This is a genomic window from Natrinema sp. H-ect4 (genome assembly GCF_041894845.1).
Classification (GTDB): domain Archaea; phylum Halobacteriota; class Halobacteria; order Halobacteriales; family Natrialbaceae; genus Natrinema.
The window spans coordinates 1-54,311 of sequence record NZ_JBHDYC010000005.1 but is presented as its reverse complement, the minus strand read 5'-3'; the positions used below and the strand labels follow the sequence as shown (position 1 = coordinate 54,311).

58 protein-coding genes (1 of these 58 running past the window's edge) are annotated in these 54,311 nt (G+C 64.0%); 25 read left to right on the top strand and 33 right to left on the bottom strand.

What is annotated here, in order from left to right:
• On the bottom strand, nt 1 holds a 1-nt sliver of the coding sequence (locus tag ACEWFR_RS08435) for an HVO_2901 family zinc finger protein (RefSeq protein WP_098727128.1). Its footprint begins 233 nt before the window's first position; only 1 of the gene's 234 nt is visible here; the start codon is cut by the window's left edge — 1 of its three bases falls inside, at nt 1; its stop codon lies off the left edge, out of view.
• A 298-nt stretch (nt 2–299) separates the two neighbouring features.
• On the opposite strand from ACEWFR_RS08435, the gene ACEWFR_RS08430 reads away from it, so the two are divergent.
• Nucleotides 300–1,376, top strand: a complete 1,077-nt coding sequence (locus ACEWFR_RS08430) for a hemolysin family protein (protein WP_374060608.1) — start codon at nt 300–302, stop codon at nt 1,374–1,376.
• Nucleotides 1,377–1,445: 69 nt separating this feature from the next.
• Here ACEWFR_RS08430 and ACEWFR_RS08425 read toward each other — a convergent pair whose 3' ends face one another.
• The 6 genes from ACEWFR_RS08425 to ACEWFR_RS08400 all read right to left on the bottom strand — a co-directional run bounded on the left by ACEWFR_RS08425 (nt 1,446) and on the right by ACEWFR_RS08400 (nt 6,447).
• Nucleotides 1,446–2,861, bottom strand: a complete 1,416-nt coding sequence (locus tag ACEWFR_RS08425; protein WP_374060607.1) for a class II fumarate hydratase — start codon at nt 2,859–2,861, stop codon at nt 1,446–1,448.
• 20 nt (nt 2,862–2,881) lie between these two features.
• Complete coding sequence (locus ACEWFR_RS08420) at nt 2,882–4,453, bottom strand: PH domain-containing protein (protein ID WP_374060606.1); 1,572 nt, start codon at nt 4,451–4,453, stop codon at nt 2,882–2,884.
• Nucleotides 4,454–4,487: 34 nt separating this feature from the next.
• On the bottom strand, nt 4,488–4,949 hold the full coding sequence (locus ACEWFR_RS08415; RefSeq protein WP_374060605.1) for a PH domain-containing protein: 462 nt from the start codon (nt 4,947–4,949) through the stop codon (nt 4,488–4,490).
• 86 nt (nt 4,950–5,035) lie between these two features.
• On the bottom strand, nt 5,036–5,539 hold the full coding sequence (locus tag ACEWFR_RS08410) for a universal stress protein (protein WP_374060604.1): 504 nt from the start codon (nt 5,537–5,539) through the stop codon (nt 5,036–5,038).
• 226 nt (nt 5,540–5,765) lie between these two features.
• Entirely contained in the window at nt 5,766–6,023 is a 258-nt protein-coding gene (locus ACEWFR_RS08405; protein ID WP_098727121.1) for a BolA family protein, read from the bottom strand.
• 97 nt (nt 6,024–6,120) lie between these two features.
• Entirely contained in the window at nt 6,121–6,447 is a 327-nt protein-coding gene (locus ACEWFR_RS08400) for a NifU family protein (RefSeq protein ID WP_374060603.1), read from the bottom strand.
• A gap of 166 nt (nt 6,448–6,613) precedes the next feature.
• On the opposite strand from ACEWFR_RS08400, the gene ACEWFR_RS08395 reads away from it, so the two are divergent.
• Nucleotides 6,614–7,135: a hypothetical protein gene (locus ACEWFR_RS08395; protein WP_374060602.1), complete on the top strand. Its 522-nt coding sequence runs from the start codon at nt 6,614–6,616 to the stop codon at nt 7,133–7,135.
• A 96-nt stretch (nt 7,136–7,231) separates the two neighbouring features.
• Here the strand turns inward: ACEWFR_RS08395 and ACEWFR_RS08390 are convergent, their stop codons facing one another.
• A complete protein-coding gene (locus tag ACEWFR_RS08390; protein WP_374060601.1) occupies nt 7,232–7,651 on the bottom strand; it encodes a helix-turn-helix domain-containing protein in 420 nt (139 codons plus the stop codon).
• A gap of 98 nt (nt 7,652–7,749) precedes the next feature.
• Between ACEWFR_RS08390 and ACEWFR_RS08385 the strand changes: the two genes are divergently transcribed.
• The 4 genes from ACEWFR_RS08385 (at nt 7,750) to ACEWFR_RS08370 (ending at nt 12,122) form a co-directional block, all read left to right on the top strand.
• Nucleotides 7,750–8,370 carry a hypothetical protein gene (locus ACEWFR_RS08385; RefSeq protein WP_374060600.1) on the top strand — a complete coding sequence of 207 codons (621 nt, stop codon included), beginning with the start codon at nt 7,750–7,752 and terminating at the stop codon, nt 8,368–8,370.
• A gap of 113 nt (nt 8,371–8,483) precedes the next feature.
• Nucleotides 8,484–10,001, top strand: a complete 1,518-nt coding sequence (cysS, locus tag ACEWFR_RS08380; RefSeq protein WP_374060599.1) for a cysteine--tRNA ligase — start codon at nt 8,484–8,486, stop codon at nt 9,999–10,001.
• A gap of 74 nt (nt 10,002–10,075) precedes the next feature.
• On the top strand, nt 10,076–11,260 hold the full coding sequence (locus ACEWFR_RS08375) for an ATP-binding protein (RefSeq protein ID WP_374060598.1): 1,185 nt from the start codon (nt 10,076–10,078) through the stop codon (nt 11,258–11,260).
• Between the two features lie 163 nt (nt 11,261–11,423).
• Complete coding sequence (locus tag ACEWFR_RS08370) at nt 11,424–12,122, top strand: DUF6517 family protein (protein WP_374060597.1); 699 nt, start codon at nt 11,424–11,426, stop codon at nt 12,120–12,122.
• Between the two features lie 103 nt (nt 12,123–12,225).
• Here the strand turns inward: ACEWFR_RS08370 and ACEWFR_RS08365 are convergent, their stop codons facing one another.
• The 4 genes from ACEWFR_RS08365 to ACEWFR_RS08350 all read right to left on the bottom strand — a co-directional run bounded on the left by ACEWFR_RS08365 (nt 12,226) and on the right by ACEWFR_RS08350 (nt 15,467).
• The gene (locus ACEWFR_RS08365) at nt 12,226–13,353 is read right to left on the bottom strand and encodes a presenilin family intramembrane aspartyl protease PSH (protein ID WP_374060596.1); all 1,128 of its coding nucleotides are present in this window, start codon (nt 13,351–13,353) and stop codon (nt 12,226–12,228) included.
• 356 nt (nt 13,354–13,709) lie between these two features.
• Nucleotides 13,710–13,967, bottom strand: a complete 258-nt coding sequence (locus tag ACEWFR_RS08360) for an H/ACA ribonucleoprotein complex subunit GAR1 (protein ID WP_098727113.1) — start codon at nt 13,965–13,967, stop codon at nt 13,710–13,712.
• A gap of 1 nt (nt 13,968) precedes the next feature.
• The gene (gene srp19 / locus ACEWFR_RS08355) at nt 13,969–14,250 is read right to left on the bottom strand and encodes a signal recognition particle subunit SRP19 (RefSeq protein ID WP_098727112.1); all 282 of its coding nucleotides are present in this window, start codon (nt 14,248–14,250) and stop codon (nt 13,969–13,971) included.
• Nucleotides 14,251–14,363: 113 nt separating this feature from the next.
• A complete protein-coding gene (locus ACEWFR_RS08350; protein ID WP_374060595.1) occupies nt 14,364–15,467 on the bottom strand; it encodes a PGF-CTERM-anchored ABC transporter substrate-binding protein in 1,104 nt (367 codons plus the stop codon).
• Between the two features lie 61 nt (nt 15,468–15,528).
• Between ACEWFR_RS08350 and btuC the strand changes: the two genes are divergently transcribed.
• Both btuC and ACEWFR_RS08340 read left to right on the top strand, forming a co-directional pair.
• Nucleotides 15,529–16,632, top strand: coding sequence for a vitamin B12 ABC transporter permease BtuC (gene btuC / locus ACEWFR_RS08345; RefSeq protein ID WP_374060594.1), 1,104 nt, complete (start codon nt 15,529–15,531; stop codon nt 16,630–16,632).
• Nucleotides 16,629–18,119 (top strand): ATP-binding cassette domain-containing protein, encoded by a 1,491-nt coding sequence (locus ACEWFR_RS08340; RefSeq protein ID WP_374060593.1) that lies wholly within the window; start codon nt 16,629–16,631, stop codon nt 18,117–18,119. Before btuC ends, ACEWFR_RS08340 begins: the two co-directional genes overlap by 4 nt.
• A 107-nt stretch (nt 18,120–18,226) precedes the next feature.
• On the opposite strand, the gene ACEWFR_RS08335 is transcribed toward ACEWFR_RS08340, so the two are convergent.
• Entirely contained in the window at nt 18,227–18,373 is a 147-nt protein-coding gene (locus tag ACEWFR_RS08335; protein WP_374060592.1) for a hypothetical protein, read from the bottom strand.
• 323 nt (nt 18,374–18,696) lie between these two features.
• On the opposite strand from ACEWFR_RS08335, the gene gatE reads away from it, so the two are divergent.
• Both gatE and ACEWFR_RS08325 read left to right on the top strand, forming a co-directional pair.
• Nucleotides 18,697–20,565 (top strand): Glu-tRNA(Gln) amidotransferase subunit GatE, encoded by a 1,869-nt coding sequence (gene gatE / locus ACEWFR_RS08330; protein ID WP_374060591.1) that lies wholly within the window; start codon nt 18,697–18,699, stop codon nt 20,563–20,565.
• 261 nt (nt 20,566–20,826) lie between these two features.
• Nucleotides 20,827–21,480, top strand: a complete 654-nt coding sequence (locus ACEWFR_RS08325) for an HTH domain-containing protein (protein WP_374060590.1) — start codon at nt 20,827–20,829, stop codon at nt 21,478–21,480.
• Nucleotides 21,481–21,553: 73 nt separating this feature from the next.
• Here ACEWFR_RS08325 and ACEWFR_RS08320 read toward each other — a convergent pair whose 3' ends face one another.
• Together ACEWFR_RS08320 and ACEWFR_RS08315 are read right to left on the bottom strand one after the other, a co-directional pair.
• Nucleotides 21,554–22,576 (bottom strand): hypothetical protein, encoded by a 1,023-nt coding sequence (locus ACEWFR_RS08320; protein ID WP_374060589.1) that lies wholly within the window; start codon nt 22,574–22,576, stop codon nt 21,554–21,556.
• An 88-nt stretch (nt 22,577–22,664) separates the two neighbouring features.
• Nucleotides 22,665–23,426 carry an RNA methyltransferase gene (locus ACEWFR_RS08315; protein ID WP_374060588.1) on the bottom strand — a complete coding sequence of 254 codons (762 nt, stop codon included), beginning with the start codon at nt 23,424–23,426 and terminating at the stop codon, nt 22,665–22,667.
• 990 nt (nt 23,427–24,416) lie between these two features.
• Between ACEWFR_RS08315 and ACEWFR_RS08310 the strand changes: the two genes are divergently transcribed.
• From ACEWFR_RS08310 to ACEWFR_RS08300, 3 genes are all read left to right on the top strand, one after another.
• Entirely contained in the window at nt 24,417–25,646 is a 1,230-nt protein-coding gene (locus tag ACEWFR_RS08310) for a Cdc6/Cdc18 family protein (protein WP_098727104.1), read from the top strand.
• Nucleotides 25,647–25,731: 85 nt separating this feature from the next.
• On the top strand, nt 25,732–26,925 hold the full coding sequence (gene folP / locus ACEWFR_RS08305; protein WP_374060587.1) for a dihydropteroate synthase: 1,194 nt from the start codon (nt 25,732–25,734) through the stop codon (nt 26,923–26,925).
• A gap of 280 nt (nt 26,926–27,205) precedes the next feature.
• On the top strand, nt 27,206–27,913 hold the full coding sequence (locus tag ACEWFR_RS08300) for a 6-hydroxymethylpterin diphosphokinase MptE-like protein (protein WP_374060586.1): 708 nt from the start codon (nt 27,206–27,208) through the stop codon (nt 27,911–27,913).
• Nucleotides 27,914–27,954: 41 nt separating this feature from the next.
• Here the strand turns inward: ACEWFR_RS08300 and ACEWFR_RS08295 are convergent, their stop codons facing one another.
• Both ACEWFR_RS08295 and ACEWFR_RS08290 read right to left on the bottom strand, forming a co-directional pair.
• Nucleotides 27,955–28,143 carry a hypothetical protein gene (locus ACEWFR_RS08295; protein WP_374060585.1) on the bottom strand — a complete coding sequence of 63 codons (189 nt, stop codon included), beginning with the start codon at nt 28,141–28,143 and terminating at the stop codon, nt 27,955–27,957.
• Nucleotides 28,144–28,271: 128 nt separating this feature from the next.
• On the bottom strand, nt 28,272–29,258 hold the full coding sequence (locus ACEWFR_RS08290; protein ID WP_374060584.1) for an MBL fold metallo-hydrolase: 987 nt from the start codon (nt 29,256–29,258) through the stop codon (nt 28,272–28,274).
• A gap of 265 nt (nt 29,259–29,523) precedes the next feature.
• Here ACEWFR_RS08290 and ACEWFR_RS08285 point away from each other — a divergent pair, with 265 nt between their 5' ends.
• The 3 genes from ACEWFR_RS08285 (at nt 29,524) to ACEWFR_RS08275 (ending at nt 32,063) form a co-directional block, all read left to right on the top strand.
• The gene (locus tag ACEWFR_RS08285; protein ID WP_374060583.1) at nt 29,524–29,964 is read left to right on the top strand and encodes a hypothetical protein; all 441 of its coding nucleotides are present in this window, start codon (nt 29,524–29,526) and stop codon (nt 29,962–29,964) included.
• Between the two features lie 208 nt (nt 29,965–30,172).
• A complete protein-coding gene (locus ACEWFR_RS08280; RefSeq protein ID WP_374060582.1) occupies nt 30,173–31,582 on the top strand; it encodes a deoxyribodipyrimidine photo-lyase in 1,410 nt (469 codons plus the stop codon).
• A gap of 172 nt (nt 31,583–31,754) precedes the next feature.
• Nucleotides 31,755–32,063 carry a HalOD1 output domain-containing protein gene (locus tag ACEWFR_RS08275; RefSeq protein WP_374060581.1) on the top strand — a complete coding sequence of 103 codons (309 nt, stop codon included), beginning with the start codon at nt 31,755–31,757 and terminating at the stop codon, nt 32,061–32,063.
• 12 nt (nt 32,064–32,075) lie between these two features.
• On the opposite strand, the gene ACEWFR_RS08270 is transcribed toward ACEWFR_RS08275, so the two are convergent.
• From ACEWFR_RS08270 to trmB, 8 genes are all read right to left on the bottom strand, one after another.
• Entirely contained in the window at nt 32,076–33,044 is a 969-nt protein-coding gene (locus ACEWFR_RS08270) for a sugar phosphate isomerase/epimerase family protein (protein ID WP_374060580.1), read from the bottom strand.
• Between the two features lie 112 nt (nt 33,045–33,156).
• Complete coding sequence (locus ACEWFR_RS08265) at nt 33,157–33,402, bottom strand: hypothetical protein (RefSeq protein WP_374060579.1); 246 nt, start codon at nt 33,400–33,402, stop codon at nt 33,157–33,159.
• A gap of 150 nt (nt 33,403–33,552) precedes the next feature.
• Complete coding sequence (locus ACEWFR_RS08260) at nt 33,553–34,677, bottom strand: Gfo/Idh/MocA family protein (protein WP_374060578.1); 1,125 nt, start codon at nt 34,675–34,677, stop codon at nt 33,553–33,555.
• Between the two features lie 295 nt (nt 34,678–34,972).
• A complete protein-coding gene (locus tag ACEWFR_RS08255) occupies nt 34,973–36,166 on the bottom strand; it encodes an ABC transporter ATP-binding protein (RefSeq protein WP_374060577.1) in 1,194 nt (397 codons plus the stop codon).
• A gap of 4 nt (nt 36,167–36,170) precedes the next feature.
• On the bottom strand, nt 36,171–37,253 hold the full coding sequence (locus ACEWFR_RS08250) for a carbohydrate ABC transporter permease (protein WP_374060576.1): 1,083 nt from the start codon (nt 37,251–37,253) through the stop codon (nt 36,171–36,173).
• Complete coding sequence (locus tag ACEWFR_RS08245) at nt 37,253–38,308, bottom strand: carbohydrate ABC transporter permease (RefSeq protein ID WP_374060750.1); 1,056 nt, start codon at nt 38,306–38,308, stop codon at nt 37,253–37,255. The genes ACEWFR_RS08250 and ACEWFR_RS08245 overlap by 1 nt, the downstream gene beginning before the upstream one ends.
• A gap of 31 nt (nt 38,309–38,339) precedes the next feature.
• Nucleotides 38,340–39,806 (bottom strand): extracellular solute-binding protein, encoded by a 1,467-nt coding sequence (locus tag ACEWFR_RS08240; RefSeq protein WP_374060575.1) that lies wholly within the window; start codon nt 39,804–39,806, stop codon nt 38,340–38,342.
• 411 nt (nt 39,807–40,217) lie between these two features.
• Nucleotides 40,218–41,285 (bottom strand): HTH-type sugar sensing transcriptional regulator TrmB, encoded by a 1,068-nt coding sequence (trmB, locus tag ACEWFR_RS08235; protein WP_374060574.1) that lies wholly within the window; start codon nt 41,283–41,285, stop codon nt 40,218–40,220.
• A gap of 139 nt (nt 41,286–41,424) precedes the next feature.
• Here trmB and ACEWFR_RS08230 point away from each other — a divergent pair, with 139 nt between their 5' ends.
• Both ACEWFR_RS08230 and ACEWFR_RS08225 read left to right on the top strand, forming a co-directional pair.
• A complete protein-coding gene (locus tag ACEWFR_RS08230; RefSeq protein ID WP_374060573.1) occupies nt 41,425–42,435 on the top strand; it encodes a mechanosensitive ion channel family protein in 1,011 nt (336 codons plus the stop codon).
• Nucleotides 42,436–42,532: 97 nt separating this feature from the next.
• On the top strand, nt 42,533–42,973 hold the full coding sequence (locus ACEWFR_RS08225; protein WP_374060572.1) for a universal stress protein: 441 nt from the start codon (nt 42,533–42,535) through the stop codon (nt 42,971–42,973).
• Nucleotides 42,974–43,026: 53 nt separating this feature from the next.
• On the opposite strand, the gene ACEWFR_RS08220 is transcribed toward ACEWFR_RS08225, so the two are convergent.
• On the bottom strand, nt 43,027–43,437 hold the full coding sequence (locus ACEWFR_RS08220; protein WP_374060571.1) for a universal stress protein: 411 nt from the start codon (nt 43,435–43,437) through the stop codon (nt 43,027–43,029).
• Between the two features lie 187 nt (nt 43,438–43,624).
• Between ACEWFR_RS08220 and ACEWFR_RS08215 the strand changes: the two genes are divergently transcribed.
• Nucleotides 43,625–43,864, top strand: a complete 240-nt coding sequence (locus tag ACEWFR_RS08215) for a DUF5816 domain-containing protein (RefSeq protein ID WP_374060570.1) — start codon at nt 43,625–43,627, stop codon at nt 43,862–43,864.
• A gap of 212 nt (nt 43,865–44,076) precedes the next feature.
• Nucleotides 44,077–44,385, top strand: coding sequence for a hypothetical protein (locus ACEWFR_RS08210; RefSeq protein WP_374060749.1), 309 nt, complete (start codon nt 44,077–44,079; stop codon nt 44,383–44,385).
• Between the two features lie 36 nt (nt 44,386–44,421).
• Here the strand turns inward: ACEWFR_RS08210 and ACEWFR_RS08205 are convergent, their stop codons facing one another.
• The gene (locus ACEWFR_RS08205) at nt 44,422–45,633 is read right to left on the bottom strand and encodes an alanine--glyoxylate aminotransferase family protein (RefSeq protein ID WP_374060569.1); all 1,212 of its coding nucleotides are present in this window, start codon (nt 45,631–45,633) and stop codon (nt 44,422–44,424) included.
• A 239-nt stretch (nt 45,634–45,872) separates the two neighbouring features.
• Between ACEWFR_RS08205 and ACEWFR_RS08200 the strand changes: the two genes are divergently transcribed.
• From ACEWFR_RS08200 to ACEWFR_RS08185, 4 genes are all read left to right on the top strand, one after another.
• The gene (locus ACEWFR_RS08200; protein ID WP_374060568.1) at nt 45,873–46,862 is read left to right on the top strand and encodes a metal-dependent hydrolase; all 990 of its coding nucleotides are present in this window, start codon (nt 45,873–45,875) and stop codon (nt 46,860–46,862) included.
• A gap of 94 nt (nt 46,863–46,956) precedes the next feature.
• On the top strand, nt 46,957–47,574 hold the full coding sequence (locus tag ACEWFR_RS08195; RefSeq protein ID WP_374060567.1) for a hypothetical protein: 618 nt from the start codon (nt 46,957–46,959) through the stop codon (nt 47,572–47,574).
• Nucleotides 47,567–48,226 (top strand): hypothetical protein, encoded by a 660-nt coding sequence (locus tag ACEWFR_RS08190; RefSeq protein ID WP_374060566.1) that lies wholly within the window; start codon nt 47,567–47,569, stop codon nt 48,224–48,226. Before ACEWFR_RS08195 ends, ACEWFR_RS08190 begins: the two co-directional genes overlap by 8 nt.
• A 93-nt stretch (nt 48,227–48,319) precedes the next feature.
• Complete coding sequence (locus ACEWFR_RS08185; RefSeq protein ID WP_006180927.1) at nt 48,320–48,520, top strand: dodecin; 201 nt, start codon at nt 48,320–48,322, stop codon at nt 48,518–48,520.
• A gap of 150 nt (nt 48,521–48,670) precedes the next feature.
• Here the strand turns inward: ACEWFR_RS08185 and ACEWFR_RS08180 are convergent, their stop codons facing one another.
• From ACEWFR_RS08180 to ACEWFR_RS08155, 6 genes are all read right to left on the bottom strand, one after another.
• A complete protein-coding gene (locus tag ACEWFR_RS08180) occupies nt 48,671–49,045 on the bottom strand; it encodes an iron-sulfur cluster assembly accessory protein (RefSeq protein WP_098727082.1) in 375 nt (124 codons plus the stop codon).
• A gap of 112 nt (nt 49,046–49,157) precedes the next feature.
• Nucleotides 49,158–49,370: a hypothetical protein gene (locus ACEWFR_RS08175; RefSeq protein ID WP_098727081.1), complete on the bottom strand. Its 213-nt coding sequence runs from the start codon at nt 49,368–49,370 to the stop codon at nt 49,158–49,160.
• Nucleotides 49,371–49,460: 90 nt separating this feature from the next.
• A complete protein-coding gene (gene hisD / locus ACEWFR_RS08170; protein WP_374060565.1) occupies nt 49,461–50,753 on the bottom strand; it encodes a histidinol dehydrogenase in 1,293 nt (430 codons plus the stop codon).
• A 116-nt stretch (nt 50,754–50,869) separates the two neighbouring features.
• Entirely contained in the window at nt 50,870–51,091 is a 222-nt protein-coding gene (locus ACEWFR_RS08165; RefSeq protein WP_374060564.1) for a hypothetical protein, read from the bottom strand.
• 149 nt (nt 51,092–51,240) lie between these two features.
• On the bottom strand, nt 51,241–52,083 hold the full coding sequence (locus tag ACEWFR_RS08160) for an ABC transporter permease (RefSeq protein ID WP_374060563.1): 843 nt from the start codon (nt 52,081–52,083) through the stop codon (nt 51,241–51,243).
• On the bottom strand, nt 52,080–53,189 hold the full coding sequence (locus tag ACEWFR_RS08155) for an ATP-binding cassette domain-containing protein (RefSeq protein ID WP_374060562.1): 1,110 nt from the start codon (nt 53,187–53,189) through the stop codon (nt 52,080–52,082). Before ACEWFR_RS08155 ends, ACEWFR_RS08160 begins: the two co-directional genes overlap by 4 nt.
• A gap of 376 nt (nt 53,190–53,565) precedes the next feature.
• Between ACEWFR_RS08155 and ACEWFR_RS08150 the strand changes: the two genes are divergently transcribed.
• Nucleotides 53,566–54,198 carry a metal-dependent hydrolase gene (locus tag ACEWFR_RS08150; RefSeq protein WP_374060561.1) on the top strand — a complete coding sequence of 211 codons (633 nt, stop codon included), beginning with the start codon at nt 53,566–53,568 and terminating at the stop codon, nt 54,196–54,198.
• The last annotated feature ends 113 nt before the right edge of the window (nt 54,199–54,311 follow it).

Below are 54,311 nucleotides of genomic sequence, written 5' to 3'. Positions count from 1 at the left end.
TATTTCGTCAGACGTGAGCATCAGCTAAAACTGCTTGGTTATTTTATTGCGCCGCATTCCGAGATGATTCGGCGTCACTGTCCCGATTTACCGCCCACCGATCGGGAATAAAGAACGGGCAGACTTCGTGTTTACTCGTGTTCGAGTATTCAGAACGCTGGTAGATGGCTACAGCCGTGTTCCATGTGAACGTACACCACCAAACTATGTTCGCTCGCTGGTAGATCAGTCGAGAAACCGGGTTTCGTTCGGCTCAGTCTCGCTACTAATTTGTGTGCGGCGATCAAACGGAATGCGTAATGGATCCACTCGTCATCGCCGGTCGATTGATCGCGGGCGTGTTGCTGATCCTGGCGAACGCCTTCTTCGTGGCTATCGAGTTCGCGCTGACGCGCGCACGGCAGTTCACCGAAGAGGAGTTCGTCGGCGGGAACCCCAAACTCGAGCGGGCGTGGGAGATGACGGACGACCTCGAGTTGTATCTCACCACGTGCCAGGTGGGGATTACGGCCTCGAGCATCGCCGTCGGGATCGTGGCCGAACCCGCGTTGGCGGCCATCTTCGAGCCGGTGTTCGCGAACACGGCGCTGGCCTCGATCGGGAGCGGTGCGATCCTCGCTTTCCTCATCATCAACCTCGTTCATCTGACCCACGGGGAGCAGACGCCGACGTATCTCGGCGTCGAGCGGTCGCGGCTGGTCTGTCGGTACGGTGCCGCGCCGCTGTACTGGTTCCACTGGATCATTTCGCCGGTCATCACGCTCGGCGACGGCATCGCGAAACTGACACTCAAACTCTTCGGGGTCGAGATGACCGGCGCGTGGCTCGAGACTGAAGAGGACGTCATCGAGTCCCGGGCGGATCTCCGGAACCGACTCGGCTCCGTGCTCGAGGAAGGCGACCTGTCCGACGAGCGCCGCGAAGAGGTGATGAACGCGTTCCAGATCGGCGAGCAGTCCATCAGCGAACTGATGGTGCCGCCCGAGGAGATCGTTTCGCTGTCGACTGAGGACACCACCGAAGAAAATTTCCGGAAGATGGAGGAGCGCCCGCAGACGCGGTATCCGCTGGTTGGCGAAACGATGACCGACTTCCGCGGCATCGTCTACGCACCGGTTTTCGTCCGTCACCGCGAGAAACTGGCCGAGGGCGACATCGACTTCGCCGAACTGGCGGCACCGCCGATGACGCTCTCGCCCGACGTCGACGTCAGCGATGCCGTCGATCAGTTTCAAGCCGAGAATCAGGAACTTGCGCTGGTGATCGAGGATGGGGAGGTCGTCGGCCTGGTAACCGTGACCGACCTGCTCGAGGCGGTGATGGGCGATATCGAAGACCCGCTCGACGAGGGGCGAATCGATCCGATCGACCGCTGATCCTCGCGGACGGCCGGAACGAGACGGCAGCGCACTCGTCAGAACTGAAAAACGGTTCGATCAGTCGATTCAGTCGTCCTGTCCGAGAATACCGCGCTCGGTCATCTTTCGGGGGTCGAGCACCTCGTCGGCCTCCTCTTCGGTGAGATACCCCTTCTCGAGGACGACGTCGCGAACTGTTTTGTCCTCCTTGAGCGCGGTCTTGGCGACCTCGCTGGCCTTGTCGTAGCCGATGTGGACGTTAAGCGAAGTCGCCATCGCCATCGACTGCTCGACTCGCGACTCGCAGTACTCCTCGTTGGCCTCGAGTTTCCGGACGAAGCGCTCGCCGAACACCTGACTCGCGTTCGAGATGAGTTCGGCCGACTCGAGGAAGTTGTGCGCCAGGACGGGCTTGTAGAGATTGAGGTCGATCTGGCCCTCCGCCGCGCCGGCGGAGACGGCGGCGTCGTTGCCGACGACCTGCTTGTGGACCTGGTTGACGGCCTCGGCGACGACCGGGTTGATCTTGCCGGGCATGATCGAGGAGCCGGGCTGGTTTTCGGGCTGTTCGATCTCGCCGAGTCCGTTACGGGGACCCGAAGCCAGCAGTCGCAGGTCGTTAGCGATCTTGTTCAACGAGCCCGCGACCGTTCGCAGCGCGCCGTGAGCTTCGCTCATCGCGTCGTGGGCGGCCTGGGCCTCGAAGTGGTTGTCGGCCTCACGGAACTGGACGCCAGTCTCTTTCGTGATGTACTCGGCCGCGCGGCCGGGGAACTCCTCGTGAGTGTTCAGCCCCGTGCCGGTTGCTGTGCCGCCGAGCGCGAGTTCGCCGAGGTGGTCGCGAACGCTATCAACGCGCGCCAACCCCTTCGCGACCTGCGTCCGGTAGCCGCCGAACTCCTGGCCCAGCGTGACCGGCGTCGCGTCCTGCAGGTGGGTTCGACCCGTCTTGACGACGTCGTCGAACTCCGCTTCTTTCTCCTCGAGCGCTTCGCGGAGGGTATCCAGTGCCGGGATGACGTCTTTCTCGACGGCCTCGAGTGAGGCGACGTGCATCGCGGTCGGAATGACGTCGTTGCTCGACTGGCCGTAGTTGACGTGGTCGTTGGGGTGGACGACGCGGTCGCCGATCTCGCTGCCCATGAGTTCGGCGGCGCGGTTGGCGATGACCTCGTTTGCGTTCATATTAGAAGAGGTCCCGGAGCCGGTCTGGAAGATGTCGACCGGGAACTGGTCGTCGTGTTCGCCGGCGATGACCTCGTCGGCGGCCTCGATGATCGCCTCGGCGATGTCGTCGTCGACCAGGCCGAGGTCGCGGTTGGCCTGTGCGGCGGCCTTCTTGACGACGCCGAGCCCGCGGACGAATCGGCGACTGAACGTGATCCCCGAGATCGGGAAGTTCCCGATGGCGCGCTGGGTCTGGGCACCCCAGTAGGCGTCCGCGGGTACCTGCATCTCGCCGAGGCTGTCCTCCTCGATTCGGTAGTCGTCTCCGTCTGCCATACGCGGAGGGTCGGGGTCGGTCAGGTAAAATCCACCGAAAGCCCGATATCGTTCTCGCGAGCGCGTTCTCGCAAGGCAGTTTGGAGCCGTTCTCGGCCCGTGCCGTGAACGTCGCGAGCCGTCTCAAGGGCGATATCGTCGATCGTCGGCGACCCCCACGCGAAGGTGCGCGAACTGGCGGTGTCGACGGCCAGCGACGCCAATCCGAGCCGCCGCTGGAAGATCGACCGTCGTGTCGAGACCGTCTGAATGCGGTAGTAGGGAACGACGGTCGTCCGGCGCTTCCAGAAGCCGCTTCGGATCACGAGGTGGTCCTCGCCGACGAAGTAGCCCAGATTGACGTACTTCAGGTGGGCCGCGGGTGGCACTGCGGCGAAGACGACCGCGGCGAGATACCACCGCTCGAGGCTGGAGACCTGCGCGAGACCGAACGCCGCGGTAACGACGGCAGCCGCGACGATGGCGTACCGGACGAGATAGCGCCGACGAGCCAGCGTTGGTGGGCTTCGAAATCGCGGCGATTCGACGCCGGTGAGGTTCTCGGCGAACCGATAGACGCGATCGGTCTCGGCCAGGGGAACGGCCGACTGGCTGCCGCTACTGCTGTCTGGGCCGTAGCCCGCGGTTTCGACCCAGAGGCCGGCGTAGCCGACCAGTCGCTGGAGCGGGTTCTCGGTGACGGTGACCGACTGGACCTTCTCGACGGGGATCGAGCCGCTGTAGCGCTGGATGAGCCCGCGCTCGTAGACGAAATCGTCCCCGGCCCGCCCGAGGCGGAACCCGTAGTAGTTCGCGACCGTGTAGATCGCGCTGGCGACGTAGGTGGCGACCGACCACTGGATGAGAGAGATCCCGATCAACACGAGGAGGGATCCCATGCCGGCACCGTCGAGCGTCTCCGGGCCCCCGAACGGGCGAGCGATGTCAAGAACGAACGCCGGGACGAGGCCCGAACCGGAATTGGCACCGCCGAAGAAGAACAGTATCGCGATCGGAAAGACCGCCGCTCCCCACCGGAACGAGGTCAGCGCGTAGAGCAGGAGTTCGCGGAACTCGAGGTCGAACAGAAGGGTCGGCTTCCCCTCGTCTCGAGAGCGCGTTTGCCGTCCCCGCTCGCCGACATCGGTAGCCGAGTCATCGCCGTCGGCCGGGGCCGCGCGCTCGTCAGTGCTCGCTTCGTCGTCCGTCTTGGCCGTCAGTCGGCGGATTTCGGCCCGAAGGCGTTCGGCTTCGCCCTCGCTGACGTAGTTCAACGTCGCCTCGGTCTCACCGCCACCGGCGGTCTCGATCGAGACGACGGCGAGTCCGAGAATCCGCTGGAACACGCCCTGCGAGACGTCGACGTTCTGGATACGGCGGTACGGTATTTCTCGAGACCGGCGGGAGAAGACGCCCGATGTGACGTCGAAGGTGTCCGGCGTCGCTTCGTAGGTGAACCGATAGTAGTACGCGATTCCGTAGCCGATGCCGGCGACGAGGCCGATCGGGGCCAGCACGAACAGCAAATCGATATCGACGTCGAAGAGGCTGGACCCCATCCCAACGAGAAAGACCGGAACCGAAAATCCGGTCAGCCCACGCTGAAGTGCCATCGTCACCGCGCTGAGCGGATGCAAGCGATTCATGTCAGACGGCGTCCTCGGCTTCACTCTCGACGGCCAGTTCACGGAGGGTGTCCTGCAGACGCCGCGCACGATCGGGGGTCAGTCCCGGGATCCGAACGTCCGCGTTCCGGGAACCGGCCGTGTAGACCACGACGCTCGAGAGGCCGAGCACCCGCTCGACGGGGCCAAACTGGGTGTCGACGTGCTGGACGCGGACGAAGGGGACGGCTGTTTCGACGAACGTGACGACGCCGCGCTCGAGGTAGAGGGCGTCATCCTGTAGCTCGAACCGCCAGAGCTGATACAGGCGGAGGGCGTAGACGGTTCCCAGAACGAGTCCGATCGCGACGACGCCGGCGATTGCCGCCAGCGGAACGCTGAACTGCCACTGATCGAGGCCGAAGAGGATCCCGCCGAGGACGATCGCGGCGATCGCCCCGCGAGCGATCCAGAGCAACCTGATGCGGGGGTGGAGGGATTCCATACGTATAACGTGTCAGGACTGGTGGATAAATCTACGGTTCCGAGCGGACGCAGATCGAGAAGAAACCCGGTCGTCAGTGGTGGCGGTCAGTTCTCACCGGGGACCGTGAGCACGGGCACGGGTGCCGACCGGCGGACCCGTTCGGTGACGCTCGTCGAGGAGATGTATCGACGGAGACCGGTTCGAGTCGGTTCGCCCAGCACGATGAGATCGATATCGTTGTGGCTCGCGTAGCGAACGATCTCATCGCTCGGATCGCCGTACCGAAGCCGTTTCTCGACCGAAACGTCGGTTTCGGTGGCCGCGTCGCCGATCGCATCCAGGGCCGCTTCGGCGCTCGCCTCGCGTCTCTCGACGACCATGTCCCACCGGTCGACCGACGCGTTCATTCGAACGACCGACAGCGCGTCGACTTGCGCGTCGTGACGGAGCGCTTCCGAGACTGCGACCGAACCGACCGCATCGTCCGTCTCGCCGTCGATCGCGACCAAGACGCGATCAAATCTCCCCGTCTCGTTCGGGAGCGTGTCTGGGACGTTCTGGCCGCCGGCCGCGGTCGATTCGGTCGTCCTTCTCGACTTCGATGACATTACGTCATGGTATCGGGCAGAGCGATAAATATTTGTCCAGAAAAGTATGCATAGCGTCTCACGGTTTCGTTCCTCGCGTCCGAATACGGACAGTGAATCGGCTTCACGGTGTGAAAGAGCATCCGAACGCGCGAGCACGTCCCAGGCGTTTGGCGGAGGGTCCGGATGCTGTCGAACAACGCCGGCTGTCGGGGTGCAACAGCGACCGCGGTGAACGGACGTCCCGCTATTCGGCCTCGAGATCCGCGTACTCCTCGGGGGTGTACGTCGATAGCTCGAGGGCGTGGATGTCGGTCGTCATGTGGTCACCGAGCGCGTCGTACACCTGCTGGTGTTGCTGGACGAGCGGCAGGCCATCGAAGACGGGGGAGACGACCGTCGCGGCGAGGTGGTCTTCGTCGTGTTCGTCACGCGCGTGGGAGACCGTCGCCTCACAATCCTCGAGATTCGATTCGATAAGTTCCTCGACGGCAGCTGGATTCATAGTGGGAGGAAAACGCGCTCGAGGCAAAAGCGCCCCGGTCGCGGCCAGTGGGGTAACGGAGTCGCGAGTTCGAAGGCGACGGGCTGCTTGCCCGGACTCAGAAGGGGGTATCGGGCGGGACGTCGCGGCCCGAGGAGCCCTGCTCGGCCAGTCCGTCGAGCCCGGTACTCACGGAGACGTGGTCGATGTCGTCTATTTCGGCCGGGAGGCGCTGCTGAATCGCCTGCGTCGTCATCGGGCTGACCCCACAGCCGCTACACGCACCGCTGAGATTGATCGAGACGCGGCGCTCGTCCAGGTCGACGTCGGTGATCGATGAATCGCCACCGTGCATCTCGATCTGGGGGAAGTTCCGGCGGAGGAACAGCGATACGTCTTCGCGAACGGCGTCCTCGGGGGACTGCTCCGGCTCGGACTCACTCATACGTAGACCAAACAACTGGAGAGATATATACTGTCGGGCGAACCGGTTCACGGTTGCGTCCTCGAGCCGGCACGACTGTCTTCGAGCCGGCCGAACCGAGAGTGCGCCGGGCCGCGCGGGCCGAGATGACGGCGACTTTATGTCGACTCGAGACGCCGTCTCCGATATGTCACTGGCAGCCGAGACGCGCCGGGCGGTCGACCGTCACCCGTTTCTCCGGACCGCCCTGCGAGCCGGCGTCGTCAACTACACCGCCGCCGCCCGTTATCTCGATATCGATGGCGAGATCGACGCTATTGCGACTGCGCTCCGGCGGTACGCCGAGGAGTTGCCGACCTACGAGACCGAGTCGCGAGACGTGCGGGTCCGAATGGAAAGCGGGATCGGGCCGCTCGAGGGCGGGGACGAACGTGGGACCTCGACCGCTGAAGACGACGCACTCGTCACCGTCGGCGGGACGGCCTTCGGTCCCTGCGGCGGCGACAGAACCGCTATCGTCGCGACCGGCGACGTGGACACGGCCGCACTCGCGGCGGTGCTGGCGCGACTCTCGCTCGAGGACATTTCGCCGAGCGCGGCGGCCGTCGCCGACGGCACGCTGGTCGTCGTGGTCGCCCGACTCGAGGGCGCGAACGCGCTGCGAGCGGTCGAGGACGCGCTCGATCGTGTGGACGTTCGGATGGAGTGAGAGACGAGCGAAACGGGCGAGCGAAATTATAGTAACAACTGGAACGATTCACACACTGATCGCACAGCCGTCGTGCGATCAGGTGGGTATTGACTTTCAGTGGCTACTATAGTGTTCGCTACTATCGTACGCCTCGCTGAAATCCCACTCGCGACGGAGGAGCTCTTCGACACCGTGCTCGAGGAGGACGTCACCGAGGATCGTCGCCCTGTAGTACGTATAGAGTCCGTCGCTGTCCCGTTCCGTTCGGACGCGTTTCTCGATGAGCCCGACGTCTCGGAGTTTATTGAGATGGTAGTGGAGCGTGCTATCGTCGATCTCCAGTACCGAATCGAGCTCCGTCGGTGTCAACTCGTCCGTGTGAGAGAGACGGTAGACGATCTCGAATCGGGTTCGATTCCCGATCGCGGCCTGCATCTCGAGGTACTCCTCGAGGGAGAGGACGCTCTGCTCCGGCAGTAGGTCGTCCGGGTCGGTCGGATCGCCGTCGGCGATCCGCGTATGTTTCGTCCCCATCGTACCACGGACTACTCGCCCTCGTCTCTTAGTCCTTGTCAAGCCAGCATTTACTGAAAATGTACTTCTTTATATACTGTCGGCAGATTATTCCGAATATGACGCAGGAGATTACGCGGGATCTTATCGCGGACCGGCTTGGCACCGTGAAATACGATCGATTTCTCCTCTATCTAATGGGTCCGTATAAATCGTTCAATCTGAACTACGTGCTGACCGACGAGGAACGGCAGAACGTGTCCGTTGGGGACCTGCCCGGTCCTCTCAGGAAACTCTTCCAGAACGAGGACGCAATCGACGAGGCGGAAGCCCTGCTCCGACGATTACAAGGAACGCTTCGAACGGATCCTGAGGTAAACGCATTCCTCGCGGTCGACATCGATATCGAGACCGATGAGATCGATGCAGTGACTCAGAGCATCGAGTACGCCCGGTGCGCGAATGCAACCGTGTTCATCGTGCCGTTCCTCGGCCACAACTTCGGTATCGGAGAGGAGACGGGCAGTATCTTAGAGAACGTCGCGGAGACACACGATGACAGGATCGTCTTCGTCCACGAGGCGAACGTGACCAGTGAGATGATTCGGTCGGCACGAGCCCGATGGGACCTCCGTATCGAAACGTACGAGACGGAAGCGGAACTGATCGATACGGTGCGACGATTCGTCGTCACGACGATGAACCGCGAGCGGTTCGGAGAGCTCGACCATCTGGACTAATCGCAGTTATTCTGCTGGCTCTCGCGATCGCCGCGTGTCGGTCTTGAGACGAGCAAGCACCGCGTTCGGATGCCATCACACGCTTTAACTTTCGTCCGGGGGAAGTGAGCCTAATGACCCTGCACGTGACGAACACGTTGACGGGCGAGAAAGAGCCGTTCGAGCCACGGGATCCCGAGAACGTCCTGCTCTACTACTGTGGCCTGACGGTCTCGGATCCGCCACACCTGGGCCACGCCCGCTCGTGGGTCCACGTCGACGTCATGCACCGCTGGCTCGAGCACCTCTCATACGACGTGCGTCACGTCGAGAACTTCACCGACGTCAACGAGAAGATCGTCGCCCGCGTCGGCGAGGACGAACTGGGCGAGAGCGAGGCCGACGTCGCCGAGACCTACATTCAGCGGACGATCGACGACATGCGCTCGCTGAACCTCCTGCGGGCGGAGGTCTACCCCCGCGTCTCCGAGCACGTCCCCGAGATCATCGACCTCGTCGAGACACTGATCGAGAAGGGCTACGCCTACGAGTCCAACGGTTCGGTCTACTTCGACGTGAGCAGCTTCGACGAGTACGGCAAACTCTCGAATCAGGAGCTCGGCGAGATCGAGTCTCAGGGCGATCCCGACGAACGCACCGAGAAGCGCAATCCGGCGGACTTCGCGCTCTGGAAGGCCGGCGGCGTCGATCCCGACGCGGTCGCGGAGCACCGCCACGAAGGTGTCGGCCACAGCGGAGATCCACCCACGGGGCTGACCTGGGACTCGCCGTGGAGCGAGGGCCGTCCCGGCTGGCACATCGAGTGCTCGGCGATGAGCATGACCCACCTCGACGAGACGCTGGACATCCACGTCGGCGGTCGCGATCTGGTCTTCCCCCACCACGAAAACGAGATCGCCCAGTCCGAAGCCGCGACGGGCCAGCAGTTCGCGAACTACTGGCTCCACTGCGAACTGTTCCAGATGGACGAGGAGAAGATGTCCTCGAGTCTGGGTAATTTCGTCACGGTCGACGAAGCGATCGATCGCTGGGGGACGAACGTCATGCGGACGTTCCTGACCGCCGGCTCGTACAACAGCAAACAGCTCTACTCCGACGAGACGATCGCCGAGGCCGAGGAGCGATGGGACCAACTCGAGCGGGCCTACGAGGCGGCCGTCGAGGTACTCGACTCCCCGGCGGCGAGTTCGAAAGTCGACGACGAGTCCTTGCGCGACGAGGTCGACGGCGCGCGCGAGTCGTTCGCGACGGCGATGAACGACGACTTCAATACCCGAGAAGCGCAGTCCGCGCTGCTGTCGGTCGCGACGGCGATCAACCGGCATCTCGAGGACGCGAACGACGAGAGCGATCGGAAAACCGACGGCTACGATTACCGCGGACTCCGGCAGGCCGTCGAGACTCTCGAGGAACTTGGCGGCGTCCTCGGACTCTCCTTTACGGGCGATACGACGGGCGCTGCTGCACTCGCCGGCGACGTGGTAAACCTCGTTCTCAGCGTGCGCGAGCGAGAGCGCGAGGCCGGCAACTACGAGCGCGCCGACGAATTGCGCGACGAACTCGAGGCCCTCGGCGTCGAAGTCCAAGACACCGACGAGGGGGCGACGTACCGGCTGCCGTCGAGCGAGTGAGGGTCGCCGATTCTCCGGTCGTGACCGCTCGATGGCCGATTCTCTCAAGTAGCCGTTTTGCTTACTAGGTGACGATGGCCGATCACAGTTCGTTCGTCACCGCGGGGTTCGACGCCCTGCCGGCGAACGTCGCGATTCTCGACGCAGAGGGGGTAATCGTCTACACGAACGCTTCGTGGGACGCGTTCGGGGAGACGGAGGGATTGCCCGAGACAACGGGCGGGGTCGGGACCAACTATCTCGAGGTCTGTGACGCTGCGAATGACGATGCCGATGCGACGCAGGCGGCACGGGGAATACGGGCGGTCGCGACCGGCGACCGCGGCGAGTTCTCGCTCGAGTATCCCTGTCACTCACCGGAACGCAAGCGCTGGTTTACGATGCAGGCCACGGTGTACAAGCATGGCGACGAGCGGTTCGTCCTCATCATGCACGTCGATATCACCGAACGGCGTCGGCTCGAGCAGCGAACTCGCGAGCAGGCGGATCGCATGGAGGGGTTCGCGAAACTCCTCTTTCACGATCTGCGAAACCCGTTGTCAGTCGCCCTGGCGCAGGCGGAAACCCTCGAACTGGACGACGACATCGATCTCGGTTGCGGGGACGGCGACCGCAGTCCGTTGCGCTCGTCGCTCGAGCGAATGGAGTCGATCATCGACGACGCGCTGGCGCTCGTGACGATCGAGGACATCGAGGAGACCGAGGTACTCTCGCTCGAGACGGCGGTCGAGACCGCGTGGGCGCACGTCAGTACTGGATCTGCGACAGTATCGGTCGCCGATGATGTCGAGTTTCGCGCGAACCCCGATCTCGTGAGTCACCTGTTCGAAAACCTGTTTCGCAACAGCGTAGAGCACGGCACCACAGGCAGTCGGTCGAGGGTCGACGAGACGATCGAACGCGGCGGCGACGCCGTCGCGATCGAGGTCGGCGTGCTCGAGGCAGTCACCGAGACGTCTACCGACGCGCCCGCCGAGCCGAGAGCGGGGGGAGCGTCACTCGAGCGGTCGACCGCGGACGGAACGGATGAACGAGTCGCTATCGATGGGTTCTACATCGAAGACGACGGACCTGGAATTCCGGCCGAACACCGCGAAAAGGTGTTCAAGTCGGGGTTCTCTCCCGATGGCGGGTCCGGTCTCGGTCTCGCAATCGTTCGCGATGTCGCCGACGCGCACGGTTGGTCGGTCACTGCTGAGACGAGTCGGGACGGCGGCGCAAGATTCGAGATTCGGAACGTCTCGACGGTCGACCGATAGTCGCCACCGGGCGCCGATGTCCCTGCTCGAACGGCCGTCTCACGGTCGAATGTTCCGGTTCGGTTGGTCGTCTATCGTTGCTGGTTGGGCGAGTTGTCGAACAGTAATCAGGGAGTGAAGATCGCCGCGGCGTTTATTTCTTCGAGTCTGGTCGAAGACTCACATGAATCGACGGCTGTTTCTCGGCGCGCTCACGGCGGGCGGCGTCGGCGCGGTGGCCGGCTGTCTCGGCGGTTTCGCCGACGATATGACGATGGTTTCAGCGGCACCCGCACGCGTTTCAGACGAGGCGGCCGCCGAAGCCGGCTACGAGTATCAGGGAACGATAAAACGCATCGAGACGCAGCAGGTGGGCGGCAAGGATGTCGAACTGACGAGCTACAATAGCGTCTACGATCGGGCGATCGAACTCCCGGCCGAGCGCTTCGGCGACCAACCGGTGCGGGCGGGGGCGTTCAGCGTGCTCGCAGCGCCACACGTCACCGCCGGTGGCGAGGAATTCAACCCCGTCAGTGGGCCGTCGACAGTGGAACTCGCCGAACGCGTGCAACGTCGCTACGACGGCCTGTCGATCGACCGGGCCGTCGGGGGCCGCGCGCTCGAGGCGCTCGGCGAGCGGTTCCCCGTCGAATCCGTCGAGGGAACTGCGACGCTGAACGGGGAGTACGACCTCGACATCGCCCTGGATAGCATCCGGGACGAACACGAGGGCGACCACCTCGTCGTCGTGGCGATCTACCCCACCGGGGCCGTCCGCGATAGGGAGTCGGAGCGAACGCGGATCGACACGCTGGTTCGGGGACTCGAGCAGTACGACGATCTCGAGGTCGATATCGTCGAGACCGAGGGAGCGGACGGGTGACGGCGACGGAGAGCGACGGTCATACGGACTGCTGTCAGTCATTTCGGGTGCGACCGCGAATACGGCCTGCGGTCGCACCGGTACATCGTTACAGCAGACCGTATCAGAACCCGATCGCCGTCGCGAGTGAGAGCCCGCTCGCGAGCGCGCCAAGCAGGTAGCCGCCGATCGCGCCGCCGTTGAGCAGCGGCAATCCGGCGTGGGGGCGCCCCTCAAGGACCATGTACATGAGCACGAGCAGGCCGGAAATCGTCCCCACCATCGCACCGAGCGCCGGCAGGTTCAGCGCGATTCCGGGAACCGAGAGCGCCCCGGCCTCGAGGAAGTACGCCGCGCTGGCGACGAGAATCGATGGGATAACGGCGTCGCCGAGACCGATGAACAGGGCGTCGCGCTCGAGGGCATCGGCGTCAGTCTCGGCATCGGTTTCGGTATCGCGTTCGTCGGCATCGGTGTCCGAACTGCCGGCGGCGGCCGCGTCGTCTCGCTGACCGCCGTCGGCGGCGCTCCCGTCGGCGGTGCTCTCGTCAGTGGCGCTCTCGTCAGTGGCGCTCTCGTCAGCGGTGCTCTCGTTGGGCTCGCGATCGTCCTCGAGCACGTCGTCAGTGCTGCCGGCCTCGAGATAGGAGTAGGAGAGGGTCATGGGGATAACGAGCACGACGGGGATCTTGAGGTCCATGACGCCGTCGGCGAGGTCGAGCATGTGTTCGGTGCCGTAGACGCTGATTGCGTCGTAGATCGCGAGCACCGAAAGCAGGAGGAGTGCGGGCAGCAGGCCGAAACTGATCCCGAACAGGGCGGCGGCGCCGGCGCCCATCACCACCCCCGCGCTGTCGATGACGTACCACTCGGGATACCACAGCAAGGCCGCGCCGACGGCCAGTGAGGCGACGATCGCGAGGGCGTTTGCGACCCCGTCGGAGACGAACGTCCCGACGAGAGCCGGCACGAGTTCGGCGAAGACGTACCACGAGATCATCACGCTGACGCCGACGAGCAAGAGCCTGATGAGCCAGTCGAGATCGTACCTGAACGCGGCGAGCATGAGGCCAGTTGCGACGAGCATGACCCCGAAGTAGAGGACGCTGTTCGTCGGATTCTGTGGGTCCTCGACGGCCTGCCGACCCGATTCCTGAAACGGCTCGACCAGCGCCAGCGCACCGAGCTGGACGCCGAGAAAGAGCAGGACCGTCGTGCCGACGGCGGCGAGGATCCGTGTCCGGTCGTTCATGTCGCGGCGTTTGCACCCCGCTCCTATCGTCTTTTCCACTTCGGATTTGGCGTCTACTACGTCTCGAGGGCTGTGTATAAACGGTGTGCACTGATGGGATCGATGTGAACGACGTGTCCTGCTATCGCGACAACACGGAATCGCCACGGCCTCCCCAGCCGATTCGCTCACTCACATACGTTCGTTCACTCATCCCTCGCGCAACGTCATCGACTGCCCTCGTTTTCACTCGGGCAGTCAACAGCGCGCGCCACTGCATGCCGATTGGCTCGACGGAGTGATACGTCGTACCCCGACACAGTGACAGTGTGGCGAAAACCGAACCGAAGCGGAAAACGAGACGGTGACCGACGCCGCTATCGCGCGTACAGCGTCGATCCGATCAGCGACGGCAGGTGAACGCCGTCGTCCGGCGTCACCGCCAGATACGGCCTCGAGACCGGGCCGAAGACGTCGACGACCCGGCCGACTCCCTCGAGGTCATCGTCGAGGACCATCGTGCCGATTTCGTCGCGGAATTCGTCGGGCGTGTCGCTGCCGGCGTCGTCCGCCTCGTCCGCTCGGAGGACGGCAAGTCCCTGCGCGGTCCGGACGACTGCGCCTACTCGGCGCATGTCAGTCGCGCATCGCGACGACGTACGCCGCGACGGCTTGGACGAGGTCGTTCTTCGTCGAGTCGTCGGCCCCGCGAACGACGACCCGGCCCCGGTCGGCCCAGTGCTCCCGGGAGTAGGACTTGTCCCGCTCGATCGTGGCGTCGTACCCGATCTGCTGGACGGACTTCGCGATCTCGTCGACCGTCGGTTCCTCGACCGCCAGATCCTCGGACACGCGTCGGCCCTCGGCCCTCGAGAGGTTCGCATCGAGATAGGCGGGCCAGATGACGTTCTCGACCATGCCATGGTCTGTGTAGCCCGGCGAGTAAACCCTTTTCAAAACGATACGTCGAACGCCGACAACGATACGAACGGTGAGAACGGTGAAAACAGGAGCAACGGGAGGTCTGCGAACTATCGTCGCCGCGCGACGAATCCGGCGGTAGCTAGGAGGGCGACGAGCGCGACGGGAACACCGAATCCGGGGATAGCGCTGTCGTCACTCTGGTCTTCGTCCGTATCGTTGCCGCTCCCGTTACCGGGTTCGCCGGAGGCCTCGAGTTCGGCTTCGATCTCGGCGTACACTTCGGGGTAGACCTGCTCGATGATCGTTTCGATCGCGTAGACGACGTTCGGGCCGGGTTGGCTCATCGCGTTGTCGTCGACTGCGACGACGTTGCCCTCGGTGATGGCTGTCGTCTCCTCGAGACTGTCCGCCGACGGCGGTTCCGCCGTTCGGTCGGGGTAGACGATCCACTCGGGATCCTCGTCGACGACGACTTCCGCGTTCATCTGGCCCCAGCCGGTTTGACCGACCGACGCGGCCAGGTTGGTCAGACCGGCAGTAGTCATCACCTCGTGTTGGAACGTCTCCGTCCCGTGCGTGTCCCCGTTCTCGCCGCCGTCGTAGTACGCGAGCGGTTCGGACTCGTTCTCGAGAGCGTCCTCGTAAATTTCGAGCCGCTCGTTCATCCAGTCAATCGTCTCCTCGGCGCCGTCGCACTCGCCGGTTACCTGCCCGGTCACGCGGACGTTCTCGCGAACGTCGTCGAGCGAGGTCGCGGTGTCGAGGACGACGACCGTGATCCCGGCGTCGTCGAGCGTCTCGAGGAGGTCCTCGTTGAACGTGGCGATGTTCGCGGCGAGGACGACATCGGGGTTGAGCGCGACGATTTCCTCGGCGACGGGGGTCACCCCGTCGTCGCCAGTAATGTCAGTCCGATCGCCTGCGTCGAGCGACTCCGTGTATTCGCTGACCGGCATCCCGACCACTTTGCCCTCGGCACCGATGGAGTAGGCGAGTTGGGCGTCACCCGGATAGAGCGTCACGACCGACTCCGGCTCGCTCTCGATCGTGACCTCCTCGCCGGTCGCGTCGGTCATCGTGAGCGGGTATTCACACTGCGCATCCGATTCCTGAACGGCAGCGTTCGGTGCGGTAGTCGCGCCGGCCACGGCGGGGCCGATCGCGGATAGTGTCACCAGAAGTACTACTAGGACGGCTAGCTGTTGTCGCATCGTCGAATACGTGAGCCCTACTTCAACAAATATTTGCCTACTCCAATCGAGGTTGTGGTGTATGAAGCGATCGGTCCGGACAGCGGTCTGGTCGACGGGCCTCGCGGGCCTGCTCGTCGTCGCCGTCGTCGTCAGCGCCGCACTCGGACCAGTTCGGATCGATCCCCTGACCGTCGCGATGGCGATCCTGAACGGGATCGTCGTCCCGTCGGGCCTCGAAACCGGACCCGGAACCCTGCCGGTATTCGGCTGGTCGGTTCCAGTGGTGGGCCTCGAGTACGCGTCCGTTTTCTCGTTCGACGTCCCCGGAACGCACCAGTACATCGTCACGCAGATGCGACTGCCCCGTATCGCCCTCGCAGCCACGGTCGGATTCGCACTCGCCGCTGCGGGGACGGTTATGCAGGGGTTCTTCCGGAACCCGCTCGCGGACCCCTCGATCATCGGTGTTTCGTCCGGCGCTGCAGCCGGCGCGGTCGCGCTGATCGCTTTCCCGGCAATCGTTCCGTTCGGAAACCTGCACCTCGCCGCGTTCGCAGGTGCACTCACGACCGCGTTTCTCGTCTACGCTATCGCCACCGAAGGTGGTCGAACGCCAGTTGCAACGCTGTTGCTCGCCGGAGTCGCCGTCCAAGCGTTTCTGGGATCACTGATTTCGTATATGCTCATCCACAGCGGCGACGGTCTCAGGGAAGCCGTCGTCTGGCTGATGGGGAGCTTGCGAGACCGGGGATGGAGCGACGTCGCGTTCGCACTGCCAGTCACCCTCATCGGCGTTGTCATTCTCGGTGCGTACGCGCGGGAGCTCAACGTCCTCTTGCTCGGCGAGGAGGACGCACACCATCTCGGCGTCGATGTCGAACGGACCAAGCTACTGTTGCTCGCGCTGGCGAGCATCGTTACCGCAGCGGGCGTCGCCGTCACCGGTGTGATTGGCTTCGTCGGACTCGTCGTGCCACACATCATGCGGCTGCTCGTTGGGCCCGACCACCGGATCCTCTTTCCGACGAGTGCCCTCGCAGGGGCCTCGTTTCTGGTCGTGACCGACACGATCGCGCGGTGGCCAGCCGGGCCGACCGAAGTCCCAGTCGGCATCGTTACGGCGGCGCTCGGGGCCCCGTTCTTCCTGTTTCTGCTCACTCGCCGGGAGGTGCATTCGGTATGACTGGAATCGATCGAACGGGCGAGCGGGACGCAGTCAATCGAAATCTCGACCCGGCCACGATCACCGTCGAGGACTGCTCGCTCTCCTTCGGCGATCTCGAGGTACTCGATACCGTCTCCCTCTCGATCGAGCCCGAGGAGTTCGTTGGCTTCGTCGGACCGAACGGGGCTGGGAAGACGACGCTCCTCCGCGCGATCAGCGGCGCGCTCGAGCCCGATTCCGGAACGGTCGCGATTGGCGGAGACGATATCCACGAACTCTCCTCGCGAGCCGCAAGCCGACTCGTCTCCGTGGTTCCCCAAGACACGACGCTCTCGTTTTCGTTCCCCATCCGTGACGTCGTCGAGATGGGGCGACATCCACACCGCTCGCGGTTTTCGTCGCCGACGTCGGAGGACCGCGCCGCGGTCGAGCGCGCCCTCGAGCGGACCCGGACGACGGAGTTGGCCGACCGACCGATCGACGAGGTCAGCGGCGGGCAGCGCCAGCGGGTCGTGCTGGCGCGGTCGATCGCCCAGGAAACGCCGGTCATGCTGCTCGACGAGCCGACGGGGAGCCTCGACGTCAATCACCAGATCGAGACGCTCGAACTGGTCCGCGAACTGGTCGACGAGGGACGAACCGTCTGTGCGGCGATTCACGACCTCGATCTGGCCGCGCGGTACTGCGATCGGCTCGTGATGCTCGCCGACGGCGACATCTATCGGAACGGTCCGCCGTCGGACGTGCTCACGGGAGACTCGCTCGGCGACGTCTTCGACGCAACCGCGACGGTCACTACCCATCCGCTCACGGGATCGGAAACCGTGACGGCGTTCCCGCGTTCCGGTCCGGACGGCGCGTGGACCGGTATCGATCGCGACACCGTTCGGGTCCACGTCCTCGGAACCGGGCCGATCGCCGCGCGCGTGCTCGCCCGACTCGAGAACGCGCGAGATGAGGACGATGCGCGAGACGGTGACGGTGCGGCCGAACCCCCCGCCCTCGAGGTTAGTCTCGGTCCGGTCACCGACGGGGATACGGCGACCGAAACCGCCCGCTCGCTTTCGGTCGACTGCATCGAAATCCCGCCGTTCGAATCCCTCTCACCGGCCCATCTGACGACGTTCGAGACCGTCGTTCGGGAGGCCGACGTGACCGTCGTTACGGAGAGCGTGCTCGACACCTCCGGCGGAGGTACACGTCGCCTTCTCGAGGTCGCGGATGCGATCGCCGACTCGATCGTGATCGCAACGCAGGGGGAGCAGGGGGAAGACGATCCTTCGGGAAGCGACGTCGATGCGCCGCGAAAGCGGGTATCCGCGGTTGAATCGGAATCCGCTCTCGAGGTGCCAGCGGAGCGGATACTCGAGGGGGTGGCGGACGCGCTCGAAACCGGCGGTGACGCGTCACGCTCGATTCCGGACACGGAGTCGTCGAATACCGGGTCAACGTCGTCGGACGGCGACTCGAGTTCGGGCGTGTCGGCCGAGTCCTCGAGCGACTGAGACGGACTTCTGTAGTGGCTGAGACGGAGTCCTGTCAGTCAGTTCCGGTGCACCCATACGGCGGGTCGTGGCTGCGCCGGGACACGGTGACAGTAGACCGTCGAAGACTACCACCCGAGGAACCAGAGGATAATTCCGAGAACGATGCCGGAGACACCGACGAGAATCCCGACGCCGGGGATAACGGGAATCGGAACGAGACCGATCGCGAGAACGATCGCGATGACGATGACGATCGTCGAGAGTCGGACCATACTCGTATGTGATGATCACGTCGGGTAGACGTTGTGCTTGCTTGATACGGGTTCGAGACGCAAGATTGGTGGTAGAACGGGTGATCAGTGAAACGATTCGCGCATCCCGGTGCTTTCCAGTCGGCTACGGACCCAATCGGCTACGGACACGGCACCGAGATCTGACGGTCGGCTACCGATACCGAGATCTGACGGTCGGCTCCGAATTCCGTTTGATCGGCTTTCGTACACGCTCCTCAAATCGAGTCCGAGAGAAGGCGGAGCGTCGACGATCCGGCCGCAACTGGACGGTTTTTTACCCCTCCGCCACCGAGTGGCGGCCAATGACCGAGTACGATTACGAGGCCCTCGGACTCGTCGCCGGGCTGGAGATCCACCAGCAACTCGATACGGCGACGAAGCTGTTCTGCCAGTGTCCGACCGACATCCGCGAGCCCGAGGCGTCGACGCGACGGTTCACGCGCTACCTCCATCCCACCCGGAGCGAACTGGGCGAACTCGACGACGCCGCCGTCGAGGAGAGCATGGTCGAGCGCGAGTTCGAATATCTCGCCTACGACTCGACCTGTCTCGTCGAGGAGGACGACGAGCCGCCCCACGAACTCGACGCGGAAGCCCTCGAGACGACGCTCGAGGTCGCTCAGCTGATGGATATGAGTCCCGTCGATCGAGCCCACGTGATGCGCAAGATCGTCGTCGACGGCTCGAACACGTCGGGCTTTCAGCGCTCGTCGCTGATCGCCACCGACGGCGAGATCGAAACGAGCGACGGCACGGTCGGGATCGAGGACATGCTACTCGAGGAGGAAAGCGCCCAGCGCGTCGAAGAGACCGAGGATGGCGTGCGCTACAGCCTCGACCGACTCGGGATTCCACTGGTCGAGATCGGGACGAGCCCGGATATTTCGAGCCCCGAGCAGGCCCTCGAGGCGGCCGAGCGGATCGGAATGTTGCTGCGTTCGACCGGGAAGGTCAAGCGCGGACTGGGGACGATCCGCCAGGACGTCAACGTCTCGATCGAAGAGGGCGCTCGCGTCGAGATCAAGGGCGTCCAGAGCCTCGACGACATCGACGACATCGTGCGCAACGAGGTCGCTCGACAGGCCGAACTCGTCGCGATTCGGGACGAGCTTTCGGAGCTCGAGGCGTCGGTCGGCGACGTTCGGGACGTGACCGAGGTCTTCGAGGGTACCGAGAGCGGCGTCATCGGCGGTGCACTGAACAGCGGCGGGTCGGTGATGGCGGTACCACTCTACGGCTTCGATGGAATCGTGGGCCGCGAGATCGCTCCCGATCGCCGGCTCGGTACCGAGTTCTCGGATCACGCGAAGCGCCACGGCGCGGGCGGGATCTTCCACACGGACGAGCTGCCCGCGTACGGAGTCACCGACGACGAGGTCGCGTCGCTTCGAGACGCCGTCGGAGCGAGATCCGAAGATGCCGTCGCGATCGTCGCAGCCGACACCGAGATCGCGGAGTCGGCGATCGACGCCGTCGCGGAGCGGGCGGGAACCGCGCTCGAGGGCGTTCCCGAGGAGACCCGCGGTGCGAACGACGACGGGACGACCAGATACCTGCGGCCGCTCCCGGGGGCCGCGCGGATGTATCCCGAGACGGACGTGCCGCCCGTCGAACCGGACCCGAGCGACGTTCCGGAACCCGAATTGCTGACAGCAAAGGTCGAGCGCTACCAGGACGAGTATGGGCTCGGCGAGGGGCTGGCCGAACAGGTCGCCTACGGCGAGTACATGCCGCTGTTCGAGGACGTCGTCGCGGATGGGATCGATCCGACGCTGGCGGCGACGACGCTCGAGTCGACGCTGACCGAACTCCGACGCGACGATGTGCCAGTCGAGAAGCTGACTCGGAAACACCTCGAGTCAGTCTTCGCGATGGCCGAGGGCGGAGACCTCGCGCGTGAGGGGGTTCCGGATCTGCTGACGGCGCTCGCGGAAGAGCCCGACCAGTCCGCCGATGAAGCTGCCGAAGCCGCCGGACTCGGTTCTGCGGGCGAGGAAGAGGTCCGGGAGGCAGTCGTCGAGGTCGTCGAACGAAACGAGGGTCAGGTCGAAGCAGAGGGAATGCAGGCCTTTTCGGGACTCATGGGCGAGTGCATGGGTGCGCTACGGGGGAAAGCCGACGGCGATCTCGTGAGCGAGCTTCTGCGCGAGGAGATTCAGAAGCGAGCATAGTATCCGGCCAGATTTTCGGATCTTCGAGCGACGACGATGAGGACGACGATGAGTTTTTGGAAACGACCCGAACGACGATGATGGCCCCGGAACGACCGGTTCCGAAGCCGTCGCCGTCACTCGGATCGATCGCCGATCGAGCACGGCGGTTTCCGGCAGTTCTCCCATCCTAGTATGATATAATACACCTTCAACTGATATTGAGTCGCCCCCAGAAACCTTTATGAGTTCTTCCGTTGGGAAAACTCACAACGATCCCACATGACTGACAACCCAACCGAGATAACGACCGTCTGTTACGTTCGTGCACCGCTGTTGCTCGAGCCGGTCGACGCCCAGGTCGAGACGCTCCAGGCCTGCGAATCCGAGGGTGCGGTCGACGACCTGCTGCTCCGGAGCTGGCCCAAGGAAGTCGCGCTTTCCGAGGAGAGTCCCCACCAGGAAGTCCTCGAGAACTTCGAGCGGTTCGCCCAGTGGGCCGACGAGCGCGGCGTGAGCGTCCGCCCGCCGTTCCGGAAGCGAACGACGACCTCGCAGGTGACCGGGACGACGCGAGAGCGGCTGGTGACGCCGCTGTTGTGTCTCGAGCTGTACGCGGACGACGAACTGATCGGCATTTTCCCCCACACGAACGAGGCGGCAGAGGAAACGTACACGACAGACGAGGCGATCGCCACGCTCCGAACGGGCGAAATCCCGACGCCGCTCGGGTCGGTCAGGGATGCGGACGCGAGTCTTGAGTCGGCGATGTCGGATACTTGCCCCGACTGCGGCGGCGCTCTGATCGATGGCCAGGGACTGTTCGCCTGTAGCGATTGCGGGTGGATCGGCACCGTCACCGAATCCGGCCGATACGAGACTCGGCCGGACCGACCCGCACGAGAGCGCGAGTCGGCGCTCATCGACTCACGCTAACACCGCACGGACCTCGGAAACCGAGCCGGCCTGAAATGAACTGCGGGGGAAACGAACCGCCGGGGACTTGTGACTACTCGCGAGCGAACTCCCCGCCGTACTCGGCTTCGATGTCGACCCTCGAGCCGTTCGTGACGAAATCAACCGTCTCCGCCTCCGTTCCCAACGACGATTTGAGGCGGGCTTCGTCGACGCGATCCTCGCTGCCGTAGGTGACGACGGCGTTTGCAGTCGCGTCGCTCCCGGTCACTGCGAGTTGCTGGTGGACGCCGTGGGATCCCTCGACGGATCCGAATTCGAACTGGAGGCCGTCATCGTCGGCCGCTTGATCGTTCGAAAGGGTCTCCGCGGCGAACTCGTCACTGTCGGTGTACAGACAACACGCGATCCCGCCGTTCTCGCCGGCGCGGAGCAGGCGGTCGAAGTCCTCGTCCGCCTCGTGTTTGGGCTCTCGATTGCCGGCCGCCGTCGCGACCGTTCGTTCGACGGCCGCGACCGGATCGAATTCGGAATCGGCTCCGTTCGGGTATGAGTACGCGTACACGCCGCCGGAGACGCCGACGACCTCGTCGCTCTCGCTGTCGGTGTAGACGACGTACGCGTCCCCTTCGCTCTCGACGGTATAGCTCGCAGCCTCGAGGTCCGTCTCGAGGCCGGTTCGGTCGTACGAGCCGACGAACGCGTAGACGCCGTCGGCGTAGACGAACTGTTCTTCGCCGTCGGCCGTCTCGTTGTTTTCGGTGTACGCGTTGCGCCCGGCCGAGTCGACGAGTTGCTGGACACCGAACGAACAGAGGAGCGCGACGACGACCGGATTGCCGACGAGCGGATCCGTCGGTTCCCGGCCGGCCTCGGCACCCTCGTCGTCGAGTAGGGTGTTCATGGTTTCGACGTCGATCGCTCCGTAAAAGTACTCCGAGCGCTCGTTCGTCGGGAGCATCGAGGCGTACGACGGGAGATTGCCGTCGATCGAGTCACTCTCGGTACTGTCTTCGGTACCGTTGCCGTTCCCGTTTGACGACTCTGAACAACCGGCCAGAAGCGCCATCCCACCACCCAGTAGACTCAGTGCGTTTCGTCGGCAAAGGTCGGTCATCCAGTAGTGGTGGTTACTGGGAACGTATTACTGTACTGGCCCTCGAGAGCGGCTGTGGTGGCTGATTTGACAAGTCTCGCTCGAGGAATCAGTCCTCGGCAGGCCGTTCGGTCGCCCGACGGAGAAGTCCCAGCAGCGTGTTCGCCTCACGCTCGGTCAGGTCGGCCCGACCGAACACCCGCCGGAGCATGCGCATCGTCTTGTCGCGTTTCTCCTCGGGGCGATTGATCTCCTCGAGCAGGGCCGCCCACTGGTCGTAGAGCCGATCGACGGTCGGCTCGGGGGCACGGACGCGCTCGAGGGCGGGCAACTGCGTCTCGTCGAGGGTCAGTGACCGGAGTTCGTAGAGCGTGATCGTGGCCGCCTGCCCGAGGTTGAGGACGGGATAGTCAGCGTTCGCGGGGATCGAACAGATCTCGTCGATCTGTGCGAGTTCCGCGTTCGTCAGGCCGACGCGCTCGCGACCGAACACGAGCGCGGTCGGTGATTCGACGGTCGGCAGCCGATCGGCCAGCTCGGCGGGCGTTGAATAGGGAAACCGCATGTGGCTGTGATCGTCTTCGTTCGTGACGGCCGTACAACCGATCGTGTGGTAGTTCTTGACGAGCGAGTCGAAACTGATCTCGTCGGCGTTCGGGAGGACGTCCTCTCGAGCGTGCCCTGCGAAGCCGTACGCTTCCCCGTCGGGGTCGAGTGTCGGCGGATCGATGAGCAGGAGATCCTCGAAGCCGAAGTTCTTCATCGCGCGAGCGATGGTTCCGACGTTGCCTGGCGACTGGGCGTCGACGACCGCAACCGCCGGCGTCGTTCGACTCGGAAGCGATCTGTCCGGGATCGATTCGTCGGTCATTGGGGCGTCGATGACGAGAATTTCGGACGAAGTGTTTCCGGTGACAGTTCGGGTTCCGTCCCGACGGTGAGTGTGAGCCGTGACGCCGGTGCTGTGACGATTGACGCGTTCATAGACGGAGTACCGAGCGCGAACGCAAAAAGAACGCGTTCACGTCTCGGGAATGCTAGCCGTCTCGGTTTTGCGATTGGAGTGCTCTTCCTGTTACATTTGCTCTCTTCACTCTCTTTCTTTCTCCCTTCACTACTCTAGCTAGTTCTAGTCTAGGCTAGAACTAGACTAGAACGGGACTATATTGACGACGATAGGAATCTCGTGCCTGTCGGCTCTATTCTGAATAGCGGTTCGATTGCGAAGAACGGCCCCATTGTGACTGCCAGTGATACTGCATCTCTGAGAAGCGATAGCGCGTGTGTCCGATTGGACCAGTGGCGGTTCTCGAGTAGCAGGTACTGATCTCGTAGAGAGTGAGAGAGGGACACACCCCCCTCGCGTTTGTAAGGCGATATACGTGTGGAGGTCTCTCCTTGGAACACACCAGTGCCGCGGATGTAAATCGGGCCAGATGAAGTCCAAAAGTGTGGAAGTTCGGATATAATACTTGACCACCCCTCCATTATTCCCGTTACAAACGCGAGGGGGGTGTGGGCCCCGTGAAGTGATCGACGAATTGCTCGTTCGGTCCTTTGAGCCCTCGTTCGCCGTATTCATGTGGATCCTGTCCTCGTTCGTCGAACGAGATCTTCCCACCGAAACCGGGTATAGCACGGTCGTTAGCCGGTCGAGCGCACGAGCTTTACATCCGCGACGGGGGTGTCCGTGGTGGGTGGCGGTCATCTTCGACGGTTAGAAGCGCGAGGCAGGCGTTCAGGGCGAATTTTGGTTATGCGGCCGCGAGGTTCCACTCGAGTCGCTCTGTCGGGGTATTTACATCCGCGATCGATCCCCACACCTTTATTTCAATTCAGTTGGAAGGGGCGCGGTACCGCAATGTCCGCCAACGACGATCGAGACCCGCTCTTCCGGTACGACGATCCGGTCTTCGCCGACGAGCGCCTGCTCGAGATCACGCACCTCCCAGGCCCCGATCGGATCGTCGGTCGCGACGAGCAGATGCAACGTGTTGCGGACGCCCTGAACCCGGCAGTCTTCGGAAGCGAGCCGAACCACCTGTTTATCTTCGGCAAGACCGGCACCGGGAAATCCCTCATCTCGCGATCGGTCACCCAGCGCGTGATCACCGAGGCCCAGCACGACGACGTCACCGTCAAGTACGCCTTTATCGACTGCGGCGAGCAAAATACGGAGGCGTCAATCGTCAAGACGATCGCCCAGATCGTCAACGACCCCGACTCCAGCGGGGTTACCGTCCCCGATCGGGGGCTGGGAACCGGCGACTACTACAAGCGTCTCTGGCAGTCCATCGACCACTGCACCGACGTCACCATCGTTATCCTCGACGAGATCGACATGCTCGAGGACGACGAGGTCCTCCGCAAACTCTCGCGGGCCGGCGAAAACCGACGAATCTCGGACTCGAGCATCGGTATCATCGGCATCTCGAACAAGATAGATTTCCCCGACCACCTCTCCGAACGCGTCAAGTCGAGCCTCTCGCGGGACGAACTCGTCTTCTCACCGTACGATGCGAATCAGCTCGTCGAGATCCTCGAGAAACGCCGCGATGCGTTCCACGATGGCGTCCTTTCGGATGACGTGATCCCGCTCACGGCCGCACTCGCCGCCCAGGAACACGGCGATGCGCGCAAGGCGATCGACATCCTCCGGAACGCTGGCCGGATCGCGAAGAAGCGAAGCGACACGCGAGTGACCGCGGATCACGTCCGCGACGCCAAGGAGAAGACCGAGGCCGACCGGTTCAACGAACTGATCGAGGGCTCTCCCCAGCAGGCCAAGGCGATCCTCTACTCGCTAACGCTGCTGACGGAGAACAGTTCGGAAAAGGAGTTCACGACGAAGATCATCTACAACCAGTACAAGGAGATCGCCCGCCGGCTCGATTTCGACGTCCTCTCCGAGCGCCGCGTCCAAGAGATCCTGCAGGAACAGAACTTCCTCAACGTGATCCAGTCCGAGCGCGAGGGACGCGGCCGCGGCCGCGGCGCACACGCAAAACACCGTCTGCTCGAGAACCCCTCGATCGTCAAGAAAGTGCTCCTGCGGGACTCGCGGCTGGCAGTGCTCGAGGACGAGGAGTAGACCTCGCTCACTCCCGCGTACTGCTCGCTGCGCTCCGGCTCGCCGGAACCGCGATATCTTTTTGTCTCGCTTTCACAGTCCGGGTATGAACAGCGTCGACGCCGCCGGTCTGGGGATCGGAGACGACTACCCGCCCCGGATCATGGGCGTACTGAACGTCAGCGAGGAGTCTCCCTACGATCCGAGCGTCTTCGACGATCCCGGCGAGGCGGCTCGCTACGTCGACGAGGAGCTAATCGGAGAAGGGGCCGACATCGTGGATATCGGCCTCGAGTCCGCGAACAAACGCTTCGACGTGCTCTCGGCCGACGAGGAACTCGAGCGGCTACACGTCGCGCTCGACACGATCGAGAGCGTCTCCGGGGACGCGATCTTCTCGATCGAGACGCGCTACGCCGAGGTCGCCGACGAGGCCCTCTCGCAGGGGTTCGACATGGTCAACGACATCTGTGGCTTCGCCGACCCCGAGATGCCGCGGGTCTGCGAGGAGTACGACGTCGCCGTCGCGAAGATGGCGAGCCCGCCGGATCTCCAGCGACCGGGAGCCGTCGAAGAAACCGACTGGGCCGCTCGAAAGTCGCCCGAGTGGGCGCAAGCAGCCGACTACGTCGATCAGGTCTACGAGGCGTCGAAACAGAACGGGCTGACCGACAAGACGATCATCGACCCCGCGTTCGGCGGGTGGAGCGAGGCCCAGACGCTCGAGGACGATCGCGAGACGTTCCGACGGCTCCGGGAGTTTCGCGCGCTCGGGCGACCGATGCTGGTCTCGATCAACCGGAAGAACTTCCTCGGCGAGATCGCAGACCGGAAGACCGAGGAGCGACTCCCGGTCAGCCTCGCGGCGACGGCGATGGCTGTCGAACGCGGTGCGCACGTGATCCGGACCCACGATGTGGCCGAAACGCGGGACGCAGCCCTGATCGGGAAGGCGTTCACCGAGCGCGCGAGCGTCACCGCGGACGGACTCACGATCTCGCAACTGGACGTCCACTCCACCCGGGAGTTTCGAACGCAGCTCCGGGAACGCGGCATCGATCCCGCGATCGCCGGCGACTGGCAGCCCCAACTCCTCGAGATCGACGGCCTCGCACCCGACGCGATCGACCGGCTTACGACGGTCGCACTCGAGCACGGCGCGGTCGTCCGACGGGTGACCGGCGGGAGCTGCGTGATCGTGGGGTCGACAGATGCGATTTCTGACGTTGCCACCAATCTCACGGCCAAAAATGACAGTCTCAGTGGTATCGGACGGAAGCTGTCAGGGGTGCTGCGTTAAGAGAAAGCTTATGCCGGATGCTTCGAAAAGGGAGATTGGACGCCGGGCGGCCTCCCGGGTAGGGGTACTTTGGAGGCGACCCCCGGCCCACAACACGGAATTATTGTGGTCTTACACCGACCAGTGACGACACCATCGCCCACGCGAGGAAACCGACCTGCTGGCCGAGAGCCCACACCCGGTACTCGGCACACATACTATATTCGACACCCCACGCCGGATGACCGGAAACGCGGGATCGAGACCGAACACACAAACCGATAGCGCGATGAGACCGAGCATGGAGTTCGACGAGTGGGAGCCCGTCTACGAGGCGATCTGCAGCGATTTCGGCTACGATCGTGCCGGTGACGAACGAGGACGCGATCTCCTCGCGTCGCTTCTCGAGAAGTCGTTCGATCTCGCCGACCTCTCGTTCGTTGGCGGAGCGACCGCCGCTATCGCCGGAGCGGGCCCGTCGCTCGAGACCGAGCGGGACCTCGAGCGAGCGCGCGAGGCCGATGTCGTCCTCGCCGCGTCGACGGCTGTCGACACGCTCGCGAGCCACGGCATCGACGTCGACTGCATGGTGACCGATCTCGACAAGAACCCCGACACCGTCGAGCGACTCACGGCTCGGGGCACTCCGGTTGCTGTCCACGGCCACGGCGATAATCTCGCCGCGATTCGCGACGTCGTCCCCGATTGCGACGGCGCGTACGTCCTCCCGACGACGCAGGCCGCGCCTCGCGGCCCGGTCCGAAACGTCGGCGGCTTCACCGACGGCGACCGCGCGGCGTTTCTCGCCGACCACGTCGGCGCCGCGCGCCTCGAGTTCGTCGGCTGGGATTTCGACGATCCGGCGGTCGACCCCGCGAAGGCTCACAAACTCGAGTGGGCCGAACGCCTCCTCTACTGGCTCGAGTCGCGCCGCGACGAGCGGTTCGCGGTGCTCGACGGCCGCCGGGATTCGATAGACATCGACGGAATTCCCGTCGGCTCGCGGTAACTCTCCAGTGACTCCGATCGCTCGTCTCTCGCGGACGGTCGTTACCGAATCCGATATTCGACGATGTCGCTTCCGCCACAGGACGGACACGTCGACACCGACTCGAGCGTCGTGCCACAGCGTCGACACTCCTCGATGACTGTCTGATCGTCGCTTCGGCGAAAGACCGACTCGAGCGCGTTCCGGATCGTCGACCGTGCGGTGCCGTTCGATTGTTCCTGGCTCCTCATGGCCGTTCGGTTGCGAATACCACAATTTGTTATCCCCTTCGTACCGTGAAAGACACGGAAATTGATACGTTATCGGCGTTCGATTCCTGTGGTAATCGATCCCTATACTCTCGGGTGGCGCTCACGCGTTACCGACGCTTGCTGGTGGATTCGTACCGAACCGGATCGTCAGTCGTCCGTTCGATCCGCCCCTCTCGCTCGAGCGCCCGGAGGTGGGCCGCGGCTTCGCCAGCACCGAACTTGACGTGAACGCCCTCGAGGTCGCCGAACAGGTCACGGGCGAGTTCCCACGGCGTCGCCGGTTCGTGACGCTCGAGTGCTTCGAATACCCGTCGGGACCGCTCGTCGTGATGGGTAAGAATCGATTCGACGCGACCGGGTGTGACGACAGTGCCGTGGCCCGGCAGCAGCCGCTCCGAGCGATCGTCGAGTCGCTCGAGCGCCCCGCGAAACGTCGCGAGCGGATTGCGGTCAAGTATCGCACCGTCGCCGTCGGGAGCCGACTGAGCACGGCTCCCGCCGGACCGGATGGTTCGGGTATCGCTGCCCCCGACGTTGGGTGTGGTCGTCGGCAGCATTGCGTCACCGACCAACAGGAACCCCTCGCCGGCGAAGGCGGTGTGACCCAGCGTGTGACCCGGTGTCGCGACAACCTCGAGCCCCGCGATCGTCTGTCCGTCCCGGAGTCGTCCGACGGCGATTTCGTCGGGCATCGCGGAGACCGTATCACCGCTGATGACCCGTTCGACGGTGCGGTCCGGAACGCCCCAGCGGCGCATCGTCTCGGCGTCGCGCTCGAGGCGGCGTGCGCGTTCGGCCGCGTAGTCGGCGACCAGCGGAGCATCGCCCGCTCCCATCGCGAGCGTCGCGTCGGCGGCCGTCGCGAGTCGCGGCGCGAGGCCGGCGTGATCGGCGTGCCAGTGCGTGACGAGAACGGCCTCGAGATCACGGAGCGAAACGTCGGCGCGCTCGAGTCCTTCGCGGAGGTCGCGCCAGGCGCGGTCGGTCGGCGGCCCGGGGTCGACGACGGCGCGGTCGTCGACGAGGTACGCGCTGTTGGTCCCCTCCGGCGAGTCTCCGCCGATATCGATGCGCGTGACAGACTCGGCTGTCATCGTGACAGACATCTCGCTCGAGGCGTCTTAATCGTCCCCGTTCGGTCGCGGGTACGGGACAACGTTGGGGACTCGAGCACGGTCGAGTCACCGTTCGCGGTTGATTGTCTTGCCGTTCGCGGTCGGTAGTCTTGCCGTTCGCGATCAGCCGACCTATCGGTCGAGGTCGGTTGATCTCCCGCTTGCAGTTGACCGATCACCGACCAGGGCTCTGATAGAGTCACTGGTAATAACAGTTAAGATGAACAGGTGACCACGATACGATGTGGATCAACGACTCATCGTCACGACGCCGTTTCTCATCTACCTCGTGCTCTGTGGGTTGTTCGGGATAGGGCTGTCGACGGTCGACGCCCCGCTCACACAGGGGCAACCGGCGTTTATCGCCATCGTCGGACTGCTCGGGCCGCTGGTTGCGATCGGCCTGATCTGGGCGCGCAACTACGCGTACGGCGCGCCGGTGCTGGTCTCGACGCTGCTCACGAACGCGTGGTTCGTCGTGTACTTCTTTTTCATTCACGACAACCCCGCGAACGTCTTCGCCGTCTCCGGCGACGGGTCGACCGCGTACCTGACTGCAACGCTCGGGATGATCGCCGGCTCGCTACTTACCGCGGGCGTCGGTTGCTGGCTGTGGTACCACGAGAGCCCGGGCTTTCGCTCGGCGATCGATCGGCTTCTCGAACCCACCGATACGAAGCAATAGTCGAAGACTGCAACGGTCCGGTGGCAGTCGTATTTCTGCAGTCTCGCTGGTATCCACGATGGTTGTTCCGCGGTCTCGTTGGTACCTGCGATCGTCGCGACGCCATCCTCCCGCTCGAGATGCGATACGACTCGCCACTCGAGTCGCACTGACGCTCGCGGGTTGCCAGCACCCCGGTACTTTCGGCTCTCGAATCCGTACTCCGACCGTGATCGTTCACTGGCACCGGCGGGACCTTCGGACGGTCGACAACCGCGGGCTCGCATGCGCCGCGTCGATCGACGAGCCAATCGTTCCGCTTTTCGTCCTTGACCCGACCGTTCTCGAGCACGCGTCGCCGGTGCGGGTCGCGTGCCTGCTCGAGGCGCTCCACGACCTGCGGTCTCGGTATCGGGAGTACGGGAGCGATCTGATCGTCGAGCGCGGGGAGGCAAGCGGGGTCGTCCCCGACGTCGCCGCCGAGTACGACGCGTCGAGCGTCGTCTGGAACGAGGACTACAGCGGTCTCGCGCGCGAGCGTGACTGGGCTGTTCGGGCGGCGCTCGCAGACGACGGCGTCAACTGCGAGTCGGTCCACGATTCGATCCACCACGAACCGGGGTCGATCTCGCCAAACCAGGGTGAGCATTACTCGGTCTTTTCGTACTTCTGGACGAAGTGGCGCGATCGCGAGAAGCGGGTACCTGCGGACGAGCCTGCTGGGACCGATTTCGCGACCGTTTCCGGCGAGACGATTCCGTCGCTCGCGGAACTCGGATTCGACGAACCCGCGGCCTCGCCGCCCACCGTAACGACGACGGCCGCTCGAGAGCGAGTCGAGGACTTCTGTGACGGGCCGATTTACCGCTACGCCGCAGAGCGCGACTATCCGGCCACTGACGGGACGTCGCGGCTCTCTCCCCACTGCAAGTGGGGGACGATCGGTCCGCGGGAACTGTACGCGGCCACGGAGCAGGCCGCCGAGCAAGCCGAGACGGCCGACGACCGCGAGAGCGTCCGCGAGTTCCAGCGCCAACTCGCGTGGCGCGAGTTCTACGCACACGTGCTCGCGTTCAATCCAGAGACAGTCGTCGAGAACTTCAGCGGCTACGCGAACGAGATCGAGTGGCGCAACGATCCCGACGAAATCGAGGCGTGGAAGGCCGGCAAGACGGGGTATCCCATCGTCGACGCCGGGATGCGGCAGCTCCGCGCGGAGGGGTGGATGCACAACCGCGTGCGGATGCTCGTCGCCTCCTTTCTGACGAAAGACTTGCTGACGGACTGGCGGGCGGGATACGACTGGTTCCGGCGGCTACTCGCCGACCACGACACCGCGAACGATGTCGGCGGCTGGCAGTGGGCCGGGTCGACCGGTACCGACGCCCAGCCGTACTTCCGCGTGTTCAATCCGATGAAGCAGGGCCGCGAGTACGATCCCGACGGCGAGTACGTCCGTGAGTACGTTTCCGAACTCGGCGAGGCGAGCGCCGACGAGATTCACGGCTGGCACGACCTCGAGCCAGCCGAGCGGGAGCGAATCGCGCCGGCGTATCCGGCACCGATCGTCGAACACGCCGATCGACGGGAGCGGGCGATCGAACTGTTCGAGCGAGCGCGGGGTGAGGGGGACGTCTAAAGCGAACAGCGAGAGTTCCACGGGTCAGCCGACCTGTGGTCGTTTACCGGCGGAATCGCCGGCCGCTTCGTCCGAGAGGCCGTAATCACTCCGCTACGTGGATATAATTGCTACGTATCAGTTACATATATTTGCCATCACCCTTATCAGCGGGACTACCAAAGAGACAGGTATGTCCTATCTGGACAATACGTCGACGCCTGACGGGACGATCCCGCCGTCCCAGGCTATCATCGAGGCCATCGCAGCGCGCGACGGTGTCGACGTCACCGACGTCGAGCCGCCGGCGTACGATCCGCTGTTTACGGTCGTCAACCCGGAAGCGCTCGACGAACTGTTCACTACCACCGCCGGTACCGCCAGCAGCGTGGTGGTCCGACTCGAGTACGAGGGCTACGAGCTAGTCGTTCGCGACGGCAGCGACGTTGAGGTCCGCGATCGCTCGGCCGACGACTCCGTCAACAGCCCGATCGAAGAGTAGCCCCGGTTCGGGTCATTCGGCCCAGTGTGCCTCCCCGGGTTGCGTTTCGAAGACCGCCCGCTCGAGCAGGTTGACCGCCTTCTCGAGGCCCTCCCGGGAGCTGGTTAGCGAGTCCTCGTGTTCGATGCTCAGGGCGCCGTCGTAGCCGATCATGCGAAGCGTCGAGACGATATCCTTCCAGTGGGATTCGCCATGGCCGTAGCCGACCGACCGAAAGAGCCAGGACCGATTCGGCTCGTCGGTGTACGGCGTCGTATCCAGTACGCCCTTTTCGCGGGCCTTTGCGTCGTAAATTCTGGTGTCCTTGGCGTGGACGTGGTGGATCGCCTGGCGCTCGCCCAGATATCGGATCGCGTCGGTGATCGTGATCCCCTGCCAGTAGAGATGCGAGGGATCGACGTTCGCGCCGATCCGCTCGCCGGTCTCCTCGCGCAGTCGCGCCATCCCGTGGGGTTCATAGATCAGCATGTTCGGGTGCATCTCGATCGCCACGTCGATCCCGTGATCGTCGGCGTACTCGGCGATCTTGCCCCAGTACTCGATCGCCCGCTCCCACTGGTACTCGAGGGCTTCGGCGTGTTGGGGCGGCCAGGGTGCGGTGATCCAGTTCGGGGTCTCGTCGGTCGGACTCCCCGCCGGCAGTCCCGAGAAACAGGTGATGGTTCCGACCTCAAGCTGGGCGGCCAGGCGGATCGCCTCTCGGAGTTCGGTATCGGCTTCCTCGGCCCGCTCGTCGTCGGGATGGAGCGGGTTGTTGTGGGTCGCGAGCGCGCTGATCCGCATCTCGTACTCCGCGAGCAGGTCGCGGAGCTCGGCCTGTCTGGTCTCGTTGTCGAGATACTCGGCCCGCGTAATGTGGTCCTGACCGGGATGCCCGCCGACGCCCGGCTCGATCGCTCCGACGCCGATCCCGTCGAGGTAGGGGAGCGCGCTCTCGAGCGGTTCGTCGGCCAGCGGTGGGGTATGAACGCCGATCTCCATGAGGGGAGCGACCACTGCCGGAGCAATAAAACGGGGGCCGGCGAGCATCGGTCGTCGCAGTGCTTCGTCCGGGTATCGAACGATCGCCGTACAACGGGTCTGCCTTCGAGGGTCAGCCTTTGATCGTCAAAACCCCGTCGTTGACGATCACGTCGCTCGCTTCCGTCGGCACGTCGAACTCGAACTGTCTTCCGCCGACGGTAACGATCGCCGTGTCGTCGACGACGTCGACCGACGGGTGCTCGCCGGTCGGACCGAAATCAACGGCGATGATGCTCTCGTCGTCGTACTCGCGGTTACTGATCGTGATCTCGTCCCCGTCGCCGGCGACGTCTTTCAGTTCGGGAGGCGTTTCCATATCCAACCGTTGGTGACTCCGCGACGTAAACGTCGTGCACGAAACCGCCCCGTCGGTGCGGCCACCCGTTCGCGTTTCGCTTCGGTGCTGTCACCGCGGCTGTCGGCTCGTACCGATTGATCTCGGTGGCAAACGGCGGACCAGACGCGGCTATTCGCTCGAGTCGTTCACTTCGTCGATCGTGTACGTCCGTTCCTCCTCGCTCGAGCGATAGATGCCATCGATGATCCGCTGGACCGTAAGCGCTTCCTCGACACTGTTGACGGGCCCGCCATCGCCGACGATCCGGTCGAAAAACGCCCGCTGTTCGTCCGTGTGGGTATCGTTCTGTCGCGTTTCGATCGTCGTATCCTCGAGATGGTCGGGACCGTCCTTGCTCGCCGAATAGATGGAGAGGTCGCCCTCGAGGAGGTCGAACCGGGCTGCCGCGTCGGTCCCGCGGGCGACGAACTCGTGGGTCGCCGGTCGGTTGGTCGCCCAGGCGACCTCGAGCGAAATCGTTCGATTCCCCGCACAGCGGATGAAGGCGCTGGCGGAGTCGTCGACGTCGAAGCCGTCCGCTCCCGCGTCGTCGGCCCACATGTCGAGATAGGCGTACTCCTCGCGGGAGCCGAACTCGCTCCGTGCGACGCCGCTGACTTCCGTCACGTCGGGGTAGCCGAGCAGATACAGCGCGAGGTCGATAGCGTGGACGCCGAGATCGATGAGCGCGCCGCCCCCGGCGATCCGTCGCCGGGTGAACCACGACCCCCGCCCCGGAATCCCGCGCCGCCGAACGTAGTTCGCTTCGACGTGGGAAACGTCACCGAGCTCGCCTCGCTCGATGCGGTTTTTCACGATCCGGACGGTGTTGGCAAACCGGTTGTTGAACCCGACCATCGCGTACCCCTTCGACGCGGCGGCGGCGTCCGCGATCCGTTCTGCGCTTTCGATCGAGTGGCCCAGCGGTTTCTCGAGTAGGACATGCAAATCCCGCTCGAGGGCGTCGACCGCGTACTCCTCGTGGTATTTGTTCGGCGTCGTGATGATGACGGCGTCGACGGCGTCGTACAACTCGTGGTGTTCGTCGTAGACGTCAACGTCGTACCGTCTGGCAAAGCGCGTTCGAGCTTCGGCGGCGATGTCCATTCCACCGGCCAGCGTGACGCCGAGTTCCACGAGTCGCTCGGCGTGGTACTGGCCGATGTTTCCCAGCCCGACGATACCAGTTTCGATATCTGCTCGGTTCGATGTCATTTTCCTGTGATTCTGGAACTGCCGTCGTTCGTCTCGCACCAGTCTGATACACCCTGTGGCGCTATATCGAATATTCTCGCTCGAAGGACTTCGGTCCGTTGCCAAACGAGGCACGGGGACCAACTGGAACTCGGTGAGAGCCGGTTGGGGACCGAGTCGTCAGCGGAGCCGATAGTGTCGGTACCGTTCCAACTCGACGGGAATCCGAGAGCGGTTGTCCGATTTCCCGTCTCATACGGACTCCCGTCAGTCAGTTCCGGCCACCCGCGACCCGCCATGGGGTGGGTCGGGACACGGTGACACCAGACCGTCTCAACCATCGATGAACGGGGGACTAGCTGTCCGCTTCCGTCCGAGTGGTGCCGGACTCGCGATCCGGGGAGTCAGTCAGGCCGTGAAGCAGCGCCTCTCCGGTGGCGGTATCGAAGAGGTGAATCTTCGATCGATCCAGCACGACCTCGACGTCCTGACCCGCTTCGATATCCGTATCGGGGGTGACGCTCATCAGCAGCTGATTCGGTGACGTCGCGGCATCTTTGTCCATCGACCCCGTCTCGGCCTCGGCCTCGGCGAGTAACAGGTAGATGAAGACCTCGTCTCCCATCGGCTCGAGGACGTCGGTCCGGGCGTCGATCGGTGCCGTCGGCGCAGCGAGCGAGTCGGCGTAACGGGTCAGATGGACGTCCTCCGGCCTGACCCCCAGCGTGATGGCGTCGCCGACTGTCACGTCCGGAATCCGCGTCGGATCGAGATCGACGGTGAAGTTGTTCGTCTCGAGGCCGTTTTCGACGAGTTCGCCCTCGGCGAAGTTCATCGACGGCGAGCCGATGAAGCCTGCGACGAACAGGTTCGTCGGTTCGTTGTAACAGACGAGCGGCGGCGCGATCTGCTGGAGTTTACCGTCGTTCAGGACGGCGATCCGGTTGGACATCGTCATCGCCTCGGCCTGATCGTGGGTGACGTAGATGACCGTCGCGTCGAGTTCCCGGTGAAGGCGCTGGAGCTCGGTCCGCATGTGCACCCGAAGCTTCGCGTCGAGGTTTGCCAGCGGCTCGTCCATCAGGAACACGTCCGGGTTGCGAACGATCGCGCGGGCGATGCCGACCCGCTGTTGCTGGCCGCCGGACATATCGGCCGGCATCCGATCGAGCATCCCCTCGAGCTGGACGATGTCGGCGGCCTGCTCGACGCGACGCCGGACCTCCTCGTCGTCGTACTTCCGGAGCCGCAGTCCGAAGGAGATATTCTCGTAGACGTCCATGTGGGGAAACAGCGCGATGTTCTGGAAGACCATCGCGACGCCCCGGTCTTTCGGGGCGAGGTTGGTGACCTCGTCGTCGCCGATGTACACCCGTCCCTCCGAGGGTGTCGTCAGCCCCGCGACGGTCTCCATGGTCGTCGACTTCCCACAGCCCGACGGGCCGACGAAGGTGACGAACTCGCCGTCTTCGACCTCGAGGCTGACGTCCTCGACCGCCGTTTCCTCTCCGTACCGTTTCGTGATGTTCTCGAGTCGTACTCGTGCCATTGTGTTACTCTTTGAGCGCGCCGGCAGTCAGTCCGCTGACGATCTTTTCCTGTGCGATGACCACGAGGATCGCAACGGGGATGACCCCGAGGATGCTCGCCGCGGCCATGAGGTTGTACAGCACCTGGTACTGCCCCTGATAGGCGAGGATGCCATCGAGGATCGGTGCCCAGTTTTCGGGCTGGCCGTCCGTCATCAGGAACGAGAAGAAGAACTCGTTGTAGACCGCGATGAACGTCAGCACGCCGGCGGTCGCGACGCCGGGTGCCGACAGCGGGATGATGACGCGGAACAGCGCGCCCAGCCGAGTCGTTCCCTCGACGCGGGCCGCGTCCTCGAGCCCGTCGGGAATCTGCGAGTAGAACGTCGTGAGGATGAAGATCGCCAGCGGCATGAAGATCGCCGACAGCGGTGTCACGAGGGCGAAGGGTGTGTTGTAGAGTGTCCCGTCGCCGGTGATCGGCTCGAGGAAGAAAAACGAAGTGTTGAAGAGGTCGTTCAGCGGGATGAAGAAGGCCGCTGGCGGGAAAAAGGAAATGACCAGCACGAGCAACATGAGCGGCGTCCGGCCGGGGAACTCGAGGCGGCCGAAGGCGTAGCCCGCGAGGCTGGCGATGACGAGGACGACGACCGTCGAGGCCAGCGCGATCACGAAGCTGTTGAACATGTAGACGTGGAAGGGGACGACCTCGAAGACCTCGATGAACGCGTCAGGATTGAAGCCGTTGGGGGTGAAGACGATGTCCTGGAGCTGTCCCTCGGGCGTCAGCGCGACCATGAGCAGCCAGTAGAAGGGAAACAGGGTCGTAAAGAGAAAGAAGATCGCCGCGACGTAGAACATCGCACGGTACACTCGCTCGGGGTGGGAGATGGAGTCGGAGACCCACTGCTGGAGCGGACCTCGATCGAGTTCAGCCTCGCGGGCGTCCTCGAGGACGTTCGTGCCGCCGTCGGGGCGGCCCGCGGACCGGTCCGTCGGCTCGCCGCCATCGGGCCGGCGGAGGGGTGGATCACGTGGTTGATCGTCCCCGCCGTCGCCGATACCGCCGCTACCGTTCGGATCGGTGGAATCTCTCGGATCGGTCATCAGTACATCCCTCCTTCGGTGTCGCGGAAGAGCAGCACGTAGCCGCCGATAATCAGGCCGATCACCAGCGCCGTCGCGAACGCCACGGCGGCGGCCGTCGCGTAGATGCGCGTCCCGCCGAACATCGCCTCGACGACGAGACAGCTCAGCGACGGTACGGTGGTACAGCCGGCCGTCGATTCGATCAGCCCGAAGACTCGCATCGCGTCCATCGTTCGGAACAACATTGCGACCAACAGCGCCGGCATTATCAGCGGAAGCGTGATCAGTTTGAACCGCTGCCACGGTGAGGCCCCTGCTACGCGCGCGACATCGTACAGACTCCGATCGACGCTCTGGAGTCCCGCGAGGATCAGCAGGGCCATGAACGCCGAGGACTTCCAGATGTCGGCCACGAGGATGATGATGAACGCGTCCCGGCTGTTCGCCAGCGGCGTCGCACTAAAGATGCCGAGACTCTGCATGAGGTCGGAACCGAATCCGACCGTCGGCTGGAACAGCAAGAAGAAAATCATCCCCTGAATGACAATCGGCACTGCCCACGGGAGGATGATCGCCACGCGGACCCAGCGTCGGCCCCTGAAGTCCTGATCGAGCACGTAGGCTTGGCCGAATCCGACCACCGTCTCGACGACGACGCTGATGACCGCGAACGCGAGCGTGACGAACAGCGCCTGCTGGAAGAACGGGGTGCCGAGTTCGACGAAGGGGAACGACGACGTCAAGCCGACGTCGAGGAACTGTCGAGCCAGCCGCGCGTTCCCGGTGAGAATGTCGACGTAGTTTTCGATGCCGACGAACGCGCCAAGCGGCTCCAACCCCCGCGTCTGGTTGGCCCGGAGCGAGATGACGAACGTCCGGATCAGCGGGTAGAACGCGATCAGCGTCAGCAAGGCGAACGCGGGCAGCAATAGCAGGTACGCGTACGCCGCTTCGCTCAGGTTCTCCATCCAGTTCATGACGGCGTTGCCCGTTCGCTCCCGGTCCTGGCTCCGTCCGGATTCGCCGCCGGTTAGCGTGCCGCCGTCGGTCAGCGGTTTGCTGGCGGGTGCCATGCCGTCGTCGGGACGCTGCTCGTCGTCGGAATCAGTTCCCATTCGTTTGCACCTCCGCTTCGCTCTGCTGGAGTTCGTTCGCAAGATCGCTCATCGCAGCCTTGGGTGCTTTTTCGCCGCGGTACGCCGCGTTCACTTCCTGGTATATCAGCGCCGACTGCTCGGGCCAGAGGTCGGTCGCCGGTCGCGGAATCGCGTTCTCGCTGGCCGACTGGACCACGTCGGCGTAGCGGACGACGGGCCCGACATCGTCCGGACTGGCCTCCGCGACCAACTCGAGGTTCGGCGGGAGGAAGCCACCCAGTTCGAAGACCGTGAGCATTACGTCCTCGGTGGCGAAGGCCTCGAGGACCTGCAGCGCTTCCTTCTGGCGATCCGAAAACCGGCTCACCGCGAGGTTCCAACCGCCCAGCGCCGCGGCGGTGCCGCCGACGTCCGCGTACTGGGCTTCCTCCCGGGAGACCGCGTACGGTCTCGTCATGACGCCGAGGTTCTCGTTGAAGGCATCCTCGGTCCCGGTCTCCGCGATCGCATACGACCAGTTGCGGTTCGAGACGGCCTCACCGCCCGAGAACGGGGCGAGCGACTGCTGTTCCGTCCACTGGACGATCGCTGACGGACAGATCTGGGGGTACCGTTCGAGGGTGTTTCCCTCCTCTCCTTCGATGAACGATCGCATCATCCGGATCGCGTCGATGACCCGCTGGTCGTCGACCGTGATCGGTCGGTCACCGGCGGTAAACAGGTTCTCGACCCCGCCGTAGTACGCGCCGCCCCATGTCGTCATCACCTCGTTGAACGTACAACACGACAGCCCCTCGTAGGCGGCCGCCTGCGTCGTGAGTCCGTAGTTGAGGTCGGCTCCGTCCCTCGCATCTCGGACCGCGTTCGCGAACTCCTCCCAGCGAGGTGGATCGGTCCCCCAGCCGCTCGTGTCGTAGCCGGCGTCCTCGATGAGGTCCTCACGGTAGAGGGTAAACCCCAGATCGGGAAACAGCGGCAGGGCGTGTAGATTGCCGTTTTGCGGATGGCGCGCCGTCTCGAGGATCGCCTCGAGATAGGTGTCGTTGACGTAGCTGAGGACATCCTCCGGGAAGCGTTCGGTCAGGTTGACCGTCTGCTCGCGAAGGATAAACGGGACCGTCCAGCCGCTGTCCATCATGTGAATGTCGGGGGGAGCCCGCCCCGCCTCGAGTGCCGACTGGGTCGTCTGCATTCGCGATGCGGAGTCGCTGACGACGGTCTGAATCTCGACGCGGATGTCCTCGTCGAGACCGGCGTCCCACAGCGCTTTCTGAATCGACGGATCGTCTCCGTCGCTGTGCATGATCCCCGCAACGTCCTGAGCGGCGGTCATCACCACCCGTCCCGGGCTGCGACCCCGACCGAGGCAGCCGGTGACGGCGACCGCTCCTGCTGTCGACGCCGATGCAGCTTTCAGGAACGACCGTCGTCTGACGCGAGTGCGGTCGCGTCGGCCGGTGGATTCGCGTCCCATGCGGGGTAACGGACCACGTTCATCACCTTAATTGTTAGCTATAAATATGGTAATAAAATGTGAGTGTTCGAATCGCGTTCCAGTTATGGTCTCCCAATGGTGAACGCTGTGAGGATTGCCATCGACATGTTTGCAAAGCGGCTCGGAAGTGAGGCTCTACTCACCTGTTGCGCGCCAGCGGTCGGCAACTGCCGGCCGTTGGGCTACGAGAGCACCCCTCTTCCTCGGCGGGCAGATTCTGCCGGATCGGCTTGATGCACACGCTCTCCTATCCAACCGGAGCTGATTTCGACGGCTCGACGCTCGAAGCCACCTCGTCGGCTCGGCGCTCGAAGCCACCTCGTCGGCTCGGCGCTCGAAGCCACCTCGTCGGCTCGGCGCTCGAGGCCCGATTCTCCGCGCTGGGAGCGATCAGCGATCCTCGAGGGTCGGCGGCTCGTTCCGACCGATGCGGATCTCGTGGGCCTCGATGTCCTCGAGGGCGGCGACGCGACCACCGACGGAGAGTTCCTCGCCCTCCGCTGTTTCGATCGTGATGCTAGCGACTTCCTCGCTGACCTCGAAGGAGATGTCGCGGACCCGACCGCGGACGATCCGCTTGCCGCCGACCTCGACGTCGCGACCGTCGACGGTCGCGTAGAACTCGCCGCCCTCGTCGAGCAGATCTTTCACGCACCGGCGGATCGAGGCGTACTTTCGTGGATACGATCTCGCGGTGTCGTCCTCGCCGAGCGTTTGGTCGGTGGTCGTCCAGAGAACGGTCCCGAAGAAACTAGAGACGAGAAAGCCCAGCGCCGACCGGTTGAAGATGACGCCGTAGCGATCCTGATCGTCCCGCAGGGCGTCTTGCGTCGCGTAGACCGAATAGCTGCCGTCGGCAACGGCGACGACCGGCGTTGTGATTCCCCGCCGGGCGCGGGCGGTCGACGCAACCTCGCCGTACGCGAACTCCGCCGGATCGGGCGCCTCGCTCGCCGGCGTCACGATCAGGTCGACGCTCACGCCGGTCTCGATCGCGTCGCGCAACTCCGCTTCGAACCGGGTCAGCAGGTCCGGCGTCAGCGAAAGCGCGAGTTCGAACTCCGCACCGTCGATGACCTCCTCGAGGTAGCGCAGGATCGTCGATCGCGATTTCACGAGGGAGACCGCCTCCGTGTCGCGCGCCGGCGCGGTGTAGCGGGCCTCGAGTTCGTCGATCATCTGTTCGAAGGAGGTCTGGACGTCGTCGAACGCCTCCCCGGGATCGATCGCGACGACCTTCATGGGACGGGATTCGCGCAGTTCGACGAGGCCGCGGTCGCTGAGACTCCGGACGGTATCGTACACTCGGGGCTGGGGGATGTCCGTTCGGTCCGCGATCTCGCTCGCCGTGAGCTGTCCCTGCTCCAATACGGTGAGATAGGCGTCGATTTCGTATTCGCCGAGGTTGAAGCGGTCCCCGACACGCTCGACCGTCGAGCGAAGTTCGTCTGGTGCCATATCCGCCCCTACGATCCCGGCGGCTAAATGATTTATTATATTCTGAGTAGCACGCGTTTTCGAAATCGGGTTGTTACATGACCGGTGGCCGAAACTGATGGTCAGAACCCTTAACCACTACCGGCCTGAGAGTGTTGCCATGCGCAGGGTCCTTCAGGAGAACGCGAGCTCCGCGGGAGATGCGAGCTCGGCGGTCAACGTGATTCAGCGCAACATCCCTGGTGATCCTCCCGAGATCCTCATCGAGATTGCCCTCGCGTTCGTCGTGCTCGTCGTCGGCTGGTACCTCTCGAAGGTCGCGGTTCGGATCGCCGGTCGAACGGTCGCCCGTCGAATCGAACGACCGAGCGTCACGCGAACCGCTCTCCGCGGTGTCAGGGCCGCCGTTCTCCTCTGGGCGGCCGTCGTCGCTGCGAGTATCCTCGGCGTCGGCGACACGCAAATCCTCCTCTCAGTGACCGTGATATCGGCCGTCATCGCAGTCGTGCTCGCCCCGGTGGTCGGCAGTCTGATCAACGGTCTCTACGTCCTCGCCGACCGGCCCTACGAGATCGGCGACATGATCGAGGTCTCCGACGCCGGTCACCGCGGGTTCGTCGAGGACATCACGATCCGGTACACCAAGATCTTCACGCTCCAGAACACCTTCATCGTCATTCCGAACTCCGAGATCCACGCGCGCGATGTTATCAATTACTCCGCGGAAGACGAGCGCACGCGGGTCTCGCTCAGACTCGATATCACCTACGAGAGCGACCTCGAGGCGGCGCGAAAGGCCACCGAACGAGCCGCCCGAGGCGTCGACGACGTCATCTCCGGCGGTCCGGACATTCGGATCGGCAGCGCCCGATACGCCGCAGCACCCTCCTGTTACATCACCGAGTACGGCGACCACGGGATCGCTCTGGAACTGTTCTTCTGGATGAAACACCCCTACAAGCAGACCGTCGTCCGGTCGGCGGTGCAAGACGCTATCGGCGAACGGTTGGCAGATCTCGACGTGGAGTTCGCCTACCCACACCGCCACCACGTCTTCGACGAAACCAGCGGCGTCGCACGACTGGCCGTTGACGACTCGCGATTCGAGCGCACGGCCGCGGACTCACCCGTCGAACCGGGCGGGAGCCCCGCGGACCCGGCCGACCGGTAACGACTGCGCTCTCGCTCACGACTGCACGCTCTTCTCCCGGTGTCCATCGTGGTGATGATTTATACGCCCCCCACACCAATCACAACGTATCCGACAGATGTACGACGATGTTCTCATACCCACCGACGGAAGCGACACGATTTCCCAGACGCTGGCTCACGGACTGCCGATCGCCGCGAACAACGACGCGACGGTCCACTCGCTGTACGTGGTCGATAGCCGCGTCACCGCTGCTGCCGGCGAAGACACCAGTACGGACCTCGAGCGGACGCTCGAGGACGAGGGCCAGAAGGCCGTCGCCACCGTTGCGGAACGAGCGACGGCCGAGGGGCTCGAGACCGTCAGCGAGGTGCGTCAGGGAACACCCGCGAAAACGATCCTCGAGTACGCCGACGAGCAGGGGATCGATCTGATCGTCATCGGCACTCGAGGGAAGAGTCCACGCGAGAAGGTGACTTCGCTCGGGAGCGTCTCGGAGCGGGTGGTCGACAACGCTTCGATTCCAGTGTTCGTCGTCCGAAACGCGGGTGACAAGTAACAGCGGTCGGCGGGGGATCGGAGACGGAGAATTGCACGCGGAAGTCCAGGGGCCTACGCGCTTGCGCTTTCGACCGTAATGACTTCACAGTCGAGATGGCTCCGGAGATATCGATCGATATCGGGGTTGTCCGTAAAGCGCTGGAAGATGCGTCGGAGCCGACTCGCTTGCTTGCTCCCGATGACGACGGCGTCGGCTTGCTCCGCCGCGACTTCGTCGAGGATGCTCTCCTCGACGAGAAAGCCGGTCCGAACGACGTAGCGGGTGTTTTCCAGCCGTCCGTACGCTCTCTCGACGGCGTTTTTCAGGTCCAGACGCGTCACTTTTTTCCCGTTCTGGTAGAGGTCGACGTGGAGGACTGTTAACGCGGCCTCCCGCTCGCGGGCGACCTCGATCGCCCGCTCGAGCGTTCGTCTCGAATGCTTCGACAACGGATACCGAACGGGAACCACGACCAGCGACATTAGCCGTTCGAACGATTTCCGTGCGGGTAAACCTTTCAGTACGGATAGTCCACACTGCAAACCTGTCACACACTATCGTCCGAACCGTCGGCCAATCCGGTGCGGTTCTCAGGGACGTGAGGTGCTCGAGGAGGCGATATCGACCCGGACAGACAGTCATTTACCGCGAGCGACGGTATGGGCGGACATGCAAACCTGGTCGACCGATGATGACGGCACCGTCTATATTTCGGAGACGGACGGCGACAAGGGGTCGAAGGGGCCGTTCCTCGTCGCCTACGAATCCAGCGATACCACCAGCCGCTACGGCTGGTTCTGTACGAACTGCGAGACCCTCGACAACGCGATGGATTCGATGGGCCGAATCAAATGCAACCGATGTGGGAACTTCCGGAAGCCCACCGAGTGGGACGCCGCTCACGAGTGACGCCGTCGCTGCACCGGGCACACCGAAACCGGTCGTCGTGTGATGGAACGTCCTAATAGACGATTACTGACGAAAACTCCTGATACCGGGACACAGCCGAACCGAAATCACTGGGTAGTTCCAACTAGTGGAGAAGTAACTGGGCATTCTTGTTACGTACTAACATTTATGGTGGATGCCGACATAGGTAGTAGTGAATGGGTCCTGTTAACATGCGACTCGTCGAGCAGGCCAGGTCGATCTTCGCTGAGCTGGGTTACACCGTCGAAGGCAACGGCCCCGAGTTTCGCGCCGAACGCGCGTGGAAAGTCGTCCACGTAAACGCCGTCCTCGAGGCGGACGAGCTTCCGCCCGCTTCGTCGGGACAGTTCCACTGTTTCGTCGCCGAACCCGAGGACGCGGACGATCTCGAGGCGCGACTCGAACGGACGAATCCGAACTACGAGTGGGCCATCATCGTCGTCGACGGGGAGGACTATCAGGTCGAACGAGCGCCTCCAGGACCGCGAGTAACAGCATAGAAACCGACGGTCCACGAGTGACCGTCGCGACGTTCCTTATTCTTCGAGCGCGTTGCGCGTCGCAGTCACGCCTGCACCCGGATCGACGGCCGCCCCCATCGACTCGAGGACGTCACCGAGCGCCGTCACCACGTAGATCACGTTCTCGGGCCGCGCTGAGTGGCCCATGCAACCGATTCGGAAGATTTCGCCGGCGAGATCGCCCAGCCCACCGGCGATCTCGAGGTCGTATTGCTCGATCAGCGCGTCGCAGACCTCGCCGTCGTCGATGCCCGCCGGGACGCGGACGGCGTTCAGGCTCGGTAGCCAGTACTCGTCGGGTGCGTTCATCTCGAGGCCCATCGCCTCCATGCCGGCTTTCAGTGCACCGGCCAGTCGCTCGTGGCGCGCCCAGCGGGCTTCGATTCCTTCCTCGGCGACGAGGCGCAGCGCCTCCCGGAGCGCGTAGACGTTCGTGATCGGCGCGGTGTGGTGATACGCGCGCTCCTCGCCCCAGTAGCCCTCGAGCAGTGAGAGATCGAGATACCACGAGCGAGGGTCTTCCTCGCGCGAGAGGACCTTCTCCATCGCCTCGTCCGAGAGGGTCAGCGGGCTGGCACCCGGCGGACAGGAGAGACACTTCTGTGGCCCCGAGTAGGCCACGTCGATGTCCCACTCGTCGACCCGCAGCTCCACGCCGCCCAGCGAGGTGACGCTGTCGGCGATTACGAGCGCGTCGTGGTCGTGAGCCGCTGCCGTTAGCTCGGGGACAGTGGGCTGGAGCACCCCAGTACTCGTCTCGGCGTGGACGAACCCGAAGACCTCGGGGTCGTGTTCGGCCAGCGCGTCCGCGACGTCATCGGGCTCGAGCGGTTCGCCCCACGGAGCGTCGACCTCGACGACCTCGCCGCCGGCCCGCTGGGCCATCGAGGCCATCCGGCCGCCGAAGTAGCCGTTCGTCGGGACGAGCATCGTGTCGCCGGGTTCGACGACGTTGCCGATCGCGGCCTCCATCGCGGCCGAGCCGGTCCCCGAGACCGGAATCGTCCACTGATTGTCCGTTCGAAAGGTGTAGCGCAACAGCTCCTGGACCTCGTCCATAATCTCGATGAAGGCGGGATCGAGGTGACCCACGAGCGGCGTGCTCATCGCCCGGAGCACGCGCGGGTTCACGTCGCTCGGTCCTGGCCCCATCAGGGTTCGATTCGGGGGAGTGAGTTCGCCAACGGACGGCGCGCGAGTCGCCTCGGTCGACGGTTGCTGAGCCATGGGCGTGTGCTCGCTTGCCATCCGCAAAGACCTACCGACAGCGGCGAACGACAGACCCGCGGTGGCCGTCTGCAGGTATCGACGCTCGACTCGACGACAGGCCCAGTGTCCGTTTGACGACAGGTCGAGCGTCCGTTCGACGACGGCCCGAGTTCGGTCATCGCCTCTCGAGTGGTAACTGCCACCGTCTGGCACTGGGGCGAGTCGCTTAAGCCCACGCATTCCGTATTCGACATGTTGTGTTCATCGGCCATGCCCTGTTCGCGTTCGCCGTCGCGGCGCTGGTCGCCGACTGGAGAGGCTGGGATCGCCGACCGGCCCTGTTCGTCGGAATCGTCGCGGGCGCGTTCGCTGCGATTCCGGATATCGATGTCGCATACGCGCTCGTCGGCCTCCTCGAGTGGCACGCAGCGGACGGAGCGCTCGGAGCGTCGACGGCCTTCTGGGACGCAAGCCGGGTCGTCCACCGCTCGGTCACCCACTCGCTGGTCGTCGGCGCGATCGCCGCGCCGGCGTTCGGTCTGCTCGCCGTCAGCGGTCGCACCGCTCGAGCGCGAGCCCTTCGGACCGGTGCGATCGGCACCCTCGGGGCTCTCGTCGCCGTTGCACTCGTCTGGGACGGCCCGCTCGCCGCGCTCGTGATGGGGCTATTCGCGGCGAGCGGCATCCTCGTCGCTCGCTGGGCCGCGCGAGCGTCGCCGCTCTCGCCGTCGACGGTCGCCCTCGCCGCGCTGTGGGGCCTCTGGTCGCATCCGTGGGGGGACCTCGTTACCGGCTCACCCCCGGATTGGCTCTTCCCGTTTGGCTCCCCCGCGCTCGAGTCGCGCGTCGTCTTGCATTCGGACCCGACGCTGCACTTGCTGGGCGCGTTCGCGATCGAACTCGCCGCGATCGCGTTCGCACTCGTGACGATTTGCCGGCTCACCGATCGGTCGCTCCTCGGGTTCGTCGACCGCCGGGCCGGGGTGGGCGCGGCGTACGGCGTCGCCGCGCTCGCGGTGACGCCGCCGACCCTCGAGGTGTCCTATCACTTCGTCTTCTCCATCCTCGGCGTCGGCCTGCTCTGTGGCGTCGTTCGGGATACCCCCTCGCTGGCGTTCCCGCGCGCGACCTCTCGCCGACTCCCGTCGTCGGACGCGGTCCTCGAGCGCTCGCTTACGGCACTGGCAGCCATTGCGTTCGCTCTGGTTGCGTACGCGATCGTCTACCTGTTCGTCGTGCCGATGTGAAGAACGGATTATCGAAGTCTCGCTGCTCTCGTTCCAGCGTCATTTCAATCAATGACGGCATATGTTTTTGTGAGAACGCTCGATACGAGTCAGTGTGGCTCAGACCTTACTCGAGGGATTGATCGCGGACGGGCGATCGAACGCGGCGATTGCGTGGGTATTAGTCGCCGCTATCGCGGCCATCGGCGTCGGCGCACTGGTGACCGATGGGAACCTCTGGACGACGTTCGCAGCGATACTCGTCGTCCTCGCGCTGCTCCCACCCGTCGCCTTCCGATCGCCGCTGGTCATGCTTCCCTGGGAGGTCCTGTTGCTCGCGGCGCTGCCGGTACTCGCCGTCGCTTTCGGTGCCGACCGGTTGACGGGACACATTACGTCGTATCTCTCCGTTGCGGCTATCGCGCTCGTTCTCGTCGTCGAACTTCAGACGTTCACCTCCGTTCGCATGACTCCCAGCTTTGCCGTCGTCTTCGTCGTGGTCGCGACGATGGCCGCCGCGGCGCTCTGGGCCCTCTTTCGGTGGAGCATCGCCGGCATACTCGGCGTCCCGTTTACGGCCGACCACGACGACGTCATGTGGGAGTTCGTCTACTCGGCGGTCAGCGGGCTCGGTGCCGGCGTCGTCTTCGAACTCTATTTCAGACGACTCGCCCGTTCGGCGCAGCGTCTCCCCGAGAACGCCCGCGGAATCGCGGAGGGTGACGATGCGTAATCTCACGAATTGGTTGCCGTCCCAGCATCGCCAGCGGCAGCTCACCTATCTCATGGAGATCGGGCTGGTCGGCATGCTGTTCGTCGGGATCGAGCGGGGCAACGGTGGGATCGTCATCAACACCGGCGTGGCGCTGGCCGTGACCCAGCTCCCGCCGCTGCTCGAGCGCGACTACGAGATCCCGATGGATCCGCGTCTCACCCTGTGGATCACCACCGCCGTTTTCCTCCACGCGTTCGGTACCGTCGGGCTGCCCGGTGCCACCGCGACGCTCTACAGTCAGGTCTGGTGGTGGGACCACATGACCCACGCCCTGTCGGCGTCGCTGGTCGCGGGCGTGGGCTACGCCACCGTCCGCGCGCTCCACGAGCACGCGGCGGGCATTTACTTTCCCCGCCGGTTCGTCGCCGTGTTCATTCTACTCTTCGTCCTGGCCTTTGGCGTTCTCTGGGAAATCCTGGAGTTCGTAATCGCACTCTCGGCCGACGCACTCGGCGTCAAAGCCGTGCTCACGCAGTACGGGCTCGAGGACACGATGCTCGATTTCGTCTTCAACTCGATCGGCGCGATCGTCGTCGCGCTATGGGGCGGTGCCTACCTCACTGACGTCTCCGGTGCGATCCGCGAGCGCCTCGAGTCACGGACCGAGTGACCCGTTCGCCGTCGCCGTTACCGACACCAGCGGGCTTCTCTTCGTGAAACCGACAGCAGTTTTACGTCGATATGGCTCGTAGGTGGAGGGGCGATGGTATTCAAGAAAATTACGCTCATCGGCACCAGTCCCGAGAGCTTCGACGCCGCAGCAGACGACGCGATCGACCGCGCGGAAGCTACCCTCCAGAACGTTCAGTGGATCGAGGTCGACGAACTGGGCGTCGAGGTCGCCAGCGCCGACGACCGCGAGTATCAGGCCGAAGTCACCGTCGCCTTCGAACTCGAGGAGTAAGCGCCGTCTCGAGTCCGGCCGGTTACTCGAACCGCTCCCGTTTTTTGTCGCTCGAGTTCTACGCTCTCCACTCCCAGTGCTGTCGGCGTTCGGTCGACTGGGCAAAACGGCGGAGGGGTGGGTGGCGGGAATCGCTGTTCGTGTGATCGATTATGTCCGGAACGATTCGCCACAGCCGCACTCGCTGACGACGTTCGGATTGTCCACGTGGAACCCTTCGGCTTGCAGGCCGTCCTCGTAGTCGAGGACGCTGCCCTCGATGTACTTCAGGCTCGCCGGATCGACGAACACGCGCAGCTCGTGGTGTTCGTAAATCGTGTCGTCGTCGTCCGGTGCGTCGTCGAACCGCATCCCGTAGGAGAGACCGGCACAGCCGCCCTGCTGGACGAACAACCGGAGGCCAGCTTCAGTCACGTCGAGGTCCTCTCCCTCGAGCAGGGAGAGGGCCTGTTCGGCCGCGTCCTCGGTCACTTCGATTTTCGGACGCGTGTCCGCCTCCCCGCCGTCCATACTGTCCGTGCTCATACCTCTCCATTCCGGCGCAACGATGTTAACTGTGACGCCATTCTCTCCGGGACTAGCCGAATCGGGTTCCGTCTTCGCTCGAGCGAGTGCGTTCCTCGGTTCTCGCGTTTGTTCACCAGTTCGAGCGCTGCCGGAACGAACGATAGTAGGGGCCGAACTGTCGTTTGTCGTTGCGCGAGAGCTCGATGTCGTGTTCCGCTAGGAGTTCGAGCATCCGTTCGAGCTCACAGTCGTACCACATCGAGAGGAGCCGCACGTTCTTCTGTGCGTAATCGTAGTTGCGCTCGAGGACGCGCCTGTCCGTCGGATCGACACGCGGTTCCATCTCATTTCCCTTTCCGTTCTCCAGCCACGTAAAACCAGCTTGCAGTTCAGCGAATTGAAAAACCATCGATCGACAGTATTTCACCGATCCTTACCGATCCGCTTCCTCGTCGAGCCGGGTTCGAACGCTCTCGGCGTGGGCCTCGAGCCCCTCGGCGTCCGCGAGCGCCGTGATCGTCCCGCCTAGTTCGGCGAGTCCCTCCCTGGAGAGTCGCTGGACCGTCGTCGACCGGAGGAACGTCTCCACGGAGAGGCCGCCGGTGACTCGCGCACCGCCGTTGGTCGGCAGGACGTGGTTCGTTCCGCTGGCGTAGTCGCCAGCCGCGACGGGCGTGTTCGGCCCGAGGAAGACGCTCCCCGCGCTCTCGATCCGCTCGAGGATCGACTCGTCGTCGTCGGCGATGATCGAGAGGTGCTCGGGTGCATACGCCTCGGTAAAGAGGATCGCCTCGCTCATCGACCGGGCGTGGAGGACCCCGCTCGCGTCGTTCGCGAGCGCCTCCCGAATCACATCCTCGCGCTCGCGCGCGGTGATCTGGTCATCGACGGCCGCGGCCACGGCATGGGCGGTGTCCTCGTCGTCGGTGACGGCCACGACCGAGGCGTTGGAGTCGTGTTCGGCCTGGGCGACGAGTTCCGCGGCGACGAGTTCCGGGTCCCCAGTCTCGTCGGCCACCACGACCACTTCGCTCGGTCCCGCGAGGAAGTCGATCTCCACGTCGCCCCGGACTTCGGCCTTCGCCGCCGTCACCCACTTGTTGCCGGGGCCGACGATCTTCTGAACGCGAGTGATCGTCTCCGTCCCGTACGCCAGCCCCGCGATCGCCTGCGCGCCGCCGACGCCGTAAACTGCGTCCGCACCCGCGATGTGGATCGCCGCCAGTGTCACCGGGTTCAGTTCATCGGCCGGTGGCGTCACCACTGAGACGTGACCGACGCCGGCCACTGTCGCCGGGACGACCCCCATGATCGCACTCGAGGGATAGGCCGCCGAGCCGCCGGGAACGTAGACGCCGACGCGCTCTATCGGTCGAAACCGTCGTCCCAGCGTCCGTCCTTCGCTGAACTCGCGTTGCCAGTCGTCGGGCAGTTGCGCTTCGTGAAACTCGCGAACGTTCGCCGCGGCCGTTTCGATCGCGGTTCGGATTTCGTCGTCGATCTCAGCGGCGGCCCGCTCGCACTCGTCTGTGATCTCGAGGTTGCCGACTTCGATACCGTCGAACTCGCTCGTAAACTCGCGGACGGCGACGTCGCCCTCCGTGTGGACGCGCTCGACGATCTCGCGAACGTCTTCCCTGACCGCCTCGATGCCGGCGTCGCGCTCGAAGAAGGCCGCGCGGTCGTCCGGCCCGAGGTCCGCGATCGCCTGAACGTCGATTGTCATACCCTCACGTTCGAACGGCGGTCGAAAAACGGTTTCCTTCCGGTGGTCGACTCGGGTACCGGATCGATCGCATCACGGCGGTTCGATAGACCGAGGCACAGCAACGGCCGGCCGTCTCACGAATCGGGATTCTCGACTTCCCAGATTCCGACGAAGTCGAGGGTCGCTCTGACGAACAGATAGAGGAGGAGCCCGAAGCCGACGATCGCGAGCGGTGCCTGCAGGAGATTCGCGGTTTCCACGTCGAGGACGATCCGACTGATCCCACGAACGAAGAAGCTCGTGATGACGATCCCGAACCCGATGACCGCGAGTTTGACGAATCCCGATCGGTCCATGGCTACTCGTACGAGCACGGTCGCTAAATGGTATCGGTTATTCCCAGATCGGCGACCGTCGGAGGCCGCATACGGACTGCTGTCAGTCAGTTCCGGTGCGGCCGCGAAACCGTCCCACGGTCGCACGGAAATCGTTCCAGCAGACCGCATCAGCGAACGTCGGCGCTGGCTGCGCGGCCGATCGCGTAGACGGCGACCGATCCGAACGTGAACGCGAGTCCCACGAGAACAGCGAGTGCCGGCACGAGCGTGTCCCACATCCCGCCGAACCGGGTAACTTCGATCACGGTCATCGTATCCTCGCCGAGCATCACTGCACGAGCGGCGTCGACACCGTAGGTGATCGGGTTGAACGTCGCGACCGTCCGAATCCAATCCGGAAGCGCCGGCAACGGGAGAAACGCACTCGAAACGAACAGCAAGGGCAACTGAAGCAGGTTCGCCCCGATAATCGTCGACTCCTCGTCGCGGGTCACCACGGCCAGCACGTTCGAGAATGCAGTGAACCAGACCGAGAACACGACACAGATGGCCGCGATTGCGATCGCGCCCGCGATTCCGGTCGCGATTTCGGCACCGAGCAACACGCCCAATCCGAGCACGATTACGACCTGTACGACGATGCGGACGACCTCGGCGAGCGTCTTCCCCAGGAAGACGGCGGTCCGGTTCATCGGACTGACCAGTATCTTCTCGAACATCCCGGTCTCGATGTCGTTGACCAACCCGATTCCCGACGTCGCGGCCGCCACCAGCGCCACCTGGATCACGATCGCCGGCACGAGATACGTCTCGTAGCTGACGCCCTCGAGGGCGGCCGTCGCGACGCCGCCGAACACCTGCGTGAAGAGCACGAGGAAGATGATCGGCTGGACGAGCGAAACGACGAGCACGAACGGGTTCCGAACCGACTTGATCGTCCACCGGACGAACGTGACCCACACGTCGCTCGCGAAGCCCCCGCCGTGCCGGTCGACATCTGGTGTACTCATCCGTTTACCTCGTCTCGATCGACACCGTCCCCGTCTTCACTCTCGTCGCTCACCGTCGATTCTCTCGCGTCTCTCGAGTCACGGCCGCCGTTACCGATCGTTCCGGACCGTGCAGCGTCGGTCGTGTCCGACTCGCGTTCCGTCGACGGGTCGTCCTCGTTCCCCTCACCCGTCACCGCGAGGAACACGTCGTCGAGCGTCGGTGCACGGACGTCGAACCCGATAACGTCGATTCCGGCGTCCCGCAGTGCGACTAACAACTCCGTCCCACGCGTGCGCGCATCGCGGGCCGTCACTGCGAGCCCCGGCTCCGTTGCTTCGATCGCCGCCCCGTCAGCGAACAGCGACTCATCGCGGGCGACCGCTACTGCGCGCTCACTCTCGTCGGGGTCAGCCAGCTCGACCGCGAGTATCTCGCCGCCGACGCGACGTTTCAGCTCTCCAGGTGTCCCCTCCGCGACGACCGTTCCGTCCTGAATGACCGACAGCCGCTCGCACAACTGGTCGGCCTCCTCGAGATACTGAGTCGTCAGAAAGACGGTCGTTCCCTCGTCGTTGATCCGCCGAAAGTACTCCCAGAGCCGGTTTCTCGCTGCCGGATCGAGTCCAGTCGTCGGCTCATCGAGGAATACCAGCGGCGGCCGGTGGACGAGCGCGGTCGCCGCGTCGAGGCGCTTTTTCATCCCGCCGGAGAAGTCGTCCGCGACTTTGTTCGCGACATCGGTTAGTTCGACAAGTTCGAGCAGTTCATCGATCCGCTCGTCACGCTGCGCTCGCGGCACGCCGTAGGCATCACACGCGAACCGGAGGTTTTCTCGAGCGGTCAACTCGGGATCGATACTCGTCTCCTGAGCCATATACCCGACCGTCGACCGTACCTGTCGGGGCTCCTCGATGGCGTCGAACCCGTTGACAACGATGGAGCCGTCGGTCGGTCGCAGGAGCGTCACCAGCGTCTTGATCGTCGTCGTCTTGCCCGCGCCGTTCGGTCCCAGAAAGCCGACGAATTCGCCGCGTTCGACGAGGAGATCGACGTCGCGGACCGCCTCGGTCCCGTCCGCGTACGTCACCGCCACGTCGCGCGCTTCGATAGCGTAGTCGGTCACAGTCGTGCTATGGCAACCACGGGGATATATAGTAGCCACTGAAACGATTCACACACTGATCGTATAGCTGTCGTTCGATCAGATGTACAATGACTTTCAGTGGCTACTATCGTTATAAGACCAGCCACACGTCGCCATGGCCCCTCGTGTCGGCCAGTGCCGTTTCACAAGGGCTCGTCAAACGGGAGTGACTTTCCGTTCCAACTGCCGGAGTCTCATCAACGCGTGACAGCAACGCTGTCAATCACAGACGTTGTCTCGTAAGATGGGCTTATCGAGTACTGTATCGACCGTTGCAGTCCCCCAGACCCGGCTCAGCCGCGAGCGCCACGACAAGCGAACCATAACTATTCCTTGGACGACGGACCATCCAGCCATGTGGCCGTGGGAACACGCGATCGTCGGTTATCTTGCATATTCACTGTGCTGTCACACCCTTTTTCGTGACTCGCCCACCGGACTCGAGGCGTTCGCTGTCGTCCTCGCGTCGGTTCTCCCGGACCTGATTGACAAACCACTCGCCTGGGAGTACGGCGTGTTCGAGAACGGCTACGCGATCGGTCACTCGCTTTTCTTCGCGGTGCCGCTGGCGATTCTCGTTGGAACGATCGCGAACGTCGCGACACGGCCGCGGGTCGGTCTCGCGTTCGGACTCGGCTACCTGTCACATCCCTTTGGCGACGTTGTAGACTCAGTGTTCCGGAAGGATGTCTTGCAGCCCGAACTCATGCTCTGGCCGGTCGCTACGGTCGAGGGACACTCCCCTGGGCCAGGTTTCCTCGAGGCATTTTTCGACCTGTTCGGTCGCTACTCGAGTGATATGCTCGCTGGCGATATCTCGACGTATCTGTGGGCACAACTCGGACTTGCCGGGGCGGCGCTGGTGGTATGGCTCGTCGACGGCGCGCCGGTCCTTCGCGAGTGTCTGTTAGCCGGATTGGGACTCGTCCGGTCGGGTCTCGGACGAGAAGCCGATGCCTCGAGTTCGAATCCGCCGAATCAGCGGTAGCGTCGCCGGAGCATTCGGTCGACGGCACTCGGGCCAATCGAGTCACTTCGTGACTGTCCAACGTGGCGCAGTGGCCGCTCGAGACGATGGCCTTATATGTTCACTCGGACTTC

What these genes read in the sequence shown, in the direction of transcription:
- ACEWFR_RS08430 (WP_374060608.1), top strand. Translation starts at nt 300, where the DNA reads ATGGATCCACTCGTCATCGCCGGTCGATTGATCGCGGGCGTGTTGCTG.
- ACEWFR_RS08425 (WP_374060607.1), bottom strand. Translation starts at nt 2,861, where the DNA reads ATGGCAGACGGAGACGACTACCGAATCGAGGAGGACAGCCTCGGCGAG.
- ACEWFR_RS08420 (WP_374060606.1), bottom strand. Translation starts at nt 4,453, where the DNA reads ATGGCACTTCAGCGTGGGCTGACCGGATTTTCGGTTCCGGTCTTTCTC.
- ACEWFR_RS08415 (WP_374060605.1), bottom strand. Translation starts at nt 4,949, where the DNA reads ATGGAATCCCTCCACCCCCGCATCAGGTTGCTCTGGATCGCTCGCGGG.
- ACEWFR_RS08410 (WP_374060604.1), bottom strand. Translation starts at nt 5,539, where the DNA reads ATGTCATCGAAGTCGAGAAGGACGACCGAATCGACCGCGGCCGGCGGC.
- ACEWFR_RS08405 (WP_098727121.1), bottom strand. Translation starts at nt 6,023, where the DNA reads ATGAATCCAGCTGCCGTCGAGGAACTTATCGAATCGAATCTCGAGGAT.
- ACEWFR_RS08400 (WP_374060603.1), bottom strand. Translation starts at nt 6,447, where the DNA reads ATGAGTGAGTCCGAGCCGGAGCAGTCCCCCGAGGACGCCGTTCGCGAA.
- ACEWFR_RS08395 (WP_374060602.1), top strand. Translation starts at nt 6,614, where the DNA reads ATGTCACTGGCAGCCGAGACGCGCCGGGCGGTCGACCGTCACCCGTTT.
- ACEWFR_RS08390 (WP_374060601.1), bottom strand. Translation starts at nt 7,651, where the DNA reads ATGGGGACGAAACATACGCGGATCGCCGACGGCGATCCGACCGACCCG.
- ACEWFR_RS08385 (WP_374060600.1), top strand. Translation starts at nt 7,750, where the DNA reads ATGACGCAGGAGATTACGCGGGATCTTATCGCGGACCGGCTTGGCACC.
- cysS (WP_374060599.1), top strand. Translation starts at nt 8,484, where the DNA reads ATGACCCTGCACGTGACGAACACGTTGACGGGCGAGAAAGAGCCGTTC.
- ACEWFR_RS08375 (WP_374060598.1), top strand. Translation starts at nt 10,076, where the DNA reads ATGGCCGATCACAGTTCGTTCGTCACCGCGGGGTTCGACGCCCTGCCG.
- ACEWFR_RS08370 (WP_374060597.1), top strand. Translation starts at nt 11,424, where the DNA reads ATGAATCGACGGCTGTTTCTCGGCGCGCTCACGGCGGGCGGCGTCGGC.
- ACEWFR_RS08365 (WP_374060596.1), bottom strand. Translation starts at nt 13,353, where the DNA reads ATGAACGACCGGACACGGATCCTCGCCGCCGTCGGCACGACGGTCCTG.
- ACEWFR_RS08360 (WP_098727113.1), bottom strand. Translation starts at nt 13,967, where the DNA reads ATGCGCCGAGTAGGCGCAGTCGTCCGGACCGCGCAGGGACTTGCCGTC.
- srp19 (WP_098727112.1), bottom strand. Translation starts at nt 14,250, where the DNA reads ATGGTCGAGAACGTCATCTGGCCCGCCTATCTCGATGCGAACCTCTCG.
- ACEWFR_RS08350 (WP_374060595.1), bottom strand. Translation starts at nt 15,467, where the DNA reads ATGCGACAACAGCTAGCCGTCCTAGTAGTACTTCTGGTGACACTATCC.
- btuC (WP_374060594.1), top strand. Translation starts at nt 15,529, where the DNA reads ATGAAGCGATCGGTCCGGACAGCGGTCTGGTCGACGGGCCTCGCGGGC.
- ACEWFR_RS08340 (WP_374060593.1), top strand. Translation starts at nt 16,629, where the DNA reads ATGACTGGAATCGATCGAACGGGCGAGCGGGACGCAGTCAATCGAAAT.
- ACEWFR_RS08335 (WP_374060592.1), bottom strand. Translation starts at nt 18,373, where the DNA reads ATGGTCCGACTCTCGACGATCGTCATCGTCATCGCGATCGTTCTCGCG.
- gatE (WP_374060591.1), top strand. Translation starts at nt 18,697, where the DNA reads ATGACCGAGTACGATTACGAGGCCCTCGGACTCGTCGCCGGGCTGGAG.
- ACEWFR_RS08325 (WP_374060590.1), top strand. Translation starts at nt 20,827, where the DNA reads ATGACTGACAACCCAACCGAGATAACGACCGTCTGTTACGTTCGTGCA.
- ACEWFR_RS08320 (WP_374060589.1), bottom strand. Translation starts at nt 22,576, where the DNA reads ATGACCGACCTTTGCCGACGAAACGCACTGAGTCTACTGGGTGGTGGG.
- ACEWFR_RS08315 (WP_374060588.1), bottom strand. Translation starts at nt 23,426, where the DNA reads ATGACCGACGAATCGATCCCGGACAGATCGCTTCCGAGTCGAACGACG.
- ACEWFR_RS08310 (WP_098727104.1), top strand. Translation starts at nt 24,417, where the DNA reads ATGTCCGCCAACGACGATCGAGACCCGCTCTTCCGGTACGACGATCCG.
- folP (WP_374060587.1), top strand. Translation starts at nt 25,732, where the DNA reads ATGAACAGCGTCGACGCCGCCGGTCTGGGGATCGGAGACGACTACCCG.
- ACEWFR_RS08300 (WP_374060586.1), top strand. Translation starts at nt 27,206, where the DNA reads ATGGAGTTCGACGAGTGGGAGCCCGTCTACGAGGCGATCTGCAGCGAT.
- ACEWFR_RS08295 (WP_374060585.1), bottom strand. Translation starts at nt 28,143, where the DNA reads ATGAGGAGCCAGGAACAATCGAACGGCACCGCACGGTCGACGATCCGG.
- ACEWFR_RS08290 (WP_374060584.1), bottom strand. Translation starts at nt 29,258, where the DNA reads ATGACAGCCGAGTCTGTCACGCGCATCGATATCGGCGGAGACTCGCCG.
- ACEWFR_RS08275 (WP_374060581.1), top strand. Translation starts at nt 31,755, where the DNA reads ATGTCCTATCTGGACAATACGTCGACGCCTGACGGGACGATCCCGCCG.
- ACEWFR_RS08270 (WP_374060580.1), bottom strand. Translation starts at nt 33,044, where the DNA reads ATGGAGATCGGCGTTCATACCCCACCGCTGGCCGACGAACCGCTCGAG.
- ACEWFR_RS08265 (WP_374060579.1), bottom strand. Translation starts at nt 33,402, where the DNA reads ATGGAAACGCCTCCCGAACTGAAAGACGTCGCCGGCGACGGGGACGAG.
- ACEWFR_RS08255 (WP_374060577.1), bottom strand. Translation starts at nt 36,166, where the DNA reads ATGGCACGAGTACGACTCGAGAACATCACGAAACGGTACGGAGAGGAA.
- ACEWFR_RS08250 (WP_374060576.1), bottom strand. Translation starts at nt 37,253, where the DNA reads ATGACCGATCCGAGAGATTCCACCGATCCGAACGGTAGCGGCGGTATC.
- ACEWFR_RS08245 (WP_374060750.1), bottom strand. Translation starts at nt 38,308, where the DNA reads ATGGCACCCGCCAGCAAACCGCTGACCGACGGCGGCACGCTAACCGGC.
- ACEWFR_RS08240 (WP_374060575.1), bottom strand. Translation starts at nt 39,806, where the DNA reads ATGGGACGCGAATCCACCGGCCGACGCGACCGCACTCGCGTCAGACGA.
- trmB (WP_374060574.1), bottom strand. Translation starts at nt 41,285, where the DNA reads ATGGCACCAGACGAACTTCGCTCGACGGTCGAGCGTGTCGGGGACCGC.
- ACEWFR_RS08230 (WP_374060573.1), top strand. Translation starts at nt 41,425, where the DNA reads ATGCGCAGGGTCCTTCAGGAGAACGCGAGCTCCGCGGGAGATGCGAGC.
- ACEWFR_RS08225 (WP_374060572.1), top strand. Translation starts at nt 42,533, where the DNA reads ATGTACGACGATGTTCTCATACCCACCGACGGAAGCGACACGATTTCC.
- ACEWFR_RS08220 (WP_374060571.1), bottom strand. Translation starts at nt 43,437, where the DNA reads ATGTCGCTGGTCGTGGTTCCCGTTCGGTATCCGTTGTCGAAGCATTCG.
- ACEWFR_RS08215 (WP_374060570.1), top strand. Translation starts at nt 43,625, where the DNA reads ATGCAAACCTGGTCGACCGATGATGACGGCACCGTCTATATTTCGGAG.
- ACEWFR_RS08210 (WP_374060749.1), top strand. Translation starts at nt 44,077, where the DNA reads ATGCGACTCGTCGAGCAGGCCAGGTCGATCTTCGCTGAGCTGGGTTAC.
- ACEWFR_RS08205 (WP_374060569.1), bottom strand. Translation starts at nt 45,633, where the DNA reads ATGGCTCAGCAACCGTCGACCGAGGCGACTCGCGCGCCGTCCGTTGGC.
- ACEWFR_RS08190 (WP_374060566.1), top strand. Translation starts at nt 47,567, where the DNA reads ATGCGTAATCTCACGAATTGGTTGCCGTCCCAGCATCGCCAGCGGCAG.
- ACEWFR_RS08185 (WP_006180927.1), top strand. Translation starts at nt 48,320, where the DNA reads ATGGTATTCAAGAAAATTACGCTCATCGGCACCAGTCCCGAGAGCTTC.
- ACEWFR_RS08180 (WP_098727082.1), bottom strand. Translation starts at nt 49,045, where the DNA reads ATGAGCACGGACAGTATGGACGGCGGGGAGGCGGACACGCGTCCGAAA.
- ACEWFR_RS08175 (WP_098727081.1), bottom strand. Translation starts at nt 49,370, where the DNA reads ATGGAACCGCGTGTCGATCCGACGGACAGGCGCGTCCTCGAGCGCAAC.
- hisD (WP_374060565.1), bottom strand. Translation starts at nt 50,753, where the DNA reads ATGACAATCGACGTTCAGGCGATCGCGGACCTCGGGCCGGACGACCGC.
- ACEWFR_RS08165 (WP_374060564.1), bottom strand. Translation starts at nt 51,091, where the DNA reads ATGGACCGATCGGGATTCGTCAAACTCGCGGTCATCGGGTTCGGGATC.
- ACEWFR_RS08160 (WP_374060563.1), bottom strand. Translation starts at nt 52,083, where the DNA reads ATGAGTACACCAGATGTCGACCGGCACGGCGGGGGCTTCGCGAGCGAC.
- ACEWFR_RS08150 (WP_374060561.1), top strand. Translation starts at nt 53,566, where the DNA reads ATGTGGCCGTGGGAACACGCGATCGTCGGTTATCTTGCATATTCACTG.